The organism is Xenorhabdus beddingii, from assembly GCF_002127545.1.
Lineage (GTDB): Bacteria > Pseudomonadota > Gammaproteobacteria > Enterobacterales > Enterobacteriaceae > Xenorhabdus > Xenorhabdus beddingii.
Genome location: NZ_MUBK01000015.1, coordinates 1 through 57,671, shown reverse-complemented (window position 1 = coordinate 57,671; position 57,671 = coordinate 1). Strand labels below are relative to the sequence as shown.

General features: G+C 44.5%; 50 protein-coding genes and 1 pseudogene (1 of these 51 running past the window's edge). 30 read left to right on the top strand and 21 right to left on the bottom strand.

Annotated features, from left to right (window positions below; all coding sequences use genetic code 11):
* A protein-coding gene (locus tag Xbed_RS10305) for a M10 family metallopeptidase C-terminal domain-containing protein (RefSeq protein ID WP_167371896.1) crosses the window boundary here: on the top strand, positions 1-1,498 show its 3' portion. The gene continues 29 nt to the left of window position 1, outside the view; the window shows 1,498 of its 1,527 coding nt (coding positions 30-1,527); the start codon falls outside the window, past its left edge; it ends in the stop codon at positions 1,496-1,498.
* A gap of 162 nt (positions 1,499-1,660) precedes the next feature.
* On the opposite strand, the gene xni is transcribed toward Xbed_RS10305, so the two are convergent.
* From xni to Xbed_RS10275, 6 genes are all read right to left on the bottom strand, one after another.
* Complete coding sequence (xni, locus tag Xbed_RS10300; RefSeq protein WP_086112874.1) at positions 1,661-2,422, bottom strand: flap endonuclease Xni; 762 nt, start codon at positions 2,420-2,422, stop codon at positions 1,661-1,663.
* A 73-nt stretch (positions 2,423-2,495) separates the two neighbouring features.
* Positions 2,496-3,863, bottom strand: a complete 1,368-nt coding sequence (ppnN, locus tag Xbed_RS10295) for a nucleotide 5'-monophosphate nucleosidase PpnN (RefSeq protein ID WP_086112840.1) — start codon at positions 3,861-3,863, stop codon at positions 2,496-2,498.
* Positions 3,864-3,987: 124 nt separating this feature from the next.
* Positions 3,988-4,833 (bottom strand): NADPH-dependent 7-cyano-7-deazaguanine reductase QueF, encoded by an 846-nt coding sequence (gene queF, locus Xbed_RS10290; RefSeq protein ID WP_086112839.1) that lies wholly within the window; start codon positions 4,831-4,833, stop codon positions 3,988-3,990.
* Positions 4,834-4,928: 95 nt separating this feature from the next.
* Positions 4,929-5,864 (bottom strand): YopJ family acetyltransferase, encoded by a 936-nt coding sequence (locus Xbed_RS10285; protein ID WP_086112838.1) that lies wholly within the window; start codon positions 5,862-5,864, stop codon positions 4,929-4,931.
* 158 nt (positions 5,865-6,022) lie between these two features.
* Positions 6,023-7,561: a cholesterol oxidase substrate-binding domain-containing protein gene (locus tag Xbed_RS10280; protein WP_244182462.1), complete on the bottom strand. Its 1,539-nt coding sequence runs from the start codon at positions 7,559-7,561 to the stop codon at positions 6,023-6,025.
* Between the two features lie 384 nt (positions 7,562-7,945).
* Positions 7,946-9,643, bottom strand: a complete 1,698-nt coding sequence (locus tag Xbed_RS10275) for a cholesterol oxidase substrate-binding domain-containing protein (protein ID WP_086112836.1) — start codon at positions 9,641-9,643, stop codon at positions 7,946-7,948.
* A 580-nt stretch (positions 9,644-10,223) separates the two neighbouring features.
* Between Xbed_RS10275 and syd the strand changes: the two genes are divergently transcribed.
* The 4 genes from syd (at position 10,224) to Xbed_RS10255 (ending at position 12,852) form a co-directional block, all read left to right on the top strand.
* The gene (gene syd / locus Xbed_RS10270) at positions 10,224-10,775 is read left to right on the top strand and encodes a SecY-interacting protein (protein ID WP_086112835.1); all 552 of its coding nucleotides are present in this window, start codon (positions 10,224-10,226) and stop codon (positions 10,773-10,775) included.
* Positions 10,776-11,289: 514 nt separating this feature from the next.
* Positions 11,290-11,616 carry a YqcC family protein gene (locus Xbed_RS10265; RefSeq protein WP_086112834.1) on the top strand — a complete coding sequence of 109 codons (327 nt, stop codon included), beginning with the start codon at positions 11,290-11,292 and terminating at the stop codon, positions 11,614-11,616.
* A gap of 1 nt (position 11,617) precedes the next feature.
* The gene (truC, locus tag Xbed_RS10260; RefSeq protein WP_086112833.1) at positions 11,618-12,370 is read left to right on the top strand and encodes a tRNA pseudouridine(65) synthase TruC; all 753 of its coding nucleotides are present in this window, start codon (positions 11,618-11,620) and stop codon (positions 12,368-12,370) included.
* Between the two features lie 35 nt (positions 12,371-12,405).
* Entirely contained in the window at positions 12,406-12,852 is a 447-nt protein-coding gene (locus tag Xbed_RS10255) for a flavodoxin (protein ID WP_086112832.1), read from the top strand.
* A gap of 67 nt (positions 12,853-12,919) precedes the next feature.
* Here the strand turns inward: Xbed_RS10255 and Xbed_RS10250 are convergent, their stop codons facing one another.
* Positions 12,920-13,306 carry a DUF3461 family protein gene (locus tag Xbed_RS10250; RefSeq protein WP_086112831.1) on the bottom strand — a complete coding sequence of 129 codons (387 nt, stop codon included), beginning with the start codon at positions 13,304-13,306 and terminating at the stop codon, positions 12,920-12,922.
* A 271-nt stretch (positions 13,307-13,577) separates the two neighbouring features.
* On the opposite strand from Xbed_RS10250, the gene Xbed_RS10245 reads away from it, so the two are divergent.
* Complete coding sequence (locus Xbed_RS10245; RefSeq protein WP_086112830.1) at positions 13,578-14,213, top strand: hypothetical protein; 636 nt, start codon at positions 13,578-13,580, stop codon at positions 14,211-14,213.
* Positions 14,214-14,330: 117 nt separating this feature from the next.
* Here Xbed_RS10245 and dapD read toward each other — a convergent pair whose 3' ends face one another.
* Positions 14,331-15,155 (bottom strand): 2,3,4,5-tetrahydropyridine-2,6-dicarboxylate N-succinyltransferase, encoded by an 825-nt coding sequence (dapD, locus tag Xbed_RS10240; protein WP_086112829.1) that lies wholly within the window; start codon positions 15,153-15,155, stop codon positions 14,331-14,333.
* Between the two features lie 37 nt (positions 15,156-15,192).
* Positions 15,193-17,847 (bottom strand): bifunctional uridylyltransferase/uridylyl-removing protein GlnD, encoded by a 2,655-nt coding sequence (gene glnD / locus Xbed_RS10235; RefSeq protein WP_086112828.1) that lies wholly within the window; start codon positions 17,845-17,847, stop codon positions 15,193-15,195.
* Between glnD and Xbed_RS19720 the strand changes: the two genes are divergently transcribed.
* Positions 17,848-18,018 carry a hypothetical protein gene (locus tag Xbed_RS19720; protein WP_167371895.1) on the top strand — a complete coding sequence of 57 codons (171 nt, stop codon included), beginning with the start codon at positions 17,848-17,850 and terminating at the stop codon, positions 18,016-18,018.
* Between the two features lie 178 nt (positions 18,019-18,196).
* Here Xbed_RS19720 and Xbed_RS10230 read toward each other — a convergent pair whose 3' ends face one another.
* The 5 genes and pseudogenes from Xbed_RS10230 to map form a co-directional block, all read right to left on the bottom strand.
* Positions 18,197-18,949, bottom strand: coding sequence for a hypothetical protein (locus Xbed_RS10230; RefSeq protein ID WP_086112827.1), 753 nt, complete (start codon positions 18,947-18,949; stop codon positions 18,197-18,199).
* 5 nt (positions 18,950-18,954) lie between these two features.
* Positions 18,955-20,820, bottom strand: a complete 1,866-nt coding sequence (locus tag Xbed_RS10225) for a lipase family protein (RefSeq protein ID WP_086112826.1) — start codon at positions 20,818-20,820, stop codon at positions 18,955-18,957.
* A gap of 12 nt (positions 20,821-20,832) precedes the next feature.
* A complete protein-coding gene (locus tag Xbed_RS10220; RefSeq protein ID WP_244182461.1) occupies positions 20,833-21,618 on the bottom strand; it encodes a DUF4123 domain-containing protein in 786 nt (261 codons plus the stop codon).
* Positions 21,615-23,641, bottom strand: a pseudogene (locus Xbed_RS10215) (type VI secretion system Vgr family protein). The gene Xbed_RS10220 and the pseudogene Xbed_RS10215 overlap by 4 nt, the downstream one beginning before the upstream one ends.
* A gap of 466 nt (positions 23,642-24,107) precedes the next feature.
* Positions 24,108-24,905, bottom strand: coding sequence for a type I methionyl aminopeptidase (map, locus tag Xbed_RS10210; RefSeq protein ID WP_086112825.1), 798 nt, complete (start codon positions 24,903-24,905; stop codon positions 24,108-24,110).
* Between the two features lie 384 nt (positions 24,906-25,289).
* Here map and rpsB point away from each other — a divergent pair, with 384 nt between their 5' ends.
* The 21 genes from rpsB to Xbed_RS10105 all read left to right on the top strand — a co-directional run bounded on the left by rpsB (position 25,290) and on the right by Xbed_RS10105 (position 49,329).
* Positions 25,290-26,015 carry a 30S ribosomal protein S2 gene (gene rpsB, locus Xbed_RS10205; protein ID WP_086112824.1) on the top strand — a complete coding sequence of 242 codons (726 nt, stop codon included), beginning with the start codon at positions 25,290-25,292 and terminating at the stop codon, positions 26,013-26,015.
* Between the two features lie 168 nt (positions 26,016-26,183).
* Positions 26,184-27,041, top strand: a complete 858-nt coding sequence (tsf, locus tag Xbed_RS10200; protein ID WP_086112823.1) for a translation elongation factor Ts — start codon at positions 26,184-26,186, stop codon at positions 27,039-27,041.
* Positions 27,042-27,186: 145 nt separating this feature from the next.
* On the top strand, positions 27,187-27,915 hold the full coding sequence (gene pyrH / locus Xbed_RS10195; RefSeq protein WP_086112822.1) for a UMP kinase: 729 nt from the start codon (positions 27,187-27,189) through the stop codon (positions 27,913-27,915).
* A 159-nt stretch (positions 27,916-28,074) separates the two neighbouring features.
* Positions 28,075-28,632, top strand: coding sequence for a ribosome recycling factor (gene frr / locus Xbed_RS10190; RefSeq protein ID WP_086112821.1), 558 nt, complete (start codon positions 28,075-28,077; stop codon positions 28,630-28,632).
* A 177-nt stretch (positions 28,633-28,809) separates the two neighbouring features.
* Complete coding sequence (ispC, locus tag Xbed_RS10185; RefSeq protein WP_086112820.1) at positions 28,810-30,006, top strand: 1-deoxy-D-xylulose-5-phosphate reductoisomerase; 1,197 nt, start codon at positions 28,810-28,812, stop codon at positions 30,004-30,006.
* Between the two features lie 380 nt (positions 30,007-30,386).
* Positions 30,387-31,079: a polyprenyl diphosphate synthase gene (gene uppS, locus Xbed_RS10180; RefSeq protein WP_244182464.1), complete on the top strand. Its 693-nt coding sequence runs from the start codon at positions 30,387-30,389 to the stop codon at positions 31,077-31,079.
* Positions 31,080-31,088: 9 nt separating this feature from the next.
* Positions 31,089-31,952, top strand: a complete 864-nt coding sequence (cdsA, locus tag Xbed_RS10175) for a phosphatidate cytidylyltransferase (protein WP_086112818.1) — start codon at positions 31,089-31,091, stop codon at positions 31,950-31,952.
* A gap of 6 nt (positions 31,953-31,958) precedes the next feature.
* The gene (gene rseP / locus Xbed_RS10170; protein WP_208612227.1) at positions 31,959-33,314 is read left to right on the top strand and encodes a sigma E protease regulator RseP; all 1,356 of its coding nucleotides are present in this window, start codon (positions 31,959-31,961) and stop codon (positions 33,312-33,314) included.
* Positions 33,315-33,348: 34 nt separating this feature from the next.
* The gene (gene bamA / locus Xbed_RS10165) at positions 33,349-35,742 is read left to right on the top strand and encodes an outer membrane protein assembly factor BamA (RefSeq protein ID WP_086112816.1); all 2,394 of its coding nucleotides are present in this window, start codon (positions 33,349-33,351) and stop codon (positions 35,740-35,742) included.
* Positions 35,743-35,894: 152 nt separating this feature from the next.
* Positions 35,895-36,392: a molecular chaperone Skp gene (gene skp / locus Xbed_RS10160; RefSeq protein WP_086112815.1), complete on the top strand. Its 498-nt coding sequence runs from the start codon at positions 35,895-35,897 to the stop codon at positions 36,390-36,392.
* 4 nt (positions 36,393-36,396) lie between these two features.
* A complete protein-coding gene (gene lpxD / locus Xbed_RS10155; RefSeq protein ID WP_086112814.1) occupies positions 36,397-37,425 on the top strand; it encodes a UDP-3-O-(3-hydroxymyristoyl)glucosamine N-acyltransferase in 1,029 nt (342 codons plus the stop codon).
* 148 nt (positions 37,426-37,573) lie between these two features.
* Positions 37,574-38,026, top strand: coding sequence for a 3-hydroxyacyl-ACP dehydratase FabZ (gene fabZ, locus Xbed_RS10150; protein WP_086112813.1), 453 nt, complete (start codon positions 37,574-37,576; stop codon positions 38,024-38,026).
* 3 nt (positions 38,027-38,029) lie between these two features.
* A complete protein-coding gene (lpxA, locus tag Xbed_RS10145; RefSeq protein ID WP_086112812.1) occupies positions 38,030-38,827 on the top strand; it encodes an acyl-ACP--UDP-N-acetylglucosamine O-acyltransferase in 798 nt (265 codons plus the stop codon).
* Positions 38,828-38,831: 4 nt separating this feature from the next.
* Entirely contained in the window at positions 38,832-40,016 is a 1,185-nt protein-coding gene (gene lpxB, locus Xbed_RS10140; protein WP_086112811.1) for a lipid-A-disaccharide synthase, read from the top strand.
* A complete protein-coding gene (gene rnhB / locus Xbed_RS10135) occupies positions 40,016-40,606 on the top strand; it encodes a ribonuclease HII (RefSeq protein WP_086112810.1) in 591 nt (196 codons plus the stop codon). Before lpxB ends, rnhB begins: the two co-directional genes overlap by 1 nt.
* Before the next feature lie 28 nt (positions 40,607-40,634).
* The gene (dnaE, locus tag Xbed_RS10130; RefSeq protein ID WP_086112809.1) at positions 40,635-44,117 is read left to right on the top strand and encodes a DNA polymerase III subunit alpha; all 3,483 of its coding nucleotides are present in this window, start codon (positions 40,635-40,637) and stop codon (positions 44,115-44,117) included.
* 12 nt (positions 44,118-44,129) lie between these two features.
* The gene (gene accA / locus Xbed_RS10125) at positions 44,130-45,089 is read left to right on the top strand and encodes an acetyl-CoA carboxylase carboxyl transferase subunit alpha (protein ID WP_086112808.1); all 960 of its coding nucleotides are present in this window, start codon (positions 44,130-44,132) and stop codon (positions 45,087-45,089) included.
* A 299-nt stretch (positions 45,090-45,388) separates the two neighbouring features.
* Entirely contained in the window at positions 45,389-46,306 is a 918-nt protein-coding gene (locus Xbed_RS10120) for a DMT family transporter (protein ID WP_086112807.1), read from the top strand.
* Between the two features lie 32 nt (positions 46,307-46,338).
* Entirely contained in the window at positions 46,339-47,685 is a 1,347-nt protein-coding gene (gene tilS / locus Xbed_RS10115) for a tRNA lysidine(34) synthetase TilS (RefSeq protein ID WP_086112806.1), read from the top strand.
* A 563-nt stretch (positions 47,686-48,248) separates the two neighbouring features.
* Complete coding sequence (locus tag Xbed_RS10110) at positions 48,249-48,722, top strand: VapA/VapB family virulence-associated protein (RefSeq protein WP_086112805.1); 474 nt, start codon at positions 48,249-48,251, stop codon at positions 48,720-48,722.
* 169 nt (positions 48,723-48,891) lie between these two features.
* Positions 48,892-49,329, top strand: a complete 438-nt coding sequence (locus tag Xbed_RS10105) for a VapA/VapB family virulence-associated protein (protein WP_086112804.1) — start codon at positions 48,892-48,894, stop codon at positions 49,327-49,329.
* Positions 49,330-49,520: 191 nt separating this feature from the next.
* On the opposite strand, the gene rof is transcribed toward Xbed_RS10105, so the two are convergent.
* Entirely contained in the window at positions 49,521-49,787 is a 267-nt protein-coding gene (rof, locus tag Xbed_RS10100) for a Rho-binding antiterminator (RefSeq protein ID WP_086112803.1), read from the bottom strand.
* A 255-nt stretch (positions 49,788-50,042) separates the two neighbouring features.
* On the opposite strand from rof, the gene nlpE reads away from it, so the two are divergent.
* On the top strand, positions 50,043-50,711 hold the full coding sequence (gene nlpE / locus Xbed_RS10095) for an envelope stress response activation lipoprotein NlpE (RefSeq protein WP_339373800.1): 669 nt from the start codon (positions 50,043-50,045) through the stop codon (positions 50,709-50,711).
* A gap of 104 nt (positions 50,712-50,815) precedes the next feature.
* Here nlpE and proS read toward each other — a convergent pair whose 3' ends face one another.
* From proS to metN, 6 genes are all read right to left on the bottom strand, one after another.
* The gene (gene proS, locus Xbed_RS10090; protein ID WP_086112802.1) at positions 50,816-52,528 is read right to left on the bottom strand and encodes a proline--tRNA ligase; all 1,713 of its coding nucleotides are present in this window, start codon (positions 52,526-52,528) and stop codon (positions 50,816-50,818) included.
* A gap of 116 nt (positions 52,529-52,644) precedes the next feature.
* Positions 52,645-53,352: a tRNA (N6-threonylcarbamoyladenosine(37)-N6)-methyltransferase TrmO gene (gene tsaA / locus Xbed_RS10085; protein WP_086112801.1), complete on the bottom strand. Its 708-nt coding sequence runs from the start codon at positions 53,350-53,352 to the stop codon at positions 52,645-52,647.
* A 32-nt stretch (positions 53,353-53,384) separates the two neighbouring features.
* Positions 53,385-53,780 carry an Rcs stress response system protein RcsF gene (gene rcsF, locus Xbed_RS10080; protein ID WP_086112800.1) on the bottom strand — a complete coding sequence of 132 codons (396 nt, stop codon included), beginning with the start codon at positions 53,778-53,780 and terminating at the stop codon, positions 53,385-53,387.
* Between the two features lie 155 nt (positions 53,781-53,935).
* Complete coding sequence (locus Xbed_RS10075) at positions 53,936-54,751, bottom strand: MetQ/NlpA family lipoprotein (RefSeq protein WP_086112799.1); 816 nt, start codon at positions 54,749-54,751, stop codon at positions 53,936-53,938.
* Positions 54,752-54,877: 126 nt separating this feature from the next.
* Entirely contained in the window at positions 54,878-55,531 is a 654-nt protein-coding gene (locus Xbed_RS10070; RefSeq protein WP_086112798.1) for a methionine ABC transporter permease MetI, read from the bottom strand.
* Positions 55,524-56,555 carry a methionine ABC transporter ATP-binding protein MetN gene (gene metN / locus Xbed_RS10065; RefSeq protein WP_086112797.1) on the bottom strand — a complete coding sequence of 344 codons (1,032 nt, stop codon included), beginning with the start codon at positions 56,553-56,555 and terminating at the stop codon, positions 55,524-55,526. The genes Xbed_RS10070 and metN overlap by 8 nt, the downstream gene beginning before the upstream one ends.
* Before the next feature lie 178 nt (positions 56,556-56,733).
* On the opposite strand from metN, the gene gmhB reads away from it, so the two are divergent.
* The gene (gene gmhB, locus Xbed_RS10060) at positions 56,734-57,300 is read left to right on the top strand and encodes a D-glycero-beta-D-manno-heptose 1,7-bisphosphate 7-phosphatase (RefSeq protein ID WP_086112796.1); all 567 of its coding nucleotides are present in this window, start codon (positions 56,734-56,736) and stop codon (positions 57,298-57,300) included.
* Positions 57,301-57,671: the final 371 nt, after the last annotated feature.

The following is a 57,671-nucleotide window of genomic DNA, read 5'->3' as shown; positions in this document are numbered from 1 at the left end:
TGATGGTTTGTATTCTGATGCGGTTTCGAAAATACGCAATCATTTGGTTGCTTATGTGCCAAACCATGATCCACATATTAATGTGTTGCATGAGCCTTTATTAGAGGGAGCTCCTAAACAGATTCTCATTCGTGATTTTTTTTGGAAGTATAAAAAATATTACAATCCAATGAAGACTGTGTACTTTAAATATCATATATTAACATCTGATTCTGAATCAGCTAATGAACCTGCGGTTAAGGCAGCCATGAAGAAAGCAAATGTTGCAACGCTTGTAACGCTTGCAACTGTTGGTACAGATGTAAAGGAAGCCTTGGAAAAATCCTATAAATCTTGGGAAAGTGTTGCCAATATTAAATTTACAGAAGTTGAACATTACCATGAAGCTGATTTGGTGGTCGGTTTTTATAATAAAAACATAGGTAAGGAAGATCTCAACCCATTCACTAAATATCCTGATAAATCAATAGATCATAAGTCTCAGACGTGGGTTAATATTAATAATCCTAAATTTTCAGACAAACAATATCTCCAGGTGAATAAAAATATACGTAAGGCATTTACACATGAAATAGGGCATCAATTGTGTCTGTCTCATCCTGGAACGTATGATGCCGATAATAAAAATAGACCTAGTTATGAGAAAAGCGCAACACATTTTGAGGATACTCTTGCCTATACCGTCATGAGCTATTTTAATGAATCGTATACCGGGCAGGATTTTAAAGGCTTATTTCCGTCAGGGCCTATGTTAAATGATATTGCTGCCATAAGAGAATTATTTGGCCCTAATGTTGTGTCAAATTCTGGATCTGAAAATAGCAGTGTTAGATATGGATTTAATTCTAATACTCATCGTGATTATCAAACTGCAAGAAATAAAGATGATGAGTTATTGTTTTGTGCTTGTGATCCAGTCGTTTCAGATGAAAATTCGGTGACTAATATATTTGATTTTTCTGGTTTTACTCAAGATCAGGTCATCAATTTGAATGAGAAACATTTTTCTGATGTAGGTGGGTTGAAAGGTAATGTTTCCATTGCTCGTGGGTGTACTATTCATGTGGCGATGGGTGGTAAGGGTAACGATATTATCATAGGTAACGATAATAATAACTGTTGGCTGGAGGGCACAGCGGGTGATAATATTTTTTACAGTGGCTTAGGTAACAAAGAAATGACTGGGGGACTAGGAAAGAATACATATGTTTATCTGTGTGCTAATCAATCATCAGAATATAATTATGACATAATCCAAGATTTTAAACCCGGTATAGATAAAATTGATTTATCGGCTTTTGTTTTTGGTGGAACAGGAAAGCTCAACTTTGATGTTAATAGCTTTTCTGGTAAACCTGGGGAAGTGTTATTCGAGTATGATAATGCATGGAATATAACTACCGTATATATCACGGTGGAAAAAGAAAAATTTAATAGTCGATTTATGATAGTATTTATGGGTGAGCCAAAATTGAGTCAGTCAGATTTTATTGTTTGATTTACGTGAACGTATTTTATCATTGCGTTTTACCACTGTATTTCATTTTACACGTTGCTTTTGTGCTGGCTGTACTTATACCCTGCTGCTTAACTCCCCCAATGCCATAAACGAGCGGTGATTGGGGGAGTTATTTCCTTACCCTCTGGGATAATTTGAAATCTACCGAACATAACCTAATCTAAGTTGCTGCAAATTACCCTGTAATAACAAGTCGGTTCTTAATGAAGCAATTTCACGGCTGATATAAGCGATTTCTTTTTGAGATGCCAATTTTTTGCGCCATTTATCCGGCAAAGTTTCCAGATCCTGAAATAAATTATCCAGCGAACCCGTTTGTTGTAGCAGCATGGCGGCAGTTTTTGGGCCAATGCCCTGAACGCCGGGAATTTTACTGCTACTGATACCTGCCAATCCCCAATAATCGGGAAGCCTTTCAGGAGGAACGCCAAATTCCTGCTGGATAAAAGGCAAGTCCAACCAGCGTTTTTGGAAGTAATCACGAATTTGGATATTGGGGGAAAGAAGCTGGCAATAGCCTTTATCTGTTGAAACAATCGTCACACGATGCCCGTTATTGGCGACTTTAGTGGCCAGGGTTGCGGCTAAATCATCCGCTTCATGCCCCTGTTGATGCCAGCAGGCTACGCCGAGTTCATTGAATGCCTGCTTAATCAATGGCATTTCCTGTTGTAAGTTTTCCGGCATGGCAGAACGGCCCGCTTTGTAATCGGGGAAAAGCTGATGGCGCCAGCTATGGCTGCGATCATCTTCGTCAAATACGGCAACGGCATGAGTCGGTGATGCGTGGGTGACTAACTGTTTGAGCGCATGTTCGCAGGCGGGAACGCAAGGGCTTCCCTGTACGGCATGGATGCGTCGAATCAGGTTTAAGGCGTCTACAATTAAAAGGTGTATCATGATCATTTACTCCATCCTTGGATTTATTCCCTGGCACCAGCCTCATTGAATATTGAAGAGAAAAGGTATCCGCGATTTATTTGATTATCTCATAGCATGGCTCATAAGCAGTCCCTCCGGGGAGTTTCATGCGATCTTGCTCCACAAAATCCTCTAACAAATGATCCATGTGGTGCATGATGTCAGCATTACCGTGGATCTTGAATGCCCCGTATTTTTCTATGGCATGAATACCGACCTCTTTTACATTACCTGCCACAATGCCGGAAAACGCGCGCCGCAGGGCTGATGCGAGTTTTTCAGGTGGCTGATTTGGATGTAAATTCAGGTTGGCCATGTTGCTATGGGACGGATTGAATGGGGATTGTAAATCGTGGCTGATTTTCAATGACCAGTTGAAGCTATAGGCATCTCCGCTGGAGAGGCGATTTTCTTTGACGCTTGGCATGGCCTTTTTCATGATACGCGCGACTTCTGATGGCGCATCCACAATAATGTGGTAGTAATGACGAGCCGATTTTCCCAGAGTATTAACGATAAATTCATCCAGCACCCGGAAGTAATCGGCACTCTCTTTGGGACCGGTCAAGACCAATGGCAAAACTTGATCTTTGTTTTCAGGGTTCATCAGGATAGCCAGTAAATACAGGAGTTCTTCTGCTGTTCCCACGCCACCGGGGAAGATAATGATACCGTGGGCAATGCGGACAAACGCTTCCAGACGTTTTTCGATGTCAGGCATGATGATCAGCTCATTCACCAGCGGGTTGGGTGGCTCTGCCGCGATAATGGAAGGCTCTGTAATACCGACGAAACGACTGTTTTTATAATTCTGCTGGGCATGTCCTACTGCGGCTCCTTTCATTGGCGCTTCCATGGCACCGGGGCCACAGCCCGTGCAGATATTCAGTTCGCGCAATCCCAGCTCACTGCCTACCTTACGTCCATACAAATACTCTTTTGCATTGATGGAGTGACCGCCCCAACAAACAATCATATTAGGGTCTTCTGCAATATGCAGTGCTTTGGCGTTGCGCAGAATAGAGAAAATGGTGCTGGTAATATGCATACCATTTTCCATGTTTAAATTGTGTGCTTTCTGCGCATGGGTAATTTGCGCGTGAACGAACAAAATATCCCGTAACACCGCGAACAGGTTTGCCTGCAAGGAGCGGATAATTTTACCGTCAACAAAAGCGTCTTCTGGCGGGTTGATCAGTTCCAGTTTTACTCCGCGTTCTCTGCGCAATACGTTGATATCAAAATCTTCATATTTTGACAGTAATTCTTTACAGTTATCGGTTTGACTTCCGGAATTAAGAACCGCCAGTGAACAGTTACGAAAAAGGCGGTATAAATCACTGCTTGCGGTACGCTTAAGCGTATCTACTTCAAGCTGAGAGAGTAAATCCATTGATCCTAATGGATTGACATGTGTAATCAAGAATGACTCCTTTTGCCCTTTAGGGGGGCCTCAATGATTTATACTCGTCGTCTTTCAAGTTGCCGCTTTGTTGGCTGCATCTTGAAATCCATTGGGTATATTTGTCTCTAATCAGGTTAATCGATTATTGACGGGCTAGTCGGCCTATCGTTGGGACAAATGGTTCATTACTGCGCCACGGATTGATATCCAGTCCTCCCCGACGGGTATAACGGGCATAAACAGAGAGTTTTTCCGGCGCACATAACGTCATTAAGTCATTGAAAATACGTTCAACACATTGTTCATGAAACTCATTGTGATGACGGAAAGAAACTAAGTAGCGCAATAACTTTTCCTGATCGATACCGGGGCCTTTATAGCGGATCATGACAGATCCCCAGTCAGGCTGATGAGTGATCAGACAGTTCGATTTGAGTAAATGGCTGACTAAAGTTTCTTCAATGACAGGGCCAGTTGCTGCATGGTTAAGATAATCGCGATTGAATTGATAATCATCAATTTCAATATCCTGATTATCGATGCATTTTCCATCAAACTCGGCAATCGGCTGCTGACTGAAATCATGGAGGGGCTGTAAAACGACCTCAATATCACCCTTGGCACAAGCGGATAAATCCTTTTGCAGGGTTTTTTGCACGGTTTCCCAATCAGCAAAACGAGTTTGGTTAAAACTGTTCAGATAGAGCTTAAAACTTTTTGATTCGATCAGGTTTTCACTGGCTGCATCTAAGCTGACATGACCGATGGCAACTTGAGGGACGCCACGTGCGTTGAGCCAGGAGAGTTCGTACAGGGTCCAGATATCTGCACCGTGAAAAGGGAGATTTTCCGGATATAGCCCAAGCGGTTCACGATTCATACTGCGGGGAACGGCTTGCAATAAAGTGGGATCATAGTGATCGCGGTAGGGGGTGGGTTTACCTAACGTGAGTTGGGAAAGAGCCTGACTATCCTGATATAAAGGCATGAATGAGGATTCCTTAAAACTGAAAAACGTTCGACTGTAGGGTAGTCTGTAGTGTACCAAGGAATCCTAACGGTTCGTATTTTTATTGTGCATTATTAGTTGCTTTCCTCAAGCCAGAGTAGAGCCATAGCCATCTGCCTTTCTTTTTCTGTTTCTGTAATGAGAGCCGCCTTTGCAAGGCTGAGCCTTTTTTCTTCAATGGATTTACTGTATGTCCGTTGTTTACCATCAATATTACGCGTAACAATATGGGATTGATATCGTGCTTCCAGGGTTTCTCCTTTTTTATTGACTGTTATTGCGTTTTTGCTTGGATGGTGCTGTAAATAGGCATGAATCGGTTTCATTGAATGTGAATGCTTGAAGAAATCGATGGGTAATAATTTGATGGCTTGATCGAAACATACCACTTGATATTCTACACATATCTCATCAGATAATAATTTTTCTCGTGGTCGGGGAGAATAATATTTATTATATTCGTTGATAAATGTTATTGCATTATTAAAAATATTTCTGTGAATTTCCGTGAAGTGCTGAGAATACTTGTGCATTTTTTTTATAAAATGTAAGCAAAAAAGCAAGCAGTCTGCGGGGCTATTTTGTATTTGACTGTAAATATAGAGGGTTTTTAACTTATCATTATGTTTTTTTCTCTTTTCGGAGTACTTGAGTTGAAATGGAATGAATATGTTTTCCCCAAGGCTTGGGTCCACAAATATAATAGAAACATTATTTTTTATATCTTTAAAAACATTTGCTGCGGCAAAATGAACCCCCGTTCCTGCTGTATCTGTTTTGATGATATACCGTTTATGCTGATTAGGCGATACATCTAATGCATTTTCAATAAAATCACCTATATTATCAATAAATTGTTCATGCGCATTCATGGAGTGATATTTTACATTAAAATACCTTAATATACTCTTGGTGTTGTGTTGATCGAGAAAAATATTATTAAATTGTGAGTTGTTTTGCTTTTGTCGTTCAATTTCTTTTATGTATTCTTTTAAGTTTTCTCTATTCATTTGATTTTCCTGTTTAAATAAATTTTCATAATAGTGATGCGCGAAAATTCCGAAGATCCCTTACTCCCCGTAGTACGGGGAGTAAGGAAGTGTCCTACAATTTTTAGATTTCATTTAATGGAGAGTCGATATAACGATATATCTACTATTTGTTAAGTTTATTTGGAAAACAATTTATCTAATAATGGCGACCTAAATATGTGATGTGGGTCATATTCCTGCAATGCAGCCATCGTTGAATCCCAATTATTGTCAGCAGTCAGTCCATCCGTCAATGAAGCGGGAATGATTTTGGTTAAAACATGCTTATTTTCCCATGCAACATGGGAGCCATAAGCCCAACCTTTACTCCATTCAACACGCGCTGAGGCATAAGAGCCGTCAAATTCGTTGAAGAGCCATTGTTCAAATTGACGGCAGAATTCAATGGCATGGGGTGTTTCTGGAAAGGTTAAAACATCAAGCCAAACCGCGACATCCCATTCTGGTTGATCCAAACGGGGACGAATGGCTGATAGGCTGGGCGCGACCGCCCTTTCGTGCATAACTTCCGCAGGATCATCTAATCCAGTGACTCTGACTTCGATAGGGCCGTTGATGGGATATTGCCCCTGACGGGAAAATTCACGCATTAATTTTTGCCATTCGGTATAAAATTTATTCAGAACACGTTGAATATCGGCACGGCGCGTTAAGACCGCATAACCATTTGCGGTAACACGCAATGTTGTTGGTTTCACGTACAACAACACATTTTTACTCCAACCCCAAATATCGCTCCCATTACCTTGTAAGGCGGTATGTGACAGTTGATATTGCATCTCGCCGACCAAGGGCGTTATGGCCGGAAAGTGGGTAAGAATGTTGTCGATAATATCGGATATGGCGGGTGAAATATTATCGGAAAATGGATAGTTATAGGGCGTTTTAACTTCTGTACTGGAGGGCGGCTTGGTGGGTTCCACACTCCAGACTTTTAGCCACGGGATACTGGTAAAGGGAAATAGAATGATCTCAGCCCGACCGCTTTTATCGAGAAAGTGGCTCAAGGTTCGACTATTTTCTGAAGATTCGGAATAAGCAAATAATTCAGCCGCAGGTATGTTGGTGAAACTCTGACACCGCAAGCGTTGATTTTTACCCGCCTGAAGCTGAACTTCTAAAATCAGGGAGCCGCCCAGATGCGTCAATAGTGGTGCACAGTTGGGATCACTGCGTTCAAAACGTTTAATCGTATATTGCTGGCTTGCGGTATCCCACACAACAGCAGACAGGGATAATATCGCATTACTCAGAGAGCCGTATGTGTGTCCGGGAAGTGGCGTTTCACCTTGTGCTTGAATGGCGCTGCCATGCCCGCCGATGGCGAGAACGCCTCCTAATGTTAAATCACCGGGAGCGGGCGTTGCGGTGAAGCCAAGATGCTGCTCCTCCATTTGTGTCATCAGCGACTCCATCAGGATGCCCGTTTGTGCGGTAACGATAGAAAATTGAGCGCGATGCTCAATATTGACGTGAGTGAAATGTGCAGAGAGATCCATCAGCATAATGCGATTTTTGCCATCTTGCCCAGATGCCAATATCAAGGGTGACCAGTTATGAGATTGCCCTACTGCCCTTAGCTTATAGTTCGCCTGCCATGCCCAGTTGACGACGGCAATAACGTCTTCAACAGAACGTGGTATACAGCATGGCACGTTATGAACCTGAATTTCTCCTGACCAATTTTTAAAATTTAAATTTTTCCATATTATATTTTGGGGAAAGTTTGGTAAGTCATATTTTGGTTCAGTAATTATATCTTCTTGTGAGTAATTAGGATCTTCCAGAATGGAATTAGGTGAATGCATTATTCGTTGCCTTAATGTTTTTTTATGGGAATTAAGGTTTTAATACAAATTTGAAATTAAATCTATTTATTGATGCGTTGTTTGGTAATGGATTGTCTGGTGATGGATCGTTTGTTAATGGATCGTTTGTTGCAGAAATCAAAAAGGTCGCCGAACATTTAATTAAGATGCTACTAATATTATTTGATAAATAGTAAATATAAAATATACCTACTATTTATCAGAATGATTTTAAACGGAAAATAATTTATCTAATAATGGTGTTCTAAATAGGTGATAGGGATCGTATTTATTCAGTAAAGAAACGGTAGAAGCCCAATTATTAGTCGTAGGCTGACCCTCATTGAATGAGGAAGGAATGATTTTTGTCAGTACTTCTTCATGTTCCCATGCTGCATTTTTACTGTATGCCCAACCTTTGCTCCATTCAACGCGGGCTGATGCATAGTCGCCATTAAATTGTTTAAATAACCATTGCTCAAATTTATGGAGAAATTCAGTGGCATATTTCGTTCCCGGAAAGGTTAATATATCGATCCAAACAGCAACATCCCACTCAGGCTTATCGGGTCGGGGACGAAGAGGGGACAGGCTGGGAACGCTGGCACCTTCATGCGTTACCTCAGAGGGAACATCCAATCCGGTCACTCTCACCTCGAGAGGGCCGTTGATGGGGTATTTTCCGTCCGCTGTAAATTCTTTCAACAAAGTTAGCCATTGAGTATGAAATACACTCAGGACTCGTTGAATATCAGCGCGGCGTGTCAAGACCGCATAACCATTTGCAGTCACACGCAGTGTGGTGGGTTTGACATACAGCAACAGGTTTTTACTCCAACCCCAGATATCTTTTCTAAAAAAGCATAAACAAATTTTTATATAGTGATATTGGGCTTTACCGAGGGTTGGTGTGAGTGATGGAAGCCAATTCAGGATGGTTTTGAGTGATTTTGATACAAAATCAGGGACGTTATCGGAAAATGGGTAGTTATAAGGATGGGTAACTTCTTCGCTGGAGCGGGATTTTTCGGGGGCAAGGCTCCAGACTTTTAGCCAGGGTTTTTCTGTAAATGGAAATAAAATCACTTCAACCCGCCCATTTTTATCCAGAAAATGACTCACATTCTGTTGATCTTCTCCTTCTTTGTCTTGTGAAAAGGCAAATAATTCAGTGGCCGGAATATGGGTAAAACTCTCGCACCGCATACGTTGATTTTTTCCTGCCTGTAATTGCACTTCCAGGATTAGGGCACTTCCTAAATGAGTGAGCAGGGGGGCACAATCTGATTCCGTTCGCTGAAAATGCTTAAGGATATATTGCTTACTGTCTTCGTCCCACACCACGGCAGAGAGAGCCAGGAGAGTATTGCTCAGGGAACCATAAACGTGGCCTGGCTCATTCTTTTCATCACGAGCTTTAATGGCGGTTCCATGCCCACCAATGGCTAAAACACCCCCCAGGGTTAAATCTCCGGGAGCCGGAGTTGCGGTAAAGCCAAGCCCTTGCTCTTCCATCTGGCTCATTAAGGCTTCCATCAGTACGCCTGTTTGCGCCTTGACGATGGAAAATGGAGAGGAATGTTCAATATGGATCTGAGTAAAATGTGGTTGTAAATCCATTAACATAATATTCTTGGGTGGATCCGCTTTCGGTTTCAGTATTAAAGGAGACCAGTTATGTGATTGCCCGATGGGTCTTATTCTGTACTTTTGTTTCCAGGCCCAATTGACGACGGCAAGCACTTGATCAACAGAGTTGGGTATGCAACATGGGACTTGAGCCACTTTAATTTCCTGTGACCAATTGCTAAAGTTTCGATATTCCCATTTTACATCTTTAGGGAAGTTGATTAAGTCATTCACCGATTGGGTAAAGATATTTTTACTGGATGGCGTATTTTCTTTTTTTCTTGCATTTGCTGTGTTCATAAGTTGATATCCTTAAGAGTGTGGTTTATTTTGTTTTTTTAATTTCAGTTTTTGGGTCGAATGAATTGAACATTAATGATGTAAGATTAATGATATTTAATTGGAAAATGTTTTTGTGTTGATTGGCTGAATAATATTTATTATAGTCTGAGTTCTTCTACGCGAAAGGAACAAGGCCAAATATTTACTCGGTGAAACCTGGATGATCGTTCTTTTTAGTAGGGTGATTGGTTTGTTTTTACTTTGCGGTGTTATAAATACAGGGATTATTTTATTGAAATTAAATCAATAATATTGATTGTCCATGAGTTTAATCGGCAATATTAAAAATTAAATATGGGCGCATGATGAATTTTAGAATTTATTGGAATAGGTTTTAAGTATTCAGATAAGGATAAGTCATATCAACATTTTTTCATGAAAATGGTAATATCATTCCCTCGTTGTTATTTTGCTAAAAAATGGTTAGGAATAAGTAGGATAACATTCTATACCCAAGGGATTTCAAGATGCCGGCCAACAAAGCGGCAACGTGAAAGACGACGGGGATAACCCTGAAAATGACGGATGACATAACCCTATGACCTTTAATGTGACCAAGACACTTTCTGACTTTACCCAACGTTATGTTGAATTGTGGCAGGAGAAAACCGGGCTTCCCCCCGCCAGCAGTGATCTGTATGGCATCCCTTCACCCTGTATTGAACGTACCGGAGAGGGTGTCGTGCACTGGCTTCCCCGGCCGTTTTCTGCCACAGAAAAACTCAAGAAGGTAGAAACGGCGCTGGAGATCAGTTTGCAGAATTCTATCCACGATTATTATGTCACACAGTTTGCGGGTGATATGGCTGCCAGTTTTGAAGGGCGGAATTTCAGTTTGATTCAGGTATGGAGTGAAGATGATTTTATTCGGTTGCAGGAAAATTTGATTGGTCATCTCGTCACACAAAAGCGGTTAAAACTTTCACCAACCGTATTTATTGGCACCACTGACTCTGATATGGGTCTGATTTCTCTATGTAATTTGACGGGTCAGGTCGTTTTTGAACAGTTCGGCAGCAAAGAGAGAACAACATTATCTGCAAATTTGACCCGTTTCCTTTCGGCTCTCACCCCCGTTATGCACAGTTAATTGCAGATATTGATTTGATTTTTTGTAAGAGATATCTCACAGGATGCGTGAGATATCTCTTTTAATCATGGCGTGAATGTTTTTGGTAGATATAATTTCTATTTTATATCAATTGGATACGGTCTGTTATTGATACATCCCTTTTAATCATCTCACTGACTATTCCTGTGCGGTAGCTTGTTCGAAGAGCCTGAATCGTAGATCCTTTCACTGTTCCGTTAGGAGCCACAGCAAAACAATAACCAGGGAATAAACCCACCAGGAAGGGGGGTCAAGGATAACAGACAAGGACGTATTTTTGTCATGGAATGAACAGGGAGTGGTCTATTGATTTAGCAAGGATTGCTATGATAGCCAATCTAAGAGGAGAGATTTTAATCTCTCCTCTTTTTTTGCTTTCTTTTTTCTTATCGCAAGTTTTCCGCTGAAATCGTATCAATGATACTCTTACGTTCCAACGACGTGGTGGCAGCTTTTGTCATCTGAGCCACAGTTAAGCATCAGACGAAAAATCATGAGTATCGAAAAACACATTTTACATCAATTACAGCTTATTGAAGCTACCATGAAAACGGTAGGTTTATGGCAGAATTATCCTCCTAAACCAGAAGCCTTTGAAAGCACCCAGCCTTTTTCCATTGATACGATGTCAGCGGAAGAGTGGCTCCAGTGGGTGTTAATCCCAAGAATGCAGGCTTTAATAGAACAAAAAGCCAACCTGCCGACGTCATTCGCTATCGCACCGTATTTTGAGGAATCTTATAAAGAAAAAACAGAATGTTATTTGCCTTTGCTTGAACACTTGCGGGCACTGGACAACCTGTTTACGCAGGATACTTAATATGTTGGATATTATTTATCAGGATGAACATATTGTTGCAGTTAATAAACCTGCGGGTTGGTTAGTTCATCGTAGTTGGTTGGCTCGCCATGAAACCGTTTTTGTGATGCAGACGCTGCGCGATCAAATTGGGCAGCATGTTTTTCCTGTCCATCGTTTGGACAGACCCACATCCGGCGTTTTGTTAATGGCACTTTCCAGTGAAGTCGCCAGAACACTTGCACAACAATTTGAATTCCATGAGATACAAAAAACGTATCACGCCGTTGTGCGGGGTTATGTTGAAGGCGATGATATTATCGACTACGCCCTGATGGAACAGTTGGACAAAATTGCGGATAAATTTGCTGATACTGACCGGGAAGCACAATCAGCAATGACGCACTACCGTTCACTGGCAACCGTTGAGTGTCCGGTTGAAATAGGACGCTACCCAACATCCCGTTTCAGCCTGTTGGAACTGACGCCAAAAACGGGTCGTAAACATCAATTGCGGCGGCATATGGCGCATATTCGGCACCCCATTATCGGGGATACCTCCCACGGCGATTTGCGACAAAATCGCGGAGTTGCTAAATATTATCAGACGGGCAGATTAATGTTACATGCCAGCCATCTTCAACTTAAGCATCCGATGACAGGAGAAGATCTGTTTTTAACGGCCCGCTGGGAACCCTCGTGGCAGCATTTGATGGAACAATTTGGCTGGCAGGGCATTGTACCTGCTCTGGAATGTCTAACGATTCATGAGTGAAGACAGTATCAAACCGATTAAAGAGATCAATATTTATGGCAAAGATTGGTATTTTCGTTGGTACGGTTTATGGCAATGCGCTGGCGGTTGCGGAAGAAGCCCAGCAGATCCTTGAACAGCAAGGACATGAGACTGAAGTCTTTGAAGAGGCTACTTTGGAACAATGGCAAGCGTATCTGGAACAGATTGTTTTAGTGGTGATTTCGACGACAGGACAAGGCGACTTGCCCGATAATATCCAGCCGCTCTATGCAGAGCTGAACGATAAGTTGGGTTATCAGCCTGATTTGCATTATGGCGTGATTGCACTGGGTGACAGTAGTTACGACACTTTCTGCGGCGGTGGCCATACTTTTGATGAACTGTTACAGGAGCAGGGAGCGAAACGAATCGGTGATATGCTTCTGATTGATGCCATTGAGGTGGCTGAACCTGAAGTCTTTGCCCAAAACTGGATTGAGGACTGGGGGAATCGGCTGTAGGAAAGTGTCTTGTCACACCGCTTATTCCGTTACTTTGATAAGCGGTGTGGTGACATGGCTGACGTGATTACTTACGGGTCAGCTTTTCCAAATCAGCTTCGATTTCAGCAATCTTATTGGCAACGACATGTTCGAGATGGCGCAAATCGTCGAGGATCTTGTGTTTCAAATCCACTTCGATCTGGTCATGTTTACAAATTTGATCCAGCTCTTCGATCACATAACGCAGGTTGGTGTTGATCTCTTTGATTTCTTTGTAACCTTGCACGGCATGATCGTCAGGGATGGTTTTCAACTGGCGTGGATACTTAAATTTAACGCTTTTGGCGAAGAACTCACCTTTATCTTTGCGGAAATAAATCTTCAGAATATCGTTATTTGCTTCCTGACGGAGGCTATAGCGATCAATATCTTCAGGATGTGTGATCCCCAAACTTTTCAAGTTATCGTACATAGCGCATCACCTAGTTACCTGAGTGAAATGGAAAGGGCAAAAGAATAGTGGATTTATTATCCATTTCGTCATCGTTAAAAGTCAAACGGTTAATGGTTATTGAGAGGATATTGCCTGAAACAGGTTAATTGTCAGTAGGAAAATAGAACAACAAAGTAATACGTTTTCTTATTGAACTTAAGATTCAATCAATCTAAGATTTCTCCAAGAAGTATTTATCAGTTTGATAACTGTGTTACCTATTCTAGGTAAATAGAGTTGAGAGGAATGCATGCCAAAAAGATTGGTAGATCCTGATAAGATTAATGAAGTTTTTGCTCATTTGAACGAAAGCTCAGATAATCATGCTCTCTATGTCTCACTCATGGGCGGGACAGATATCACAAACCAGATAAAAGGGTTAGCACTTTCTCCCGGTTATCGCATGGTTCGTGTTGATGGCCGATTGGAGGAGTGGATTAGTCAGTCCCATTTTGAGTTAGCTCTGATTAATGATGTCTCTAAAGAGGTTGTTTATTATAACAGAGTGGTTATACAGCCTGATGTTGTATTAAATTGCCGCCCTGTAACGCAAATTCTTGTTTGGCGCATTAGGACAGTGCAACATCGAGCTGTTCTACGTGATTTGGCTGGTAAGGTGTTCTTTGATTACTTAATTGAACGGTACAATGTCATTGTATCGGATATGAACCAAACGACTGATGGTATGGCTTTTTGGCAGGATCGGATGTATGACGCACTGGCATACAATATGTATGTTTACGCTTATGATATGGTTTCCTGCGAGTTGCGTAAAATTCTGACCCAAGATGATGTTAGTCGCCAAGAAGTTTGGTTATGGGGAGATCCTGAACATCACCAGAATAGATTGGCAATCATTTCTAAATATGAGCTACCTATCCAGTAGTATTGTTTCGGCAATTTAGTTTCAATATATGAAAAATGGCTCTTCCTGAATCTCATTATGCGGCTATACATTTATATAACCGCATAGTCATTCTGTGAACTTATTGATGAAATATCGTTAGTCAATATTTCTCAACAGTTCATTAATCCCCACTTTGCCACGGGTCTTGGCATCAACTTTTTTCACAATAACAGCGCAATACAGGCTGTAGCTGCCATCTTTCGAAGGCAAATTACCGGATACCACAACAGAACCCGCTGGCACGCGGCCATAATGAATTTCGCCGGTCTCTCTATCATAGATTTTGGTGCTCTGACCAATGTAAACCCCCATTGAGATGACCGATCCTTCTTCCACGATAACGCCTTCCACGATTTCAGAACGGGCACCGATAAAACAGTTGTCTTCAATGATGGTTGGATTGGCCTGCAATGGTTCCAGAACACCACCGATGCCAACGCCACCCGATAAATGCACGTTTTTACCGATTTGTGCACAGGAGCCGACGGTTGCCCAGGTATCCACCATGGTGCCTTCATCCACATAAGCGCCAAGGTTGACGTAAGATGGCATGAGCACAGTGTTGCGGGCGATATACGCGCCTTGACGGACAGCCGCAGGAGGCACGACGCGGAATCCTTCTTTTTCGAAACGCGCCTGATCATAATCAGCAAATTTCATGGGGACTTTGTCGAAATAGCGACTCTCAGCACCTTCCATCACTTGATTGTCATTAATGCGGAAGGAAAGCAATACGGCTTTTTTCAGCCATTGGTGAGTGACCCATTGGCCGTCGATCTTTTCAGCAACGCGCAATGTGCCGTTGTCGAGCATTTGGATCACTTGATTAATGGTATTGCGGGTCGCTTCATCAACAGTGGCAGGTGTGATGTTGACGCGGTTTTCAAATGCATTTTCGATAGTAGCTTGTAATTGCTGCATAATTATGCGGTTCCTAATTTCTGTTAAGAGAATTTTGTTATAGTTTATCCCGTGTGTTGAGGGCCTCTGTCAACCTTTCTGATAATTCATCCCGGATTTTTTTATGTAATGCGTTTTGATCTTTATCTGCCAGCACAAAAAAGTCTTCAACACGTTCACCAATGGTCGTAATACGGGCACCGTGTAGGGAAACCCCCAACTCAGCGAAAATATTGCCTACCCGTGCCAGTAATCCGGGCTGATCCAGCGCAACTAATTCCATATGGGTACGGCGAACATTTTTCGTGGGTAGAAAGTTGACTTTGGTCGGGACGTTAAAATGGCGTAATTTAGCGGGCAGATTACGCGCTTTTGGTGCCTTAGGGTGAGGGTCGTTCACGACTTTCAGTAAAGCCCGCCGGATAGGTTCGTGGCGATCCAGGGCCAGTGGATGACCGTTAGGTTCCAATACCACAAAGGTATCCATTGCCATCTCATCACGATTCGTAAAGATTTGGGCATCGTGGACACTTAAGTTACGTCGGTCTAATTCTCCGACCACCGCAGCGAAAAGAGAAGGCCGATCCTGGCACCAAATAAAAATCTCCGTGCCACCGTGGGAAAATGCAGTGCTGATCAGAACCATGGGTTCTGGGGATTGTTGGTGGATGAGATGGCTGGCATGCCATGCCAATTGATCAGGCGTATGGCGCAAGAAATAATCTGCATGGCAGCGATTCCAGATGTGATGTAATCGCTGTTCATCAATATTTTCCTGCCGCAGCAGAGCCAATGCCTGTAATCGATTGTTACGGACACGTTCCCGCAAGTCAGGGGTATTCTGGATGCCTTGGCGTAACTGAGTTTCTGTGGCGAAGTAGAGTTCCCGTATCAGGCTTTGTTTCCAGCTATTCCAGAGTTTGGCATTGGTGGCACAAATATCGGCAACCGTCAGGCAGACCAAATGATTCAGGCGGTTTTGATTTTTGACCACACTGGCAAATTGCTGGATAACGTCAGGATCTTGAATATCCCGCCGCTGGGCAGTCACTGACATCAGCAAATGGTCGCGAACCAGCCATTCGACTAATTCTGCTTCGCGGTTCGTCAAACCATGCTGTTGTGCGAACAAGAACGCATCTTTGGCGCCAAGCTCAGAATGATCGCCATTACGCCCTTTGGCAATATCATGGAAAAAAGCGGCCAGCCGCAATAATTCCGGTTGAGGAAGGCGTGGATAAAGTTCGACACACAGGGGATGGATCACACGATTGTTTTCGTCAGCGAAACTTTCCAGTTTTTGCAGTACCCGAATGGTGTGTTCGTCAACGGTATAAGCATGAAAAAGGTCAAATTGCATCTGGCCGACAATATTGCTCCAATAGGGCAAATAAGCCCCCAGCACACTATGGTGGTGCATCGGGAGCAACGCCCTGCCGACTGCATGGGGATGACGCAGGATATCCATGAAAATCTTTCGTGCTTCGGGGAATTCACACAAGGGTGTTGTCAGGTTTCTGCGGGCAAAGCGAAGCTGGCGCAATGTGGTGGAGTAAATGCCCTTAATTTCACGATGTTCAGCCATGTGATAAAACATTCTCAACATTGAAGTGGGATCACGGCTAAACAGGGTTTCATCGATCAAGTCGATAAGATTTCCCCGCAATTGGAATTCAGCGTTCAAGGGGCGCGGTTTTTCATTGGGCTGCAATGCCAAAATCGCCTCATCAAACAGTTGCAGCAACATGTTATTCAGCTCACTGACACGACGGGTCATGCGATAGAAATCTTTCATCATCCGTTCGACTGGCTGATTGCGTTCACCTTCATAGCCGAGCAGTTGGGCGATATTGAACTGGCGCTCAAACAGCAGCCGATTATCATAACGAGTGACGACCAAATGAAGTGCAAAACGGATACGCCAGAGAAAACCCTGGCATTCATTCAACTCATTACGTTCTTCTTGGGTCAAAAAGCCAAAATCAGCCATCTCATCTAATGATGTCGCCCCAAAATGGCGGTGAGCGACCCAAAGTAATGTATGAATATCGCGTAATCCTCCCGGACTGCTTTTGACATCGGGCTCCAGATTGTAACTGGTGCTGTGATAGCGTTGATGGCGCGCTTGCTGTTCAGCGAGCTTGGCCGAGAAAAATTGGGCAGATGGCCAAAAATCATCACTGAAAATGGATTGCTGCAAGCGGAGAAATAGGGGCAAGTCTCCACAAATTAAGCGTGCTTCAATGAGATTTGTGGCGATAGTCAGGTCGGAAAGCCCTTTTTGCCTGCACTCTTCGAATGTTCTGACGCTATGACCGACTTCCAGACGGATATCCCAGAGTAGGGTAATGAATTTCCCGATACCGGCGGATTGTTCTTCACTCAATGGGGATTCACTGAGGATCAATAGGTCAATGTCAGAGAGAGGGTGTAACTCGCGGCGGCCGTAGCCACCCACTGCAATTAGCGATACGGAGGCTATCCGGTCAAATCCGTGTTCTTGCCATAAGCGTTTCAAAAGCTGATCAATATAGTCACTGCGGGCGTAAATCAGGGCATCTGGAGAAATTCCCGCCTTGAATGCCTGTTCAAGCCATAGCTGAAATTCCTCTATATGCTGTTTCAAGGCAGGAAGTTGAAAGTCATTGTGGAGAAACTCCATCGGAGAAAGAGGAGGAATGGGCGCTTGTGCTAAGGAGATATCGACTGGCATATGCGGAAACCTATTATGAGAGAGCGGTGGTCTGAACAGGCGTTATTGGTAGAAAGAAAAGCCTTTGTGGAGACAGTTTATGTACAAGGGCATCGTTTATCAATGGATGAGTTCAGGTTTGTCGGGGCGGGAATTTCTCGTTTTTGCTGCCAGCCAATAATCGATGGCTGAGATTCGTCTAACAATGAGTCCGATAGTCATATCACTCTGTTTTCAGTTACCCTGTCAGACATAAAGCGAATGGTAATAGTATTACGTGCCAAAATTTCATCATGATTTTTTATTCCTGACAAGGAACCTTGATATCCTTATCTTAGTTCCTGACTTTGCGATCATGCCTAATAATGGCTTATTTCCATTGAGGTTCGTTATTTATTCTCCAATAATCAATGGAATCTCTGTTGAGATCGATTTTTCCATCGGGATATTCAACTCTTGATGGTTCTTTTCCGCTGGGGACAATGATTTTAGTGATTTTTGATTCATCTAACTTTGGATTGTAATAAATATATCCATTCGTTTTTTTTGATAGGGATATTTTTTGTTCACCTTCACCATTAGGCTTAACAAAAAACACTCTTGTATATTCTCCTTTAAATTCTTTATAAACGGGATAAAGTATGGAAGTATAGTTAATCGTGTTATTTTTTTTATCTCCTATATAATCGACATTAAATTTAATCATTTTTCCTGTGCTAATCTGAACATTTTTATCACTGATTTTTTTTTCATCATATTCAAGTCCTATTTGAATAGAACTTAATTTCCAGTCGCACCACCCTCTTCCATTAACAGGGATTTTTGTTTCCAGTCCATTGTTTTTATAGTGTTTTATTTCCCACTCAATCTCTCTTCTTCTGTATTTTTTTCCGCTAGGAAGAAAATCTGAATCTAATTGTATTGTTGAGCATTTACTAGATAAGTATTCCGCAAAAATTTTGGGTTCAGTATTATGTGGTGGAATACTTGATATGATAATAGATTGTCCACCACTTTGTGGATTAAGTGGAAAGTATTTATCAATTTGTGAGTCTACGATTTCACTGCATCCTGATAGGAATGGTATGATTGTAAAAATAAATGCAAATTTTATTTTATCCATGATAATTAGTCCTTTTTGGATTTTTCGTTATATGAAAAATAAGCAAAAGCTCGTTTCCCTGATTCACTTTCTTGACTAGAAGATAAACGTAAACCAATTTTTTGTTCCAACTTTAAAAAATACTGATAGTTGAAATATTCCTCTTTTAACTCATTTTTTTGTTTATGCATTTTATCTTTAAAATTCTGCATTTTTTCTTTATAAAATATATTTTTCTCATTAATGCATAATGAAACGATCTTTTCTTTTATAAAATCAACATAAGCTCCACTAAAATGGTGCAATATGTTTTTTGATGTTGATTTATTAGGTTGTCTGTTATTTGGAAAGAAATTTTCAATTGCTGAGTCGTCAGGTAATAATGATGGAACCAAATAAAAATTAAACTCTACTTTTTCGGCAATATTTATTGGGGAGTTTATATTTGCAGTGGAGCCATATATAATCTCTCCTTTATATAAATGGACAGTTTTTCCTTGATGTAAAAACAAATCATTTTCTTTTACTTTATCCATACTATTACTGAGTATTGCTGCGGGTGTCAAAATCCTTAGAGATGTTTTGAAAGGCGCAATTTTATGAACTATTGGAGAATCTAATGCTTCTACGGCATAACCCAAGTAATCCCAACCATTTTCAAAGTAATAATTATTCATGTCTTTTTCGAAAGGTACACCAGGAACTAGATCATTTTGATTAATATGACGATAATGAATAATGTCCTGGATTTCTATTATTGCACTGTAAGTGAATACCCTAGGCATACCATAAGTATATAAACATGGATTATATTCTTTTAGTTGTACACTATGAATTAATGCTAATGCCCCTCCTAAGCTATGACCACAAACAAATATTTTTCTATCTTTTGCCAGTTCTTTTGTGTCTTTAAAAACACTGGTTTTTTTTGTGGTTGTTTTTTCCACTCCAACCCAAAAAGCTTTCCAAAAACCATCATGTACCCTACCTTTTCCAATGAAATCATTGGGTAGTTTAGTCGGTTTAAAATTTAAATCAGTAATAACACCATCTGTAAAACTAGCTGTACCTCGCCAACTGATAATCAATTCCTTGTTGTTCGCAACATAAAACATTTGTGTATCTAGATTATCACCAGTATCAATAAACTCTACGACTATATAACGATCCCTGAAAGGGGCATCATACACAATGGGCTGGAAATCCTTTTTTTCAATTCGATTAGGTAAACAAGATAAATCAAGGAGTTGCTCTTTAAAGAAATGAAAGACAGAACCACTATACTCTTTTGTATCTTCATCACCATTGTTTGTTCCATTAGCATAAGCTAGAACAGACATTAGTCCCTGATTATACGCATTGACCAGCGAATATTCCGGTTGATGATGCAATAGCAACACCCAGGTTCGGAAAGGACAGACTTCCAATACCCAGCGTTCATTCATAAATACGGCACGAAATCCTTTAGTGTCCTGATCGGGGAAGTGATATTTCGGGGGCGTTTCTTCTTCCCAATCTTTAATTTCTGGAATGCGATCACAAAGATCGCCAATTTTAACATAGCGATAGGAATGCCCCTGCGCTTTGGCATCATGTCTCACCTTCGAACCCAGAGCTCCGCGCACGGTTCTTAATGGCCTGAGTTCCATTTCATCCGCGAGTTTCTGTCCATCAATCCAGAGCCTCACCGGTGTCGGAGGCAGGGTTTCCTCCCGCAAGAGTCCCTCACCATCGGTCATGCCAGTACGAATATCTTTTTTATTGCCCTGACTTATCAGTTTATAAGGCATTCCCGCCAGTGGCTTGCCCTGTTCATCCACCAGTTGAAATTCAATCCAGTGTTTCAGTGTTTTTTGACAATCAATGCAATCCATAGGTTCCAATTGACTCATTTTATTGCTTCCTTAGTTGTCCGAAATGGCGGTAAGTTGGGGATTAGTGGCAATAAACTGCTGAGCTGTTAATTTATTAATGCTATAGCGTTCACTCCTCATCTGTTTTAACCATCCGACGAGACTGTTTTGCAACTGGCCTTCCGGTTCATCCAGCTTGAGTGCCAGTTCGGCATGGTCTTCCCAGAGTTGGCAATGAAGGGCATAAGCCAAATTATACAAAGCTGAATCGGTCGAATAACGCGCTTCAATCAAATGGTCGCCAAGCACAAAGAGATTTCTCTTTAATTCCTGAGGGCAATTTTCAGGCCGGTAATAACAGTGCGGTTCAGGGGTGTCTATCATCAGTTCATTGACGGGAGTCAGGAGTTCACGCCAGTCACCCGGCGTTAAGACAGGCAGCAGCGGCGTGAAAATACGGTTATCCATCAAACGCAAAACCACCACTTGGTCGCGCAGCAGCACTTGTTGGTGTAAGCGCCAGTGTTCTAACTGAAATGACCACGGTAAGGTGCTGCGATAGGCCCAACCCCAGCTTTCATCGCTGAGTGCGTGTTTATCCAGCAGTAAGGCCAGTTCCGGCAGACGATTGGCTTTGGGTTTGATAAGCCACGGGCTTTGCGCCAGCATGGCATTCATTGGCGTGCCGCTGTAGAGCGGAAAAGCCTGTTCTGTCCAGTCATTGACATAGAAGAGCTGGACTGGGTCAGGTTTCGCCAGGCTGTTGACCAGAAAATAACACTCTCCGCTGTCCTGACGTGACAGCCACGTTTGCCAATCGAGATTTTCCATCATCATGCGTTGTCTTCTCCGGTGATCACCCAATTTTCCTCTTGCTGTGCCAGAATGGCGCAAGGGGGCTTGGCAGCAAATGTCATTTCCGTCAGCGGCGTCACCGCCGGCAACGGCTCTACCCCCTCTGGTAATTGCAACGCAATCCCACGCCCGCTGCCGCCTGAGCCTTGCCCGACATTCATCGGGGAACAGAGAATGCCGCCCGGCGTGACTTTGAGAAAACTGCCGCCCACTTTCAGGGTGATTTCCGACGCGGCTTCCAGCACCACTTTGCCGCCGCTTTTCAGGTGGATTTCCTGCCCGCTGTCAATCACCGTGGCATCGCCGGTCTGGAGATGCTGGCTGCCGGCTATCCGGTGCGAGACGTCGCCGTCGGTGGTGATTTTGCGCGAACCGGCGACCTGATGATGGTCATCGGCGCGGATGTCGTGGTAACGATTGTTGTCGATGCGGCTCTTCTGGTCGTGTTGGATATGCCAGTGCACATCGTTTTCGATATGCGCCGTAAAGTCTTTCTGGCCGTGGATATAAACTTCCTCGCTGCCTTTCGCATCCTCAAAGCGCAGTTCGTTAAACCCTTTCCCCTTGTGGGTTTTGGTCTTAAAGGTGGTGCGGGTTTTGGCCGCCGGCAAATCCAGCGGCGGGCGGTTCAGGTCGTTATAGACACAACCGGTGACGATTGGCCGGTCGATATCGCCGTTGAGGTAGGAGATAATCACTTCCTGCCCGATACGCGGGATGGCCATAAAGCCAAAGCCGTTGCCGTTCCAGCCCTGAGCCACCCGCACCCAGCACGATGCCCCGTCATTGGGTCATAACGGTTCCAGTGAAAATGCACCTTGATGGCCCCGTTTTTATTGACGAAAATTTCCTCGCCGGCCGGCCCGACCACCATCGCGGTTTCATCGCCATCCGCCAGCGGTTTGTAGTGAAACGGCGGGCGCCAGTCGGCAAGACCGTCGATAAAGCTGAAATCGTTGCTGAGTGTGGTGCCTTCACCGGCATCGTGCCCGAATGCCTGCGGGCAGCGGCCATAATGATGGATGCCGACAATCTGCCAGCGGGCATTGAACGGGGCGTGGGGATGCTCTTTTATCTCGAAGATTTTGCCCGGCATCAGTTTGATGCAGTTGCTGCGCCCGCTGCCGCTTTGCTTCTGGTTATCCAGCGCTTCCTGGCGGTATTTCAGGAACGGTTTGGCGGCGGCATCTTTCTGGAAACGCCCGTAGCTTTCGAACACGGTATAGGGGGTCTGGCTGCCGAAATCGCGGAAACCGTCGCTGCTGTGCATATGGGAGAGGTGATAGCGCGGGCTGTCCGGGTTGTAATCTTTGTGCAGGCTGCGTTGCGGACTCATGCCGACGCCCAGACTGACCTGATAAATGGTATCCAGCCCGTGGGCGGTGTCCGGTTGCGGGTTGTACTGCAACGGCAGGCCGGCGGTCATCCCCAGATGGCTGTCACTGAAAAACAGCGTCTCATCCTCAAACCAAAAACTAATCCCCTCTTCGGCGGCCAGCCGGCTGAAAAAGGCGTAGTCAGATTCGCGTTTCTGGGTCATGTATTCCCGATCCTGATGCGGGTCGTAGAGTTTGGAGTCTGCCCGTACCCGGTGTTTTTTCAGCAGTTCATTTAACAGGTCAGGAGCCTTTTTCTGATGATAAATCCGGCTGTCCTGATTGAGGGTCAGGCGCCAGAGGTCAGGCCGGACGGTAAAGGCGTACCAGGTCTGGTTGCCATCGGTGCCGGTCCAGTCGGCATGGGAGATAATGCCGGTGATTTTGCGCTGCTCTTTTTCCCCGTCAAAAATGTGCAGTACCGCTTCCTGCATCAGCAGCGAGGCCAAATCCATCTCCGGCGGCTTTTTGAACCGGTTATGCGGGCAGACCAGCGTCAGGTTGAGGGTAAACAGCTCAGACAGCCCTTCCTGAAGGGAAAATTCCCCCACGCTGAACGGGGTGTCAGGCAGGCCGGCGATCCGAAAAACAAAACGTAACCCGCTTTTTGCGGTGGGCGGAATGGTCATTGTTGTCGCTCCTCGTTGTTATTGTTTTTTTATTTTTTCATTGTATTTTTTCTAATGTGTTGATTGATGATTAATCGGCAATTTATAGCTAAAATTTATATAAAATGCATATTCAATCAGCAGGGGCGGTTTATTGTACATGCTTATCAATCACTATTATTAATGTGATTCAATTTTTTGGTGATTTAAGAAAAGTCTGAATGGTTGTGTTAGCGGTGGCTAAGAGGGAATTGAGGCAGATGCGGAACTCGGTCACTTCCGAACAATAATAGGGCTGTTTTGAACAGCAAAAAATGGGGGGATTTATCAGGAGCTATGGGGGATCTTTATCGCGTACACTCTGATGCGCAGAGGAACAGCAGGTTGAGCCGCTCGGGCTTAAATGTGCTGTCTTAGGGGTTGTGATAAAGCCCAACTTAATATTGGGCTTTTGCTATTCTGTTTTCCGCTTATTTTCAGCAGGCTGTTATGCGTTAATCAGTACCGCTGAAATATGTGACTCTTCTTCTTTGCGCCATGTCATGATTTCACAACCCTTGTCGGTCACGACAAGGGTATGCTCATATTGCGCGGACCAGCCACGATCTTTGGTTTTCACCGTCCAGCCATCTTTCATGGTGCGGATGCGGAAATCGCCGGCATTGACCATCGGTTCAATGGTGAATGCCATGCCTTTTTGCAGTACAACACCGCCATCATCCGCATCATAATGTAGAACGTGCGGCTCTTCGTGGAAGACTCTACCGATACCGTGACCGCAGTATTCGCGGACAACGGAATAATCCTGACTTTCCACAAATTGCTGAATGGCCTTGCCAATGGTACGCAGACGGATGCCGGGTTTAACCATTTTCAGGGCAAGGTACAGGCTTTCCTGTGTCACACGGCACAGGCGTTCACCCTGAATGGTGGGTTTGCCGACGATGAACATTTTGGAGGTATCGCCGTGGAATTCATCTTTGATGACAGTAACATCAATGTTGACGATATCACCCCCTTTCAGCACTTTGTCATCACTCGGAATTCCGTGGCAAATAACGTCATTGACGGAAATACAGACGGATTTTGGGAAGCCGTGATAACCCAGACAGGCAGAAACAGCCTGTTGGTTTTCGGTAATGTGTTTGTGACAGATGCGATCAAGTTCACCTGTAGTGACACCCGCCTTAATGTAAGGTTCGATCATTTCCAGAACTTCGGCTGCCAGACGTCCGGCAACACGCATTTTCTGAATGTCTTCTTCTGTTTTGATAGAAATAGCCATGAAATGGGTCCATTTAAGTCGGAAAATCACCGACCACTTGATATTAACGAAGGAAAAATGCTGTCGTTAATGGTATCAGCCCACCGAATGTCTGCCAATAACTGTTGGCTGGCTGTCGACCAGAAAGCTGTAACAAATGTTGGAGTATGATGGCGATTTGTGGTATAAAGCGCGCCGGTATTCTGTGTAATTGTTTCTGACGTGATGCGATTTGCAAGGGTACTAAATAAACTCATTATGTGTAAATAACACACACAGATCGGCACATGCACCGGGGTGCTCTCATGCGGTTAACTCAATTTGATATGAATAACCCGCAGTCAAAGAGTCGGTGTTATGGGATCTGTGGAGGCATAACCCCAATTAACTTTATAGAGGTCTAAAATGGCAACTGTTTCCATGCGCGATATGCTGCAAGCGGGCGTTCACTTCGGTCACCAGACTCGTTACTGGAACCCAAAAATGAAACCTTTCATCTTTGGTGCTCGTAACAAAGTTCATATCATCAACCTGGAAAAAACTGTTCCAATGTTCAACGATGCACTGGCAGAGCTGAACAAGATTGCTTCCCGTAAAGGTAAGATTCTGTTTGTTGGTACAAAACGTGCTGCTAGCGAAGCAGTAAAAGAATCAGCACTGAGCTGTGACCAATACTTCGTTAACCACCGCTGGTTAGGTGGTATGCTGACTAACTGGAAAACAGTTCGTCAGTCAATCAAGCGTCTGAAAGAGCTGGAAGTTCAGTCTCAGGACGGTACTTTTGACAAGCTGACCAAGAAAGAAGCTCTGATGCGTTCTCGTGAGCTTGGCAAACTGGAAAACAGCCTGGGCGGTATCAAAGACATGGGCGGCCTGCCTGATGCTCTGTTTGTTATCGATGCTGAACACGAACATATTGCTATCAAAGAAGCAAACAACCTGGGTATCCCAGTATTCGCTATCGTTGATACTAACTCTGATCCAGACGGTGTTGATTTCATCATCCCTGGTAACGACGATGCAATCCGTGCAGTAAAACTGTATCTGACCGCTGCAGCTACCGCTGTTCGTGAAGGTCGTTCTCAAGATCTGGCTGTTCAGGCTGAAGAAGGTCTTGTAGACGCTGAATAATAAGGCATGCTCAGTTATTTTTGAGCCCTTATTGACCAGGTATTGAAATATATTGGTTAGGGGGGCCTGTTATGGCCCCCCTTTACATATCTGATATAGAACTATTCTGATATAGAACTATCCCCGCGGAATATTATCTCCCGCGAGACACATCGAGGAATAAAACAAATGGCTGACATTACCGCTGCTCTGGTAAAAGAACTGCGTGAGCGTACTGGCGCAGGCATGATGGAATGTAAAAAAGCACTGGTTGAAGCAAATGGTGATATCGAGCTGGCTATCGATAACATGCGTAAATCAGGTCAGGCAAAAGCGGCTAAGAAAGCAGGCCGTGTTGCTGCTGAAGGCGTTATCCTGACTGAAGTTGCTGCTGATGCTAAATTCGCAGGTATTGTTGAACTGAACTGTGAAACTGACTTTGTTGCTAAAGATGCTGGCTTCCTGGCGTTTGGTAAAGAAGTGATGGCTTCCGTAATGGCTGACAAAAACGCTGACATCGATGCACTGAAAGCTAAGTTCGAAGAACAGCGCGCTAATCTGGTAGCGAAAATCGGTGAAAACATCAACATCCGTCGCGTTGAAATTCTGGAAGGCGAAGCGGTAGGTTCTTACCTGCACGGCGCTCGTATCGGTGTTCTGGTTGCTGCTGAAGGCGCAAACGAAGAGCTGATCAAACACGTTGCTATGCACGTTGCTGCAAGCAAACCAGAATATGTGAACCCAACTGACGTTCCGGCTGACGTTGTTGAGCGTGAGCATCAGATCCAGCTGGACATCGCAATGCAGTCTGGCAAGCCTCGCGAAATCGCAGAGAAAATGGTTTCTGGCCGTATGAACAAATTCACCGGCGAAATCTCTCTGACTGGTCAGAATTTCGTTATGGATCCAAGCAAATCTGTTGGCGACCTGCTGAAAGAAAATAATGCTAAAGTGATCAACTTCATCCGCTTCGAAGTGGGTGAAGGTATTGAGAAAGTTGAAGCTGATTTCGCGGCAGAAGTTGCTGCCATGAGCAAACAGTCTTAATTTTCTTAAACGGAGCCGCCGATTGGCGGTTCTGTTTTATCTCGACATGAATTTTACATCTGGGCTGAATAGAGCATGGATGTGCAGTGATTGAGTCAATCGTAATAAATCCCCAATAATCCTTATCTGCTTAGGACTGAACACCATGGCAACCAATGCAAAACCCGTATATCAGAGAATCCTGCTTAAGCTCAGTGGAGAAGCCCTGCAAGGCGAAGAAGGTTTTGGTATCGACGCTAGAGTCTTAGACCGCATGGCTCAGGAAATCAAAGAATTGGTTGAGCTGGGTATTCAGGTCGGTGTCGTTATTGGAGGAGGTAACCTGTTTCGTGGTGCCGGATTGGCACAGGCAGGAATGAACCGTGTAGTAGGCGACCACATGGGCATGTTGGCGACCGTGATGAACGGCTTGGCGATGCGGGATGCATTGCACCGCGCCTATGTGAACGCTCGTTTGATGTCCGCTATTCCATTGAATGGGGTGTGTGACAATTATAGCTGGGCTGAGGCGATCAGCTTACTGCGTCACGGTCGTGTTGTTATTTTCTCTGCGGGTACTGGCAACCCGTTCTTTACCACTGATTCCGCTGCCTGTCTGCGTGGCATTGAAATCGAAGCGGATGTTGTGTTAAAAGCGACTAAAGTTGATGGCGTTTACTCCGCTGATCCGGCAAAAGACCCTGAAGCGGTGCTCTACAGCGAGCTTGCATATCAGGACGTATTGGAGCGTGAATTGAAAGTGATGGATCTGGCGGCCTTTACGTTGGCTCGTGACCATAACCTGCCAATTCGTGTCTTTAATATGAATAAACCAGGCGCACTTCGTCGAGTTGTGATGGGAGAAAGTGAGGGTACGCTGATTTCTAACTCATAATGCTCAGAGACACCCGTGAAGTTTGACGGTATGATCAGCATCCTGATGCGCCAAATTAAATGACACAGGGCCACTTATTCATCAGCGTATTTGATTTGTCTATCTGCTAATTACGCGTATGTGGCTAAAAAAAATAAACATCTCCCAAGGGTTTATAACGTGATTAATGAAATTAAAAAAGACGCACAAGACCGCATGGAAAAAAGCGTCGAAGCACTGAAAAACCAAATCAACAAGATTCGTACTGGCCGTGCTTCTCCCAGCCTGTTGGATGGCATCAACGTTGAATATTATGGCGCTGCGACCCCATTGCGTCAGATTGCAAACGTCGTTGCAGAAGATGCCCGCACTTTAGCAATTACGGTATTTGACCGTTCTATGACTCCGGCTGTTGAAAAAGCCATTATGGCTTCTGATTTGGGGCTGAATCCCTCTTCTGCCGGAACCATTATCCGTGTTCCACTGCCCGCACTGACAGAAGAACGCCGTAAGGATCTCATCAAGGTTGTTCGTGGCGAAGCGGAACAGGGGCGTGTCTCTATCCGTAACATTCGTCGTGATGCCAACGACAAGGTCAAGGCATTGTTGAAAGATAAAGAAATCAGTGAAGATGAAGAACGTCGTTCACAGGACGACATTCAGAAACTGACTGATAACTTCATTAAGAAGGTTGATGAAGCACTGGCAAATAAAGAAACCGAATTGATGGATTTCTAATTGTCATTGCATGAATTCAGCTTATAGGAACAACGCCGCAATTTTGCGGCGTTGTTCTTATTCTTGTTCTTGGTATTACACTTCGTATCACATTTCTTTCTCAAGTGATGGACATCGCAATCTGTACCACTCAAACTATTACGATTTTAGATCAGTAGCATTATTCAGAGTATAAAAATGAAACGGTTAACTATTCTTGGCTCAACGGGTTCGATTGGGAAAAGTACGCTTGCTGTTGTCCGAAATAACCCAACAAAATTCAGCGTAGTCGCACTCGCAGCCGGGAAAAATATTGAAGTGATGGCACAACAGTGCCGGGAATTTAACCCTCAATATGCGGCGATGGCAGATGAACACTCAGCAAAGGCTCTGCGCCAGTTATTGCAGGAGCAGGGAAGTCAAACCGAAGTACTGTCCGGCAAAGAGGCTATTTGTGATTTAGCGGCACTGGAAGACGTCGATCAGGTCATGTCTGCCATTGTTGGGGTTGCAGGGTTGTTGCCGACATTGGCGGCTATCCGTAAGGGAAAACAAGTTCTGCTGGCCAATAAGGAATCGCTGATCACCAGCGGGCGTCTGTTTATGGATGCAGTCGCTCAGTACAAAGCGCAACTGTTACCCATCGATAGTGAACATAATGCCATTTTTCAAAGCCTGCCAGAGGCGGTTCAGCATAATCTTGGCAATGTTAATTTGAAAGATTACGGCATTTCCAGCATTATCCTGACGGGATCAGGTGGGCCGTTCCGCAAAACGCCCCTGGAAGTGCTGCCTGATGTCACGCCAGATGAAGCGTGTGCTCATCCTATTTGGTCAATGGGGCGTAAGATTTCTGTTGATTCTGCCACGATGATGAACAAAGGGCTGGAATACATCGAAGCACGTTACCTGTTCAATGCGTCTGCCGATGAAATGGAAGTCTTGCTGCATCCTCAATCCGTCATCCATTCAATGGTTCGCTATCAGGATGGCAGCATCATTGCACAGTTGGGAACACAGGATATGTGTACTCCAATCGCTTATGCCATGGCTTATCCCAACCGTATTCCATCTGGTGCAAAACCATTGGATTTTGCCGAACTGAGCAGGCTGACCTTCGAAGCCCTCGATTATCAACGTTACCCTTGTCTAAAATTAGCCATTGAGGCTTGTCATCAAGGACAGGCTGCAACAACGGCCCTGAATGCAGCTAATGAAGAAACCGTTGATGTTTTTTTGAAAGATGGAATCCGTTTCACAGATATCGCGGCAATCAATCGTCAGGTCGTCGAAAAATTACATTTATCTGAACCTCAAAGCATTGAAGAGGTCTTAGAAATCGATAATACAGCAAGAATCTTAGCGAGAGAAACCATCAGAATTTTTGCCAAATAGCGAGTTTTGTTAATAAGTATGTGTTTGTTTGCGTTTGGGCAAATGATATAGTTCGCGGGTACATTATAGTTGTTATAATAGCCGATTTAGTTTTGGTATCCGCGTTCTGCTAGTGCGTGCCAAAGACAAAGGCTTTCATTCAGGCCGTGCCAGAAATAGCCGTGGTAGCCGTGAGAGTAATTGACACGTAACACGGCTTTTTTATGTTTGGAATTTTGAATTCATTGAAAAGCCAGCTTATACCCCATGAATTTCAAGATGCCGCCAATAAGGCGGCAATTTGAAAGACGAAAGGTATCGTTATTTAAGGATTATTTTGAGTGATATCTCCCAGTGATAGTGACTCATTGCCAACGTTGCCCAGACATGTCGCCATCATTATGGATGGTAATGGTCGCTGGGCAAAAAAACGCGGCAAATTAAGAGTCTTTGGCCATCGTGCAGGCATTAAAGCTGTGCGGAGTGCCGTGAGTTTTTCAGTTAAACATAACATTGAATCATTGACTCTATATGCCTTCAGCAGTGAAAACTGGAATCGCCCACAGCAGGAAGTCAGTTCATTGATGGAGTTGTTTGTTTTTGCTCTTGATAATGAAGTAAAGAGCCTGCATAAACACAATGTGAAATTGTCTGTGATTGGTGATATTGGCCGTTTTAGCTCACGATTGCAGGAACGTATTCGCCGTTCAGTTGAATTGACCGCAGGCAATACCGGATTGCAGCTTAATATTGCCGCTAACTATGGCGGGCGTTGGGATTTGGTTCAGGGTATTAAGCAAATCGCTGAAAAAATTAACTCAAATGAACTGACTCTTGAAGAGATTAACGAGGTGACGGTTGGCAACTTTATCAATTTAAGTCAGCAGCCGGAAGTTGATCTGGTGATTAGAACCGGAGGCGAACATCGTATCAGTAATTTTCTGTTATGGCAGATCGCTTATGCAGAATTGTATTTTACCGATATACTTTGGCCTGATTTTGATGAAACTTCTTTTGAAGGTGCGATTAATGCCTTTGCCAAACGAGAACGCCGATTTGGCGGAACACCAGACGATGCCGAAGTGGGATCATAGGAGGAGAACTTGCTGAAGTACCGTCTTTTAACTACGTTGATATTGATTCCACTGGTTGTAGCAGCCCTGTTTTTCCTCCCCCCATCCGGATTCGGGTTGGTTGTGATTGCTGTTTCAGCGCTTGCTGCATGGGAATGGGGGCAATTTGCTGGCCTTTTCACTCAAGCTAAACGTATTACGCTGGCTGTGTTATTTGCCGTAGGATTATTGGCCTTACAATACTCTTTGTCGGATTTTTCTCATCTTATTGAAAAGCCACAAGTTGCATATCTGTTGTGGGCTGGTCTGCTTTGGTGGGGAGCTGCAATTTTATTGGTGATTACTTACCCTGCTTCTGCTTCCATCTGGAAATCATCGGTTGCTTTGCGTCTGCTATTTGGTGTTCTGACTATCGTGCCATTTTATTGTGGAATGATGGTACTCCGTACCCAAGGCTATGAAAACAATACCTATGATGGAGCGTGGTGGCTGCTGTATGTCATGTTGCTGGTCTGGGCTGCCGATTCAGGTGCGTATATTGTCGGTCGCACTATGGGTAAACATAAAATGGCGCCCAAAGTGTCACCGGGCAAGACACTTGAAGGACTGGTTGGCGGGCTGTTGACTGCTGCGCTGATTTCATGGCTGTTCAGTAAATTTGCTCCAGTACCTGCCATGCCGGAACACTTGTTGTTAATTTCTGCAATAGTCGTCATTGCCTCGGTTTTTGGTGATTTGACAGAAAGCATGTTCAAGCGGGAATCAGGGATCAAAGACAGCAGTCATTTAATTCCGGGGCATGGGGGTGTCATGGACAGGGTGGATAGCTTAACTGCGGCAATTCCTGTATTTGCTGGTCTGATAATGTTAATTTCTTCTGGATTTACTCTCTGAAGGTACATAATGGATATTCTCTGGAATCTGGCTGCATTTATTGTTGCGTTGGGTGTTCTCATCACCGTACATGAGTTTGGTCACTTTTGGGTTGCCAGACGATGCGGTATCCACGTTGAGCGCTTTTCCGTCGGGTTTGGTAAAGTGCTTTGGCGTCGCACAGATAAACAGGGAACAGAATACGTTATTGCCCTTATCCCCCTTGGGGGATATGTCAAAATGCTTGACGAGCGGGTGGGTGAAGTGCCCCCCGAACGGCGTCACATGGCATTCAATAATAAAACTATCGGCCAGCGTGCGGCAGTGATCAGCGCCGGGCCAATTGCAAACTTTGTTCTGGCAGTTCTCGCTTATTGGCTGGTTTTTGTGATTGGTGTGCCCTCTGTGCGCCCTGTAGTCCTGGATGTTAAGCCTGATTCCATTGCCGCACAGGCAAATATTTTGCCTGGAATGGAACTAAAAGCCGTTGATGGTATCGAAACTTCTGATTGGAATTCGGTGCGTCTTGCGATGGTGAGTAAAGTGGGTGGGGCATCGGTATCTGTGGATGTCACGCCACAGGATGCAAATGACAGTATCCAAAAGACATTAGATTTGCGGAGATGGGCATTCGACCCATCCAAACAGGATGTCCTGCTGTCTTTGGGCATAATGCCTGTTGTTCCGCGACTCAGCTCGCAAGTGGAGAAAGTTTACCCGGCTTCCCCCGCTGAAAAAGCGGGTTTACAGTCCGGAGACAGGATCGTGAAAGTCAATGGTCAGGATGTCGATGTCTGGCACACTTTTTCATCTTTTGTCAGAAAAAATCCCAATATTCCTCTAAAATTGGACGTTGCGAGGGCAGGTGGAAGGGTTTCCCTGACCCTGACTCCTGAGGTCAAAAAATTATCCAATGACCGTGAGGAAGGATTTGCTGGTACTGAACTTAAAGTAATCCCACTGGCGGATGAATATAAAATTATTCAACAATACGGACCTTTTTCTGCCCTTTATGCAGCAGGGGACAAGACCTGGCAATTGATGAAGCTGACTGTCAATATGACGGGGAAATTAATTGTCGGTGATGTGAAACTGAATAATTTAAGTGGTCCGATTTCCATTGCCAAAGGTGCCGGAGTATCAGCCGATTCTGGCTTGGTGTATTATTTGATGTTCTTGGCGCTGATTAGCGTTAATCTTGGGATCATTAACTTGTTCCCATTACCTGTACTAGATGGTGGACACTTGCTTTTCCTTGCAATCGAAAAAATCAAGGGAGGGCCAGTCTCCGAGCGTGTACAAGACTTCAGTTATCGCATTGGTGCTATATTGCTGGTGTTATTAATGGGGCTTGCACTTTTCAATGATTTCTCCCGCATTTAAGGCGGGGGACCGGTTAGGAAAACGCATAACAACGATGGCGATGAAAAAGTTGCTCATAGCGTCGCTGCTGCTCGGCAGCGCCACTGCATACGGTTCAGACGGATTCGTGGTTCAGGACATTCATTTTGAGGGTCTTCAACGTGTCACCGTTGGTGCAGCATTACTGAACATACCCGTTCGAGTGGGTGATACGGTTAGCGATGAAGATATCAGTCGCATGATCCGCGCACTGTTCGAAACGGGAAACTTTGAAGATGTTCGTGTCTTACGTGATGGCAATTCACTTGTCGTTCAGGTAAAAGAACGGCCAACTATCGCCAGCATCACTTTCTCCGGTAACAAGTCGGTGAAAGATGACATGCTTAAGCAGAATCTTGAGGCCTCGCATGTTCGTGTTGGTGAAGCCCTTGACCGCACGATGCTGTCCAATATCGAAAAAGGACTGGAAGATTTTTACTACAGTGTTGGTAAATACAGCGCGACAGTGAAAGCGGTTGTCACACCTCTGCCCCGCAACCGTGTTGACTTGAAACTTGTTTTTTCAGAAGGTGTTTCTGCCAAAATCCAGCAAATTAATATTGTTGGCAATAAAGCCTTCTCTACCAATGAGCTGCTCAATCATTTCCAGCTTAGGGACGACGTTCCTTGGTGGAACATGACGGCTGACCAGAAATATCAGAAACAGAAATTAGCGGGCGACCTTGAAAATCTGCGCAGCTTCTATCTTGATCGAGGCTATGCCCGTTTCAACATTGATTCAACTCAAGTTAATCTGACCCCCGATAAGAAAGACATCTACATTACCGTGAATATCACCGAAGGTGATCAATATAAAATAACGGATGTTGATTTAAACGGTAATTTGGCGGGTTATCAGTCACAAATACAGGAATTGACTAAGATCGAACCGGGGTCTCTGTATAACGGTGCCGAAGTGACCAAGATGGAAACCGCCATCAAAGATCTGCTGGGTCAACATGGTTATGCTTATCCTCGTGTAATGACTCAGCCTGAAATCAATGATGCGGATAAAACCGTTAAGCTGCATGTGAATGTCGATGCCGGCAACCGTTTCTATGTGCGCAAAATCCGCTTTACAGGTAATGACATCAGCAAAGACTCGGTGCTGCGTCGTGAAATGCGCCAGATGGAAGGGGCATGGTTAGGCAGTGATCAGGTTGAGAAGGGCAAAGAACGCCTGAATCGACTGGGTTATTTCGAATCTGTTGATGTAGAAACTGAACGTGTGCCGAATAGCCCGGATCAGGTTGATATCGTTTACAAGGTCAAAGAACGCAATACCGGCTCAATGAACTTTGGTGTTGGTTTTGGTACAGAAAGCGGCGTGAGTTTCCAAATCGGTCTCCAACAGGATAACTGGCTGGGAACGGGCAACTCGGTGGGGATCAACGCCAGCAAGAATGACTATTCAACATCGGCCGATTTATCGGTGACCAATCCTTACTTCACCATCAATGGGGTGAGTCTGGGCGGACGTGTGTTCTACAATAACTTCCGTGCTGATGATGCTGACCTTTCAAATTACACCAACAGAGCCTATGGTACTGAAGGTGTGCTCGGTTTCCCATTGAATGAAAATAACTCTCTGGCCTTGAGGCTGGGTTATATTCATAACTCCCTGTCTAACATGCGTCCACAAGAGGCGATGTGGCGCTATTTGGAGAAAATGGGTAAAAAACCGAACTTTAAAGACAAAGCGACATTCGATACCAATGACTTCTCCATGACATTGGGATGGACTTATAACAACCTTGACCGTGGTTTCTTCCCGACGTCGGGTTTAAGGTCGTCCCTGGATACGAAAGTGACGCTCCCTGGTTCTAATAACCAGTTCTATAAAGTCACCTGGAATTCCTCGGGTTATTACCCTCTTGACGATGATCGCGCATGGGTACTGATGGGACGTACCCGTCTGGGTTATGGTGGGGGTTTTGGCGGCAAAGAAATGCCATTCTATGAAAACTTCTATGCCGGCGGCCCTAGCAGCGTGCGTGGTTTCCGTTCGAATAATATCGGCCCGAAAGCGATTTATTTAGAGAAAGATAAGAAAGGTGAGCCTAATCCAGTGAAAGATAGCCCATCCCGTGATGCGGTGGGCGGTAACGCGGTGGCGGTTGCCAGTATTGAACTGATTACCCCAACGCCATTCCTGGATGCTAAATATTCCAATTCCGTTCGAACTTCGTTGTTTGTGGATGCGGGAACCGTTTGGGATACTAACTGGGCTAAGACTTACGCTGGGATGCCTGATTACAGTAAGCCAAACAATATCCGTATTTCGACGGGTATTGCTCTGCAATGGATGTCACCGTTAGGGCCATTGAGCTTCTCTTATGCGAAGCCAATCAAGGACTACGAAGGTGATAGATCTGAGCAGTTCCAGTTCAATATTGGCGGAACTTGGTAATAATTAATCTTTTTTGGTAAAAAATCGCTCTATTATTATATAGAGCGATATTTAGGGTCAGTCTCAGCGTTAAACTGGTATATAAAATAGCCAATTGGAATCAGCCCTAAATTTTCCAATCTGTAAAATAGCGTAGGTCAAAGGAGTTTATAGTGAAAAAAGTATTGTGTGCAGCAGGTTTGGGTATGGCATTAGCGTTCTCTGCGGGTGTTCAGGCGGCAGATAAAATTGCTTTAGTGAACGTTGCTGAAGTTTTTCAACAGTTACCAGCCCGTGAAGCTGTGGCAAAACAGTTGGATAACGAGTTTAAAGGTCGTGCAACTGAATTGCAGCGCATGGAATCAGATTTGCAGACTAAGCTCCAAAAATTGCAGCGTGATGGCTCAACCATGAAAGCCAGTGAGCGTGAAAAGTTAGAAAAAGATGTTGTGGCGAAACGCGATCAGTTTGCTCAGAAAGCACAAACTTTCGAAAATGATCACCGTAATCGCAACTTAGAAGAACGTAACAAAATTCTGGTCCGTATTCAGGATGCGGTCAAAGTTGTTGCAGGTAAAGAAGGTTACGATCTGGTTCTTGATGCGAATGCCGCCGTGTATTCTGCGTCTGGTAAAGATATCACCGCAGAAGTACTGAAACAGGTTAAATAAGTAGATGGTTTCAATTCGATTGGCTGATCTCGCTCAGCAGTTGAATGCGCAATTGCATGGTGATGGCGATATCGTCATCACCGGTATTGCACCGATGCATTCAGCAAATAGCGAACAAATTACATTTTTATCTGATAGCCGTTATACTGACAAGCTCGCTGAATGTCAGGCGGCGGCTGTCGTGCTACGTGAAGCCGACCTTCCTCACTGCAAGGTTGCTGCATTGGTTGTCAAAGATCCTTATCTTGCCTATGCTCGTATGGCTCAACTGATGGACACGACACCACAACCTGCGCAGGATATCCACCCGTCAGCGGTGGTTTCTCCCGATGCGCTTCTGGGCAAAAATGTGGCGGTTGGCGCAAATGCGGTTATCGAGTCGGGTGTTACACTGGGTGATAATGCCATTGTCGGTGCCGGTTGCTTTATTGGCAAAAATGCGCGAATTGGTGCAGGTACCCGTCTTTGGGCCAATGTATCGATATACCATAATGTTGAAATTGGTGAATCGTGCCTGATTCAATCAGGAACTGTTATAGGTTCCGATGGTTTTGGTTATGCTAACGAGCGTGGAAATTGGGTTAAAATCCCACAGTTAGGCACAGTAATCATTGGGAACCAAGTTGAAATCGGGGCGTGTACGACAATTGACCGTGGTGCGTTGGATAACACAGTCATTGGCAATGGTGTTATCATAGACAACCAATGCCAAATCGCCCACAACGTGACGATCGGCGACAACACCGCAGTGGCGGGGGGAGTCGTCATGGCAGGTAGCCTGAAAGTGGGTCGTTACTGTATGATCGGTGGCGCAAGCGTGATTAATGGGCACATAGATATCTGTGATAAAGTCACCGTGACGGGTATGAGCATGGTGGTGCGCCCAATCACAGAGTCTGGCGTATACTCGTCAGGTATCCCATTACAACCGAACAAAACTTGGCGTAAGACTGCCGCTTTAGTCATGGGCATCAATGAAATGAACAAGCGCTTGAAGTCAGTGGAACGCCAACTGAAAGGTGAAAACGAGTAATCATACTACGATTTTGATGAGACGTTTTAATCAGCATTTTTGGTTGTGTTTTTAATTTTTGCGGCCTGCCTGATAACTCTAAATTTGGAGTTAACGCAGGCCGTGTCGTTAATACAATGATTCTTATATAGACAGGAAGAGTATTTAGATGAGTAATAATCATACTCTGCAAATTGAAGAGATTTTAGATTTGCTGCCTCATCGTTATCCATTTTTGTTGGTAGACCGGGTTTTGGATTTTGAGGCAGGTAAATTTTTACGCGCAGTCAAAAATGTATCGTTTAATGAACCATTCTTTCAGGGGCACTTCCCAGGCAAGCCTATTTTTCCTGGTGTTCTGATCCTTGAAGCAATGGCTCAAGCCACCGGAATTCTGGCATTCAAAAGTGTAGGGTCACTTGCGCCAGGCGAATTGTATTACTTTGCAGCTATTGATGGAGCCAGATTCAAGCGCCCAGTCCTGCCAGGTGATCAATTGGTGTTGGAAGTCGAGTTTATTAAAGAACGTCGCGGTGTTGCTCGTTTCAGAGGTGTAGCGAAAGTCGATGGAGAATTGGCTTGCGAAGCGGAAATGATGTGTGCTCGCCGCCGTGAGGATTAGTCCATGATTGATCAGACCGCAGTTGTTCATCCTTCTTCAATTGTTGAAGAAGGTGCTGTTATTGGTGCCAATGTTCGCATTGGCCCATTTTGTTATATCGGTTCTCAGGTTGAGATTGGTGAAGGGACCGAGCTGAAATCTCATATTGTTGTTAATGGGATAACTAAGATCGGCCGTGATAACCAGATCTACCAGTTCGCCTCCATTGGTGAGGTCAATCAGGATCTTAAATATCAGGGTGAGCCGACTCGCGTTGAAATTGGTGATCGCAATCGCATTCGTGAAAGTGTTTCTATTCATCGTGGTACGGTTCAGGGCGGTGGTGTGACCAAAGTTGGCAGTGACAATTTGCTGATGATCAACGCCCATATCGCTCATGATTGTATTGTGGGTGATCGCTGCATCATCGCCAATAATGGCACATTGGGCGGGCATGTCATTCTGGGTGATTACGTGATTATTGGCGGAATGACGGCTGTGCATCAATTCTGTCAGATTGGTTCCCATGTTATGGTTGGCGGCTGTTCTGGCGTTGCTCAAGACATTCCTCCGTATGTTATTGCACAGGGAAACCATGCAACCCCTTTCGGGTTGAATATCGAGGGCTTGAAACGTCGTGGGTTTGACAAAGAATCGCTGCATGCGATCCGCAATGCCTATAAGGTGCTTTATCGCAGCGGAAAAACGTTGGAAGAAGCCAGACTCGAAATTGGCCTTCAAGCGGAAAATAACCCACATGTGAAATTATTCAGTGATTTTCTGGAAAATTCCGCAAAATCCAGCCGTGGCATCATTCGTTAAGTAGATGAAGGATACTCCTTTGACTACCTTTTCTTCTATTGATAATCAGCGCCCGCTGACAATTGGTTTGGTCGCCGGAGAAACATCCGGTGATATTCTTGGCGCCGGGCTGATCCGTGCACTGAAAGCAAAAATTCCGAATGCCCGTTTTGTGGGCGTTGCTGGCCCTCTCATGCAGGCGGAAGGTTGTGAAACCTGGTATGAGATGGAAGAGCTGGCAGTAATGGGCATCGTTGAAGTTCTGGGACGTTTGCCCCGTTTGCTGAAAATACGCAAAGATTTAACCGCGCGTTTTACTGCTTTGAAGCCGGATGTGTTTATTGGCATCGATGCCCCTGATTTTAACATTACCTTAGAAGGGCGGCTTAAGCAGCAGGGGATCAAGACGATCCATTACGTCAGCCCATCGGTATGGGCATGGCGCCATAAGCGGGTGTTTAAAATCGGTCGGTCAACGAATTTAGTCCTGGCATTTTTGCCATTCGAAAAAGCATTCTATGATCGGTTTAACGTCCCATGCCGGTTCATTGGGCACACGATGGCTGATGCCATGCCTCTGCAAACGGATAAAGCCGCCGCCAGAAAATGTCTGGATGTTCCATTGAATGTCCATTGTCTGGCCATGTTGCCCGGTAGCCGACATGCCGAAGTCGAAATGCTCAGTGCCGATTTCTTAAAAACCGTACAAGTATTGCGGCGTCAATTACCTGATCTGCACGTATTGGTTCCTTTGGTGAATGCCAAACGACGTGAGCAGTTTCAGCGCATAAAAGATGAAGTTGCGCCGGATTTGCCCATCCATTTATTGGATGGGAAAGCACGGGAAGCCATGATTGCCAGTGATGCGGCTTTGCTGGCATCCGGGACGGCGGCACTGGAGTGTATGTTGGCCAAATGCCCCATGGTGGTGGGTTACAGAATGAAGCCTTTTACATTCTGGCTGGCAAAACGCTTGGTGAAAACGCCGTATGTTTCCTTACCTAACTTGCTGGCAGGTAAAGAATTAGTCAAAGAGTTATTGCAGGATGAATGCGAACCACAAGCGCTGTCTAAGGCATTGTTGCCTCTGTTGCAAGGTGGTGCGGATGTGGAAGCGGTAAAACAAACGTTCCTGCATTTGCATGAAAGCATTCGCTGCGATGCCGATGAACAGGCGGCTCAAGCCGTTCTGGAATTAGCGAGAAGATAATGGATTTTGTTTATCCTCAGGCGAATTTAATTGCCGGTGTTGATGAAGTTGGGCGTGGCCCGCTGGTAGGTGCTGTCGTGACTGCGGCAGTGATCCTTGACCCGGCCAAGCCGATTACCGGCTTAATGGATTCGAAAAAACTCACGGAAAAACGCCGTGAGGCGCTGTATTTAGAGATTAAAGAAAAGGCTCTGTGTTGGAGTCTGGGGCGTGCAGAACCGGACGAAATCGATCAGCTCAATATCCTCCATGCCACCCTGCTTGCCATGCAGCGGGCCGTGGCGGGTCTGGCAATAGTACCGGATTATGTCCTGATTGATGGGAACCGTTGCCCGGCATTAGCGATGCCCGCGCAGGCGGTGGTCAAGGGGGATAGTCTGGTTGCCGAAATCAGTGCCGCCTCGATCCTTGCCAAAGTCACCCGTGACAGAGAAATGGTCGAACTGGATAAACAGTTCCCCGACTACGGCTTTGCGCAACATAAGGGTTATCCTACGGCTCTGCATCTGGAAAAACTGGCTTTGCTGGGCGCGACGGAACATCATCGTAAAAGTTTTGCGCCGGTTAAACGGGCGCTCGGTCTTGGATAAGAATCTGGGATAAGTATCTGGACAGATTATGACAGAACCACGTTTTGTGCACTTACGTGTTCACAGCGACTATTCAATGATTGATGGCCTGGCGAAGACCGGCCCATTGGTGAAAACAGTTGCCAAATTAGGTATGCCGGCTTTTGCCATCACGGATTTTACCAATTTGTGTGGATTGGTGAAATTCTACGGCAGTGCCCACGGTGCCGGGATTAAACCGATTATCGGGGCTGACTTTTATATGGAAAGTGAGCTGTTGGGGGATGAATATGCTCATTTGACGATCCTTGCCCGCAATAATGAAGGCTATCAAAACCTGACCTTGCTGATCTCTGAAGCCTACCAAAACGGCTATGGTGCGATTGGCCCGACCATCAAACGGGAATGGCTGGTAAAGCATAAAGCCGGATTGATCCTGTTGTCGGGAGGGCGCATGGGGGATGTGGGGAAATTCCTGCTGCGTGGCAATCGGGCGATGGTGGATCTGTGCCTTGATTTTTATCAGGAACATTTCCCGGATAGTTATTATCTTGAGTTAATCCGTACCGGGCGTCAGGATGAAGAAAATTATCTTCATGCGGCGGTCGAATTGGCGGCAGAAAGAAATGTGCCGGTTGTGGCGACCAATGACGTCTGTTTTCTGGAAAGTACAGATTTCGATGCCCATGAGATCCGGGTTGCCATTCATGACGGCTATACACTGGTTGATCCGAAACGCCCCAAAAATTACAGCCCTCAGCAATATCTGCGCAGTGAACAGGAGATGTGCGAGCTTTTCTCCGACATTCCGGAAGCGCTGCAAAATAGCGTAGAAATTGCTAAACGCTGTAATGTCACGATCCGCCTTGGTGAATATTTTCTTCCGCAGTTTCCGACCGGAGACATGAGCACCGCCGATTTCCTGGTTGAAAAATCCAGGCAAGGTCTGGAAGAACGCCTGGAATTTCTCTACCCCGACCCGGAAGTCAGGGCACAAAAACGCCTTGAATATGATGATCGTCTGGATATTGAGTTAAGCGTGATCAACCAGATGGGATTTCCCGGTTACTTCCTGATCGTGATGGAGTTTATCCAATGGTCGAAAGACAACGGTGTCCCCGTTGGACCGGGTCGCGGTTCGGGTGCCGGTTCCCTTGTCGCTTACGCCTTGAAAATTACCGATCTCGATCCGTTGGAATTCGACTTACTCTTCGAACGATTCCTTAACCCGGAACGTGTTTCCATGCCTGACTTCGATGTCGATTTCTGCATGGAAAAACGCGATCAGGTGATTGATCACGTTGCTGATATGTACGGCAGGGAAGCGGTATCGCAGATTATCACCTTCGGTACGATGGCGGCAAAAGCGGTGATTCGTGACGTCGGGCGCGTGCTTGGGCATCCATACGGGTTTGTCGATCGCATCTCAAAATTGGTGCCGCCTGACCCCGGTATGACACTGGAAAAAGCGTTCGTAGCGGAGCCTCAGTTGCCGGAGATCTACGAAGCGGATGAAGAAGTCAAGGCGCTGATAGACATGGCGCGCAAACTGGAAGGTGTCACCCGTAACGCAGGTAAACATGCGGGCGGAGTTGTCATTGCGCCGACCAAGATCACAGACTTTGCGCCGATTTACTGCGACCCCGAAGGGCAAAACCCGGTTACCCAGTTTGACAAGAACGACGTGGAATATGCCGGGCTGGTGAAGTTTGACTTCCTCGGCCTGAGAACTCTGACCATCATCAACTGGGCACTTGAGATGGTGAATGCGCGTCGTGCCAAGAAGGGGCTGGAGCCGATTGATATTACGGCTATTCCGCTGGACGATCAGAAAAGTTTCGATATGCTGCAACGCTCCGAAACCACAGCGGTGTTTCAGCTTGAATCCCGTGGCATGAAAGACCTCATCAAACGCCTGCGTCCCGACTGTTTTGAAGACATGATCGCACTGGTGGCGCTGTTCCGTCCGGGGCCATTGCAATCTGGCATGGTGGATAATTTTATCGACCGTAAACATGGGCGGGAAGAGATCTCTTACCCTGATGTTGAGTGGCAACATGAATCCTTGAAACCTGTATTGGAGCCGACATACGGCATCATCCTGTATCAGGAACAGGTGATGCAGATCGCTCAGGTATTGGCGGGGTATACCCTGGGCGGGGCAGATATGCTTCGCCGTGCCATGGGCAAGAAGAAGCCGGAGGAGATGGCTAAACAGCGCTCGGTGTTTGAAGAGGGAGCGATTAAACAGGGCGTTGATGGCGAACTCTCGATGAAAATCTTCGATTTGGTGGAGAAATTCGCGGGTTATGGCTTCAACAAATCTCACTCCGCCGCCTATGCCTTGGTTTCTTATCAGACGTTATGGCTGAAAGCCCATTATCCGGCAGAATTCATGGCCGCCGTGATGACGGCGGATATGGATAACACGGAAAAAGTCGTTGGGCTGGTGGATGAATGCTGGCGTATGGAACTTAAAGTCCTGCCGCCGGATATCAACAGTGGCTTGTATCACTTCCACGTCAACGATGAAGGTGAAATCGTGTATGGCATTGGGGCGATTAAGGGGGTCGGTGAAGGACCGATTGAGGCCATTATTGAAGCCCGGCAAAAAGGAGGGCATTTCAAGGAACTCTTTGACCTGTGCGCGCGTGTCGATACGAAAAAACTCAACCGTCGTGTGATGGAAAAGCTGATTATGTCCGGCGCATTTGACCGGTTGGGGCCACACCGTGCCGCGTTGATGTCTTCTCTGGAAGAGGCACTGAAAGCGGCAGATCAGCACGCCAAAGCGGAAGCTATTGGGCAAACGGATATGTTTGGGGTGTTGGCGGAAGAGCCTGAAGAGGTTGAGCGTTCATACGCCAGTACACCAAAATGGCCGGATCAAATCGTTTTGGATGGTGAGCGAGAAACACTGGGGCTGTATTTAACCGGCCACCCGATCACCCGTTATTTGAAAGAGATTGAACGATATACAAATGGGGTGCGTCTAAAAGATGTGAACCCGACACCTCGTGGTCAAGTAACGACTGTGGTAGGTTTGGTATTGGCATCCAAAGTATTGACGACTAAGCGGGGTAACCGGATTGGTCTGTGCACCTTGGATGATCGTTCAGGACGGCTGGAAACCATGCTGTTTTCTGATGCGTTGGAAAGATATCAGCATTTATTAGAGCAGGATAGAATTTTGATTGCGACCGGACAAGTCAGCTTTGATGACTTTAATGGCGGGCTTAAAATGACGGTTCGTGAGCTAATGGACATCAGTGAGGCCCGTGAAAAATTTGCACGCGGGCTTGCTATCTCGTTGTCAGACAGGCAAATTGATGAGCAATTATTGAACCGTCTTCGGGGGGCATTAGAGCCACATCGTTCAGGTACGATACCGGTTCATCTCTATTATCAGCGGGTAGATGCCCGTGCCCGTTTACGGTTCGGTGCAACATGGCGGGTAACGCCAACGGACACCCTTTTGACAGATCTGCGAACTCTGCTGGGTAACGAGCAGGTAGAATTAGAATTTGACTAAGATAGGAACGTTATGAGTCTGAATTTTCTGGATTTTGAACAGCCGATTGCCGAACTGGAAGCGAAAATTGATTCGCTCACCGCAGTTAGCCGTCAAGATGAAAAGCTCGATATAAATCTGGATGAAGAAGTCCAGCGTCTGCGGGAAAAAAGCCTAGAGCTGACTCGCAAGATTTTCTCTGATTTGGGGGCATGGCAAATATCTCAATTGTCACGTCATCCCCTGCGTCCCTATACGCTAGATTACATTAAACACATTTTTACTGATTTTGAAGAGTTGGCAGGTGATCGTGCCTATGCGGATGACAAGGCAATTGTCGGTGGATTGGCACGCATTGATGGCCGTCCGGTGATGATCATTGGTCATCAGAAAGGCCGGGAAACCAAAGAGAAAGTCCGGCGTAACTTTGGTATGCCATCACCGGAAGGGTATCGCAAGGCACTGAGATTGATGGAAATGGCAGAGCGTTTCGAATTGCCAATCATTACTTTCATTGATACTCCCGGTGCGTATCCTGGCGTGGGCGCAGAAGAGCGTGGGCAATCAGAGGCGATTGCCCGTAACCTGCGTGAGATGTCTCGCCTTTCCGTGCCCGTAATTTGTACGGTTATCGGTGAAGGAGGCTCTGGTGGTGCACTGGCACTCAGTGTGGGTGACAAAATAAACATGCTGCAATACAGTACGTTCTCCACTATTTCTCCTGAAGGCTGTGCTTCTATATTGTGGAAGAGTGCAGAAAAAGCGCCGCTGGCGGCTGCCGCGATGGGAAATACCGCTCCGCGCCTGAAAGAATTGAAATTGATTGATACGGTTATCCCAGAGCCATTGGGGGGTGCACATCGTAACTACGAAGAGGTTGCAGCGGTATTGAAAACCCAATTGTTGGCTGATCTCTCAGAGTTGAGTGAATTAAACAGTGAAGAATTAGTGAATCGTCGTTATGAACGTTTAATGCAATATGGTTACTGCTAAACGGTTACGGCTAAGTTGAGAAAGTAGGGTGTTGAAAGCCGTTTTTATCGATAATTATTTTCGGATAATTGCGGCTTTATTTTCAATACGTTTATTTTCAACACGTTTATTTTCAGCACCATGAATAACAGGTGGAAATGCTGGAGAGTGATAATTCTTCAGTTTTTCCGCCTGTTTTGTTGTTTGTGGCGGATGAAATCATCACGTTTTTGGTCTTCTGGTATTATCATTTCTGGTGATATTGGGATGGGTTTGGGAACCTCAGGCACGGAAATTAAAATCACAGGTTGAGTCTTTCTATGGCTAAATATAAATATATTATTTATGCGTTTTCTTGTGTATTTATCTGGAGTTTTATTCCTTCTATCGCCCGTTTTGGACAGAAAGAGATGGATCATTTCCAATATTTATTCTGGTCAAATGTCCTGTCTGTTGTGGCGGTATTTGTCGTTGCTCTGATGATGGGAAGAAACGGGAAACAACTGTTATGTATTCCTTTCCCGGTTATGCTTAAGGTATTGATCTTAGGCGCTCTGGACTGTTTCTTCTATCTGCTGCTTTACTATGGCTATTCCATTGAAAATGGGGTGGCTGTTTTGGTGATCCAATATAGCTGGCCGTTAATGATTATTGGATTATCGTTTTTCCTGTTCAAAGAAAGGCTCTCAATCCGGCAGATGATGGGTATCGCGATGGGATTTCTGGCGGTCGTGATGACCTTTACGAAAGGCAATATTACCGAGATTGCGGTAGAACACCCTCAGGCATTGTTTCTGGTATTTAGTGGCGCGTTCTGTTTTGCATTGATGTCTGTACTCTCAAGACAATTCGCGATTGATCCCTATATCAGTACGCTTTGGGTATTCATTTGTTCTACCTTAGTTTCCGCCGTATTTATGTTCGCTTTCAGCAGCATCAAATTACCTATTGGTGATGCTCTGATGCCAACATTGCTCAATGGCATCATACTGAATGGGGTTTCCTATATTATTTGGTTCAAGGCCATGAGTAGCCCTGATTCCCATAAAATAGCCTCAATCTTATTTTTATCACCCGTCTTGTCGATGGTATGGATTATTCTGTTCTTCGGTGATGCTTTTGTCCCTGCCTATGTGATGGGATTAGTGCTGGTTATCATCTCTGGATTACTTTGTCTCCGAGCCAAGAGCAAAGTTTCTGAAGAGAAAAAGTCGGTGGATGATTTGATTGAAGACTGAGCTGGCAAGAGTGAAGAAGGTTTGACCCCGTAATGATACATCATGATGAACCTCTGCTTACGATGTTGGCAGAGCAAATTGAACCGCATAAAAAGATTTTGCTTGGATTCAGTGGTGGATTGGATTCTTCCGTATTGTTACATTTGCTGGTTCGCCTGCGCGCTCAATATCAGCAATTGGGCTGTGAACTCATGGCCTTAAGGGCAATTCATATCCATCATGGTTTAAATTCAAAGGCTGATTTGTGGGTTGAACATTGTCGTCAGATTTGTGCTGACTGGCTGGTTGATTTCCGAACTGAGAACGTGAGTCTGGATACCCGGCAAAATGGCATTGAAGCTGCGGCCCGGGATGCCCGTTACCAATCTTTTCAACGCGAATTACAATCGGGTGAAATTCTGACAACGGCACAGCATCTTGATGATCAAGCAGAAACCTTTCTTCTGGCCTTGAAACGGGGGAGTGGACCGGCGGGGGTATCTTCCATGCCTGTCAGTATGCCCTTTGCCGGAACGACACTGATCCGCCCGCTATTAAATGTTAGCCGTGCAGTATTGGAAGCCTATGCTCAGGCGCAGGGGCTGAAATGGATTGAAGACGACAGCAATCAAGATGATCGCTATGACCGTAATTTTCTGCGTCTGCATATCATGCCATTACTCAATCAACGTTGGCCTCATTTCCCACAGGCGGTTTCCCGCAGTGCAGACCTGTGTGGGGAACAAGAAAGATTGCTGGATGAATTGTTGAGTGAATCACTGAACGCATTGACCACATCAGAGGGCGCGATTTCCATCCCGCCTTTGGAAAATTATTCTGAAGCCAAACGTAATGCGCTGTTGCGCCGATGGCTCAATCAGCACGGTGTAAAAATGCCGGCGCGAGAACAGCTCCAACGAATTTGGTCAGAAGTGGCGCTTGCCCGGCAAGATGCGGAGCCTTGTTTTCAGTTGGGGCCGTATCATATTCGTCGTTATCGGCAGCAACTTTGGCGGGTTCCTCAATATCAGCCTTTGGCGGGAATGGTTCTTGAATGGAATACTGAACAGGAACTGGCATTGCCGGATGGATTGGGAACGTTGACCCGTACTGAAGAAAGCGGCATTAAAGTGAGAACCCCGGATGACACTGAACCCGTGACAATTCGCTTTGGGATTCAGGGAAATATCAGGATTGTGGGACGGCAACATTCTCGCCACAGTAAAAAATTATGGCAGGAGCTGGGAGTTGCGCCTTGGCTGCGGGAGAGAACACCGTTACTCTATTATGGTGAAGAACTGATTGCGGCACTGGGCGTTTTTGTCACTAAAGAAGGAGCGTGTTTGGTTGATGACGCAGGGTTTACCGTTCACTGGAAGAAAAACCCGGTTCCAGATTAAACGTTCTGGCTACCATTGCATCAGCACAAGTATGGATTTGATGGATTGCATTAGAAATAATGCAATTCTTTTTAGCGGATGATCTTTGCATACGGTAGGTCGTTGAGGAAGAGACAGAAAAGATAATGTAAAACAATATTACTTTGTAATTTAATGAATTACTCTCTGTGATACTACGACAAAAAATATTGTTTCCGTAATTTATGATTTTTATTTGAAGTAATCACTAAATGTACTATATTTTAAAGTATCAACAAGATAAATAGAGTGATGGGCGTATAAAAAAGCCATTGAATATTCTCTTAATATTGCTTTGTGTCTTTTATCTGAGAGGGTTATAACTCATTTTAGGAAAATTTATTTCATATTGTTGGATTTATTCTTTATGTGTTATTTCTCTGATTTTTTAAATGAAATGGTTATATGAGGATTGGGGTTTTTATAAAAATTATTCAATATAAGTGAGTTGCGATACTCCACCTGTTACTTCATTGAATTTCATCATTATCTTAAAATCTAAGGTGTAAATAATAACTTATACCGATATTATAGAGGTTTATTCGATGAAAGTCCAAAATAGTTCAATTGATTCTGAACTTATCAATGTATTTAAAAACGATATAAATAGTAAATTTTTTCGGGATATGAAAGGAAAGAAAATCGATCCGGTACTTCTTGATGGGCCGGCTGAGAAAATTCTTCTTACAACTCAGAAAGAAAAAGTTGATGCGTCGGTGACCATGATTAGTGAGGTGATTTATTTTCGCCTGAATGTCACGGCTGAATCGACTGGCAGGACATTTAATGGGCAAGGGTGGAGTTTAAGTAGCGTTGGGGCAGGTAGATTTAGCGGAGGTCTCTATTCTGATGATCTTACTCTGCTTTACATAAAAGCGCATAAATTTTGGTTTTATGAATTCCTTACCCTGATATTTGTCACTTTTTATGATAAAGAATCTCAATATTTAGGTACATTTAGGGGAAATGGGCTTTCGACGGTTAATGGGGTTGGTTCTGGTGCTGGGATTTTTTATTGATTTTATATGGCTCTAATCAATTTTAAATTGTATCACGGCTGAAAATCTTTCTAACTAATATTGATGTGACTTAAAATATAAAGAAAGTGAGATATCTTTGGGTGAAACTTTTAACTAATCATAAGATTATGTTTTTTTAATAAGGTCATTATCATGAGTATTAAAACTAATGAAATTAAAACTTCAAATTGTGGAAGAAATTAATAATACAATGAAAGGAAGGTTAGAACAAAGTAAGATTGATGAAATATGCCAAGAGTTTATTTTATCTTATGAGCAAGGTTTTTATTCAGCCACGGTTGATATTACTAGTTATATACTTAAAAATTATGTTACTGTTACTTTAGATACGGGTCGGAAATATGAAGGTAATGGTGATGCGTTAGGGACCCCGGGGAAAGGGCATTATTGGGTAAAACTTTACACCAAGGATTATAAGCGATTATTAGATCAAACGACTTCTTATTGGTGTTCATCAAACCTAACGTTAGTGTCAGTATTATTTTTTGATCGGTATAATTCGTTGCTGGGAAGTTGCGTCGGCGCTGGAGTATCGTCAATCGTCTCGGCAAACACTGGGAAAGGTTTATGGGATAATATAGAATAAAAATCTTTGTATCTATTATAGCGATAATTTCAATGTGCTAGTTAATATGATAATAACTATGATAGTTGGTCAGTATGAAACCGCATTACCAAGCAAAAAGTCCTCGCATCAAACGAGGACTTTTATTGTTATGCAGTTGTGTCGCTTAGTTGTGTCGTTCGAATTTCACACATGTTATTGACTATTACATATCACAATGAAGAATGCTCGATAACAATTGTCCCAATTTCTGGATTGCTGAAACTGATAATGTAATCTAACCTTAATTCACGGGTCTCATCTTTCGATTTAATGAGAAGGTATTCCACTTTTTTTCTCAAAATCAATTCGTTAGCTTTTCCTTCAAATATCTCACCATCTCGCAATTGGATCTGCAAATGAAGCTGACGTTGACAAGCCAGTTCAAGGCTATCGTAATCGTCACAGTTAATTGGTTGATATTCAGTATCTATAGACATATTTGCTCACCACTATGTTAGTGGCGGTGATCGTGCCGCCCGTGATTGACTAAACCCAAACGCAAAAATGCTACTTACGACTATAGCACAGTAATCTCCCATAATTACTAAAATAAATCAGTGGAAATTGCGTTGAAATTGAGAGTAGAAGTCATAAAAATGGGTTATGCCTGCCTCTTTCAAGTTGCTACTCTGTTGACTGCGCTGCAACTCGAAATCCATTGTATATTTTATTGAATTTATTGGACCAAAATGATGATGAATAAAAAAATGTTGTTTGTACTGCTCGCCACGGGCGTGTTCACGATGGCAGGATGTCAGAATGACCCGGCATCGCAGGATAAACCTCTGCCAACTGAGCGCGTGTTTAATGGTGTTGTCCCTTGTGCGGATTGTGCGGGCATCGAAACGACCTTACAGCTTGCTAAGGATGGGACATATATATTGGAGCAGGTTTATCTAGAAGCTAAGAGTGAGGAGAATACTTTCTTCGAAACGGGGAATTGGGCAATAAAGGGTAAAAAAATAGTATTGAGTTATGGCGATGGTAAAAAATCTTATTATCAGATGAAAGGTGAAAATTTGGTTATGCTGGATATCAACGGCGAGCCAATTGAATCGAACTTTAATTATGAATTGGGTAAGGTAACCCCGAAAAATCTGGTAGGAGAATACCGCTATTTTGCTGATGCGGCACTCTTTACTGAATGTCGTACCGGAAAGCGTTATGATGCATCCGAAGATATTGATTTGGAACGTGGTTACAGTGCTACGGGCGTGGAAGGGGGAACGCCTGTTTATGTGGAAATGGAAGGTTACTACACACTTCGCCCTTCAATGGAAGATGGATTGTTTGACAATGCGGTGATGCGAACAGGCAAAATGCGTTTTGATAAGGCGGCTTCCTGTAATACTAAAAAGTAACGTATCAGAGGCACATAAAAAAACCTGCGCAATGAACACGCAGGTTTTTTCAATTTGGATTGATGCTTCCCCCGAGCCAATGCGCTCAAGCAAAATCAAGCCTGTTACATTTGCCCTTTCAGGTATGCAACAACATCTGCCAGTTTTAGCATCTGCTTATCACCGCTACGGCGGCATTTGTGTTCGATCTCATCGTTATCTAAATTGCGATCGCCGATAACCAGCGTGTGTGGTACACCGATCAGCTCCATATCAGCAAACATAACACCCGGGCGTTCTTTGCGATCATCAAAAATCACATCAATACCGCTGGCACGTAAGTCCGCATATAATTTTTCAGCGACTTCTTTCACGCGGTAAGATTTGTGCATATTCATTGGCAAAATAGCGACCTGGAATGGCGCAATCGCTTTCGGCCAGATAATGCCCCGGTCATCGTGATTTTGTTCGATGGCAGCAGCAACGATACGGGTGACACCAATACCGTAGCACCCCATAGACATAACCTGATTGTGCCCATCTTCGTTCTGTACTGTTGCTTTCAGGGCATCGGAGTACTTGGTGCCTAGCTGGAAGATATGACCCACTTCAATACCACGTTTAATTAATAGCGTACCTTTTCCGTCTGGGCTGGCGTCACCTTCAACAACGTTACGGATATCAGCCACTTCCGGCATGGGTAAGTCACGCTCCCAGTTAATGCCGAAGTAGTGTTTATCATCAATGTTGGCACCTGCGCCGAAATCACTCATGATGGATACACTACGATCAATGATAACAGGCATAGGCAGGTTTACAGGGCCTAAAGAACCAGGGCCTGCATTCACGATGGCCCGAATTTCTTCTTCAGTCGCGAAATTCAGTGGGCTAGCCACCAAAGGCAATTTTTCTGCTTTGATTTCATTGAGTTCATGATCACCACGTACCAGCAGGGCGATTAACGGATGCCCGCTTTCTTCTGCTGCATGAACGATCAGCGTTTTGACAGTTTTTTCAACGGGTAAGTTGAATTGCTCAACCAGTTCGGCAATGGTTTTGGCGTTGGGGGTATCGACCAGACGCATCTCTTCGGATGGAGCCGCACGTTCCTGAGATGGCATGACCGCTTCGGCCAACTCAATATTAGCGGCATAGTTAGATTCAGTTGAGAATACGATATCATCTTCACCACTGCTCGCCAGAACTTGGAATTCATGAGAGGCACTTCCACCAATTGATCCGGTATCTGCCAAAACAGCGCGGAAATCCAACCCAATACGGGTAAAGATTTTGCTGTAAGCCTCGTACATTTTATCGTAGGTTTCTTGCAGGGACTCTTGGCTGGTATGGAAAGAGTATGCATCTTTCATGATAAATTCGCGTGAGCGCATGACACCAAAGCGCGGACGAACTTCGTCACGGAATTTGGTCTGGATCTGGAACAGATTCAGCGGAAGCTGTTTATAGGAAGTCACTTCATTGCGAACCAGATCAGTGATCACCTCTTCATGGGTGGGTCCCAAAACGAAAGAGCGTTCACCCCGATCAACAATACGCAGTAATTCTGGGCCATATTGCTCCCAACGGCCACTTTCCTGCCACAAATCTGCTGGCTGAACTACCGGCATGGAAACCTCAATCGCTCCTGCATTGTTCATCTCTTCACGAACAATGTTTTCAACTTTTTTCAATACACGGATACCGGTCGGCATCCAGTTGTACAGACCTGAAGCGAGTTTACGGATCATTCCGGCACGAAGCATCAGTTTATGACTGATTACTTCTGCATCAGCAGGCGTCTCTTTTAAAGTAGAGAGCAGATATTGGCTAGTACGCATTTAGTAAGTTCCATTGGATAGCAAATTGCTTCTGGGCGGCCAGATATTGCCACCCAACCCAGAAAATAAAAATAAACCGCTAGTCTACCAGCGAGCTTGCAATGTCAAAAGGGGTTTTAGCGCTGTTCAATGGAAACCACTTCTGTCATGGCGCCATGAATCAACCAACGGACATTGAAATCCAAGATATGGGCGGCGTATATTCGGTTTTCCTGTTCTTTCCTGCGATAGGCAGGGCGGGGGTCTTGAGCCAATACCTGGCTGATGAAACGTCGCAAATGAGGATAGTTGGCTTGATGGGATAAAAGGTGGCACTCCGCTTGTGCTGAAAAGTTGATTTTCATATCGGCATCTGGTGCTGCCTGAGCAAATCCTGCTTTGGCCTCTGGCCGTGCCTCTGCAAAAGGCAGATAAGGTTTGATATCTATCACGGGTGTGCCATCCACTAAATCCAGGCTGCCAAGTTCCAGAATGACGCGGTTGCGGGTGTGTTGAATGCCTTTCAATTCCACCAATGACATGCCTATTGGATTCGGGCGGAAAGTGGAACGGGTGGCAAATACTCCCATTTTGGCATTGCCTCCTAAGCGGGGAGGGCGCACTAATGGATTCCAGCCCCCGTTCATGGTTTGGTGAAAAACGAAAATAATCCATAAGTGACTGAATTGCTCCAGCCCGCGTACTGCATCAACCTGATTATAGGGAGCAAGTAATTCCAACTGTCCCGTACCATCTTCCACCAAGCCCGGTTGACGGGGAATGGCAAACTTCTCTTTGTAAGGAGAATGAATGGTTCCTATTTGCGTAAAATGAAAATCTGCCATGAGTGTTTTTAATAATAATGATTCAGTAATAATTATTTGTTGGTTGTGAGCAGCGCTGAACCTTCACAAATGGCAATTTGGTAGCAACCTTGACCAGATAAAATCGCACATTGATGAAGTAAAACCGCGTTGGCGTTTAAAGAGCCTGCTTTTGCCAGCATATTTTGCCGTGCAGTTGCAATGTTGGCCGGCGGATCTTGTAGCGTACTGCGGCAGGATTCCCCGGCTACAATACCTAAATCTTTAAAGGGTAAACCTAACAGCTCATCTGTTTTGGTGTATAGGCGGACGTAAGATGGCGCTTTGTTTTTCTTGACTGACTGCTGTTTCAACTTCGCATCTGACGTACTGAATTTATCGAACTGGGTTGATAGTGAAGTACAGCCCGCCATAAAGAGCGCCATGAAACAGATAGGTAACACACGCATCGCGTTGAATCCTTATATTGATAGAGTCAGTGAGGAACAGGATGAATCTTGTTGCTTGAAATGACGATAAAATGATTTATTTCTTCTAATGAAAACGGGCAGGTATGAAAATACCCGCCCGATAATTTTAATCTTGCTTGACTGAATATGAAAGGTTACCAGCCTTTTATCGCACCGCCCTTGAAGACTTCATGTGCTTCTTTTTCTACTTCCGGAGATTGGTAGGCTTTCACAAATTTTTGCACATTTTCAGCATCTTTGTTGTCTTCACGACTGACGATAATATTGACGTAAGGTGAATCTTTATCTTCAATAAAAATCCCATCCTGCTCTGGAGTCAGACCAATCTGCCCTGCATAGGTGTTATTGATAATCGCTAAGGCAATCTTCTGATCATCCAGTGAACGTGGCAATTGAGGGGCTTCCAGTTGAATGATATCCAAGTGCTTAGGATTGCCGGTAATATCCAGAATGGTTGGCAGCAGACCCACCCCTTCTTTCAATGAGAGCAAACCCTGTTTTTGTAATAACAGCAGTGCGCGGCCTTGGTTGGTTGGATCGTTCGGTATGGCAATTTGAGAACCCTCCTGCAACTCATCCAGTGATTTGATTTTCTTAGAATAAGCCGCCATTGGGAAGATGAAAGAATTACCAACAATAGCCAGTTTGTAATTACGATCTTTTACTTGCTGATCTAAAAAAGGCTTATGCTGGAAGACATTCACATCAATATCTCCCTTGCTCAGTGACTCATTTGGCAGAACATAGTCATTAAATGTTGTCAGCTCAACATCAAGGCCATATTTCTCTTTAGCCACTTGTTTGGCAACTTCAGCCACTTTAAGCTCAGGCCCTGCAATAACGCCAACCTTAATATGGTTTGGATCGCGTTGCTCCTGACCGCAACCGGCAATAACTAATGTACCTAATAACGCTCCGATTGCTGCAATGGATTTCAATTTTACTGACATATTTTCACCCCTATTGAATACTGATTTATAACCTGTTTTATCAAGCTAGTACGTACTACTATAATGAGGCTTTTGAATATAAGCCTTGTCATTGGGAGCCGTTATTGACTCCCTTTTGAAAAAATCTTATTTGCGGTTAACGGCTTTCGCGAAATGGTCACCGCCTAACTGAATCAAGAACACTAAAACAACCAGTAACGCTAACACAGTATTCATCACGGTTGCATCATAGCCGATATAACCATATTGATAGCCAATCTGACCTAGTCCACCCGCACCCACTGCCCCGCCCATCGCGGAATAGCCGACTAACGTAATTAAGGTAATGGTGGCAGCATTGATTAAACTGGGTAATGCCTCCGGTAATAAGATCTTTTTAACGATCTGGAGCGGAGTTGCCCCCATTGCCCGTGCCGCTTCAATTAAACCGGTTGGAATTTCCAGTAACGCATTTTCCACCATGCGGGCAATAAAAGGTGCGGCCCCCACGGTCAGAGGAACAATCGCCGCCTGCAAACCAATTGATGTACCGACTATCAAACGGGTAAATGGGATCATCCATACCAACAGAATAATAAATGGTATCGAACGTGTAATATTTACCAATGCAGAAAGTAGGCGATAAAGCGTACCATTTTCAACAATCTGCCCAGGGCGGGTAACATATAAAAGTACACCTGCCGGCAACCCAATCACAAAGCCAAAAAAACCGGAAACGAAAGTCATTACGAGGGTTTCCCAGACTCCTTTAGCCAACAATAAAATCATTCCTTCAGACATAACCGAGAACCTCTACTTTCACATGATGCTCTTCTAAAAACGCGATTGTTGATTTGACGCTGTCGCTTTCTCCATCCAATTCGGCCAGCATGACGCCGAATTTAACACCTCCAGCATAATCCATTTGAGAGCTTAATATGCCGATATCGATATTAAAGCGCCTAACTGCCATGGAAATTAAAGGTGCATCAACAGATTTACCCGTGAACTCCAGTTTCAATAATGGGCTGCGATCAGGTGCAGATTCCGGTTGTAATTTCTGTAAGTAATCTTCCGGAATGTCCAAGTGCAGTGTAGATTTGATAAATTCTTGGGCAATTGGTGTCTTGGGATGTGAAAATATGGCGCTGACAACATCTTGCTCAATTAATTGACCCCCACTAATGACTGCAACTTGATCACAGATGCGCTTAACAACATCCATTTCATGAGTGATCAAAAGAATGGTTAAACCTAAACGGCGGTTAATGTCTTTTAATAGTTCCAGAATAGACCGGGTTGTTGCTGGATCTAATGCACTGGTGGCTTCATCACATAGCAGCACTTGCGGAGAATTCGCCAGTGCCCGGGCAATAGCAACACGCTGCTTCTGACCACCCGATAAATTGGCCGGATATGCATCATGCTTATCAGAAAGACCAACCAACTCCAGCAATTCGTTAACCTTAGTCTTTATTTCGGCTTTTGGCGTGTTATTCAACTCTAAAGGTAATGCAACATTGTCAAACACCGTTCTGGATGACAACAAATTAAAGTGTTGGAAAATCATGCCAATATGGCGACGTGCACGGGTTAATTCACGCTCAGAGAGCGAAGTCAGATCTTGCCCGGCAACTAATACCTGTCCCGAAGTTGGGCGCTCAAGCATATTCACACAGCGAATTAAGGTACTTTTTCCTGCACCGGAAGAACCGATGACACCGTATATTTGCCCCTGTGGGACATGTAAGTTGATATCCGAAAGCGCTTTGATTGAACGCGTTCCTTGTTGAAATATCTTATTTATCTGAGTCAGTCTTATCATTTTTTTTCTTATTAGAGTAAAGATGAATGACTTGAGAAGATTTCGACAAGCCATGAATTAAAGTGGATGTTAAGGCGTCTAGACGTCTAAGTCAACTAGGAATAAATTAAATGCTGCATTCTCATTCAGTAATAAATCATGCGATACTGTTTGCTTCGTTCATTCTTGGAGCAATCAGGTGACTCAAGGTATTCCCGCCGTATTTTTAGATCGTGACGGCACGATTAACATCGATCATGGCTATGTACATGAAATAGATAACTTTCAATTTATTGATGGTGCGATTGAAGCCATGCTTGAATTGAAAACAATGGGCTATGCACTGGTGTTGGTAACCAATCAGTCAGGTATTGCGCGTAAAATTTTTACAGAAGATCAATTCATGCAATTAACAGAATGGATGGATTGGTCATTGGCAGACCGGGGCGTTGATCTTGATGGCATCTATTATTGCCCTCATCATCCTGAAGGAAGCAATGAAGAATATAAGAAGAACTGCAATTGCCGTAAACCACAACCTGGTATGTTATTGGACGCACAGAAAGAACTAGATATCGATATGTCTGCTTCCTATATGGTAGGAGACAAAATAGAAGATATGTTGGCAGCGAATGCCGCTAATGTTGGAACCAAGATTCTCGTTCGTACAGGAAAACCTGTAACAGAAGCAGCAGAACAAGCGGCAGACTTAGTTGTTAACAGCCTGTCTGAGCTACCGAATGTGATAAAAAATAGGCAAAAATAGCCTTTTGGATCAAAATCTGACCACTCAAATCAGAAATCACAAAAAAGGCTTGCCTAAATCAGAAGGCTCCCTATAATGCGCATCCGTTGTCACGACAAACACACAAACTTGTCGGGATGACAAAGTGAAAAGCCTCGAAAAATAAGGCTTGACACTCTGAGAGGAAAGCGTAAGATACGCAGCCTCGCAACCCGGAACGAATGTCCGGTTGCCAATGCTCTTTAACAAATTAATCAGACAATCTGTGTGGGCACTCGCAAGACCCTATCTGACGCCGAAAGGCGAAAAAGATTAAACAAGTCTTGAAGAGTGACTAAAACAGTTAATTCATTACGAACTAACAGTAAACAATTCTTTGAGCATCAAACCTT

Bases quoted from the DNA above. Each gene is read 5' to 3' on its own strand.
- queF (WP_086112839.1), bottom strand. From the start codon at position 4,833: ATGCCTTTATATCAGGATAGTCAGGCTCTTTCCCAACTCACGTTAGGT.
- Xbed_RS10285 (WP_086112838.1), bottom strand. From the start codon at position 5,864: ATGAATAGAGAAAACTTAAAAGAATACATAAAAGAAATTGAACGACAA.
- Xbed_RS10275 (WP_086112836.1), bottom strand. From the start codon at position 9,643: ATGAACACAGCAAATGCAAGAAAAAAAGAAAATACGCCATCCAGTAAA.
- syd (WP_086112835.1), top strand. From the start codon at position 10,224: ATGACCTTTAATGTGACCAAGACACTTTCTGACTTTACCCAACGTTAT.
- Xbed_RS10265 (WP_086112834.1), top strand. From the start codon at position 11,290: ATGAGTATCGAAAAACACATTTTACATCAATTACAGCTTATTGAAGCT.
- truC (WP_086112833.1), top strand. From the start codon at position 11,618: ATGTTGGATATTATTTATCAGGATGAACATATTGTTGCAGTTAATAAA.
- Xbed_RS10255 (WP_086112832.1), top strand. From the start codon at position 12,406: ATGGCAAAGATTGGTATTTTCGTTGGTACGGTTTATGGCAATGCGCTG.
- Xbed_RS10250 (WP_086112831.1), bottom strand. From the start codon at position 13,306: ATGTACGATAACTTGAAAAGTTTGGGGATCACACATCCTGAAGATATT.
- Xbed_RS10245 (WP_086112830.1), top strand. From the start codon at position 13,578: ATGCCAAAAAGATTGGTAGATCCTGATAAGATTAATGAAGTTTTTGCT.
- dapD (WP_086112829.1), bottom strand. From the start codon at position 15,155: ATGCAGCAATTACAAGCTACTATCGAAAATGCATTTGAAAACCGCGTC.
- glnD (WP_086112828.1), bottom strand. From the start codon at position 17,847: ATGCCAGTCGATATCTCCTTAGCACAAGCGCCCATTCCTCCTCTTTCT.
- Xbed_RS19720 (WP_167371895.1), top strand. From the start codon at position 17,848: ATGCGGAAACCTATTATGAGAGAGCGGTGGTCTGAACAGGCGTTATTG.
- Xbed_RS10230 (WP_086112827.1), bottom strand. From the start codon at position 18,949: ATGGATAAAATAAAATTTGCATTTATTTTTACAATCATACCATTCCTA.
- Xbed_RS10225 (WP_086112826.1), bottom strand. From the start codon at position 20,820: ATGAGTCAATTGGAACCTATGGATTGCATTGATTGTCAAAAAACACTG.
- Xbed_RS10220 (WP_244182461.1), bottom strand. From the start codon at position 21,618: ATGATGATGGAAAATCTCGATTGGCAAACGTGGCTGTCACGTCAGGAC.
- map (WP_086112825.1), bottom strand. From the start codon at position 24,905: ATGGCTATTTCTATCAAAACAGAAGAAGACATTCAGAAAATGCGTGTT.
- rpsB (WP_086112824.1), top strand. From the start codon at position 25,290: ATGGCAACTGTTTCCATGCGCGATATGCTGCAAGCGGGCGTTCACTTC.
- tsf (WP_086112823.1), top strand. From the start codon at position 26,184: ATGGCTGACATTACCGCTGCTCTGGTAAAAGAACTGCGTGAGCGTACT.
- pyrH (WP_086112822.1), top strand. From the start codon at position 27,187: ATGGCAACCAATGCAAAACCCGTATATCAGAGAATCCTGCTTAAGCTC.
- ispC (WP_086112820.1), top strand. From the start codon at position 28,810: ATGAAACGGTTAACTATTCTTGGCTCAACGGGTTCGATTGGGAAAAGT.
- uppS (WP_244182464.1), top strand. From the start codon at position 30,387: ATGGATGGTAATGGTCGCTGGGCAAAAAAACGCGGCAAATTAAGAGTC.
- bamA (WP_086112816.1), top strand. From the start codon at position 33,349: ATGGCGATGAAAAAGTTGCTCATAGCGTCGCTGCTGCTCGGCAGCGCC.
- lpxD (WP_086112814.1), top strand. From the start codon at position 36,397: ATGGTTTCAATTCGATTGGCTGATCTCGCTCAGCAGTTGAATGCGCAA.
- fabZ (WP_086112813.1), top strand. From the start codon at position 37,574: ATGAGTAATAATCATACTCTGCAAATTGAAGAGATTTTAGATTTGCTG.
- lpxA (WP_086112812.1), top strand. From the start codon at position 38,030: ATGATTGATCAGACCGCAGTTGTTCATCCTTCTTCAATTGTTGAAGAA.
- lpxB (WP_086112811.1), top strand. From the start codon at position 38,832: ATGAAGGATACTCCTTTGACTACCTTTTCTTCTATTGATAATCAGCGC.
- rnhB (WP_086112810.1), top strand. From the start codon at position 40,016: ATGGATTTTGTTTATCCTCAGGCGAATTTAATTGCCGGTGTTGATGAA.
- dnaE (WP_086112809.1), top strand. From the start codon at position 40,635: ATGACAGAACCACGTTTTGTGCACTTACGTGTTCACAGCGACTATTCA.
- accA (WP_086112808.1), top strand. From the start codon at position 44,130: ATGAGTCTGAATTTTCTGGATTTTGAACAGCCGATTGCCGAACTGGAA.
- Xbed_RS10120 (WP_086112807.1), top strand. From the start codon at position 45,389: ATGGCTAAATATAAATATATTATTTATGCGTTTTCTTGTGTATTTATC.
- tilS (WP_086112806.1), top strand. From the start codon at position 46,339: ATGATACATCATGATGAACCTCTGCTTACGATGTTGGCAGAGCAAATT.
- Xbed_RS10110 (WP_086112805.1), top strand. From the start codon at position 48,249: ATGAAAGTCCAAAATAGTTCAATTGATTCTGAACTTATCAATGTATTT.
- Xbed_RS10105 (WP_086112804.1), top strand. From the start codon at position 48,892: ATGAAATTAAAACTTCAAATTGTGGAAGAAATTAATAATACAATGAAA.
- rof (WP_086112803.1), bottom strand. From the start codon at position 49,787: ATGTCTATAGATACTGAATATCAACCAATTAACTGTGACGATTACGAT.
- nlpE (WP_339373800.1), top strand. From the start codon at position 50,043: ATGATGAATAAAAAAATGTTGTTTGTACTGCTCGCCACGGGCGTGTTC.
- proS (WP_086112802.1), bottom strand. From the start codon at position 52,528: ATGCGTACTAGCCAATATCTGCTCTCTACTTTAAAAGAGACGCCTGCT.
- tsaA (WP_086112801.1), bottom strand. From the start codon at position 53,352: ATGGCAGATTTTCATTTTACGCAAATAGGAACCATTCATTCTCCTTAC.
- rcsF (WP_086112800.1), bottom strand. From the start codon at position 53,780: ATGCGTGTGTTACCTATCTGTTTCATGGCGCTCTTTATGGCGGGCTGT.
- Xbed_RS10075 (WP_086112799.1), bottom strand. From the start codon at position 54,751: ATGTCAGTAAAATTGAAATCCATTGCAGCAATCGGAGCGTTATTAGGT.
- Xbed_RS10070 (WP_086112798.1), bottom strand. From the start codon at position 55,531: ATGTCTGAAGGAATGATTTTATTGTTGGCTAAAGGAGTCTGGGAAACC.
- metN (WP_086112797.1), bottom strand. From the start codon at position 56,555: ATGATAAGACTGACTCAGATAAATAAGATATTTCAACAAGGAACGCGT.